The organism is Mycobacterium sp. NGS24 (assembly GCF_059813065.1).
On sequence record NZ_JCALDW010000004.1, the window covers coordinates 1 to 56,337 of the forward strand.

At 66.4% G+C, this 56,337-nt stretch carries 52 protein-coding genes, 1 tRNA gene and 4 pseudogenes (1 of these 57 only partly in view); 26 read left to right on the top strand and 31 right to left on the bottom strand.

Going from position 1 to position 56,337, the window contains the following annotated elements:
* On the bottom strand, positions 1-304 hold a 304-nt coding region (locus AC5Y6Y_RS07450; protein ID WP_499929584.1), incomplete at its 3' end, for an alpha/beta fold hydrolase.
* Positions 305-349: 45 nt separating this feature from the next.
* A complete protein-coding gene (locus tag AC5Y6Y_RS07455; protein WP_499918001.1) occupies positions 350-1,420 on the bottom strand; it encodes a YncE family protein in 1,071 nt (356 codons plus the stop codon).
* Positions 1,421-1,503: 83 nt separating this feature from the next.
* Between AC5Y6Y_RS07455 and AC5Y6Y_RS07460 the strand changes: the two genes are divergently transcribed.
* Both AC5Y6Y_RS07460 and AC5Y6Y_RS07465 read left to right on the top strand, forming a co-directional pair.
* A complete protein-coding gene (locus AC5Y6Y_RS07460; RefSeq protein ID WP_473138997.1) occupies positions 1,504-1,950 on the top strand; it encodes an SRPBCC family protein in 447 nt (148 codons plus the stop codon).
* Positions 1,934-2,473, top strand: a complete 540-nt coding sequence (locus tag AC5Y6Y_RS07465; protein WP_473138998.1) for a TetR/AcrR family transcriptional regulator — start codon at positions 1,934-1,936, stop codon at positions 2,471-2,473. Before AC5Y6Y_RS07460 ends, AC5Y6Y_RS07465 begins: the two co-directional genes overlap by 17 nt.
* Here AC5Y6Y_RS07465 and AC5Y6Y_RS07470 read toward each other — a convergent pair.
* From AC5Y6Y_RS07470 to AC5Y6Y_RS07505, 8 genes and pseudogenes are all read right to left on the bottom strand, one after another.
* Positions 2,457-4,040: a flavin-containing monooxygenase gene (locus AC5Y6Y_RS07470; RefSeq protein ID WP_473138999.1), complete on the bottom strand. Its 1,584-nt coding sequence runs from the start codon at positions 4,038-4,040 to the stop codon at positions 2,457-2,459. The genes AC5Y6Y_RS07465 and AC5Y6Y_RS07470 overlap by 17 nt on opposite strands.
* Before the next feature lie 147 nt (positions 4,041-4,187).
* Positions 4,188-4,931 (bottom strand): TetR/AcrR family transcriptional regulator, encoded by a 744-nt coding sequence (locus AC5Y6Y_RS07475; RefSeq protein ID WP_463827767.1) that lies wholly within the window; start codon positions 4,929-4,931, stop codon positions 4,188-4,190.
* 123 nt (positions 4,932-5,054) lie between these two features.
* Positions 5,055-6,671 (bottom strand): annotated as a pseudogene (nrdE, locus tag AC5Y6Y_RS07480) (class 1b ribonucleoside-diphosphate reductase subunit alpha); the annotation flags it as partial.
* A 24-nt stretch (positions 6,672-6,695) separates the two neighbouring features.
* Positions 6,696-7,901: pseudogene (locus AC5Y6Y_RS07485) on the bottom strand (LAGLIDADG family homing endonuclease); the annotation flags it as partial.
* Positions 7,890-8,450: pseudogene (locus tag AC5Y6Y_RS07490) on the bottom strand (ribonucleotide reductase N-terminal alpha domain-containing protein); the annotation flags it as partial. The pseudogenes AC5Y6Y_RS07485 and AC5Y6Y_RS07490, both read right to left, overlap by 12 nt.
* A complete protein-coding gene (gene nrdI, locus AC5Y6Y_RS07495; protein ID WP_463827766.1) occupies positions 8,420-8,872 on the bottom strand; it encodes a class Ib ribonucleoside-diphosphate reductase assembly flavoprotein NrdI in 453 nt (150 codons plus the stop codon). The gene nrdI and the pseudogene AC5Y6Y_RS07490, both read right to left, overlap by 31 nt.
* A gap of 35 nt (positions 8,873-8,907) precedes the next feature.
* Positions 8,908-9,147, bottom strand: a complete 240-nt coding sequence (locus AC5Y6Y_RS07500; RefSeq protein ID WP_463827765.1) for a redoxin NrdH — start codon at positions 9,145-9,147, stop codon at positions 8,908-8,910.
* 477 nt (positions 9,148-9,624) lie between these two features.
* Positions 9,625-10,221, bottom strand: coding sequence for an NAD(P)H-dependent oxidoreductase (locus AC5Y6Y_RS07505; RefSeq protein ID WP_473139000.1), 597 nt, complete (start codon positions 10,219-10,221; stop codon positions 9,625-9,627).
* Positions 10,222-10,273: 52 nt separating this feature from the next.
* Between AC5Y6Y_RS07505 and AC5Y6Y_RS07510 the strand changes: the two genes are divergently transcribed.
* Positions 10,274-10,888, top strand: a complete 615-nt coding sequence (locus AC5Y6Y_RS07510) for a TetR/AcrR family transcriptional regulator (protein WP_473139001.1) — start codon at positions 10,274-10,276, stop codon at positions 10,886-10,888.
* A 10-nt stretch (positions 10,889-10,898) separates the two neighbouring features.
* Positions 10,899-11,939 carry a DNA polymerase IV gene (locus AC5Y6Y_RS07515; RefSeq protein ID WP_463827762.1) on the top strand — a complete coding sequence of 347 codons (1,041 nt, stop codon included), beginning with the start codon at positions 10,899-10,901 and terminating at the stop codon, positions 11,937-11,939.
* On the opposite strand, the gene AC5Y6Y_RS07520 is transcribed toward AC5Y6Y_RS07515, so the two are convergent.
* A complete protein-coding gene (locus tag AC5Y6Y_RS07520) occupies positions 11,936-12,808 on the bottom strand; it encodes an SDR family oxidoreductase (protein WP_463827761.1) in 873 nt (290 codons plus the stop codon). The two genes, AC5Y6Y_RS07515 and AC5Y6Y_RS07520, sit on opposite strands and share 4 nt — an antisense overlap.
* Positions 12,809-12,837: 29 nt before the next feature.
* Positions 12,838-13,485, bottom strand: a complete 648-nt coding sequence (locus AC5Y6Y_RS07525) for a TetR/AcrR family transcriptional regulator (protein ID WP_473139002.1) — start codon at positions 13,483-13,485, stop codon at positions 12,838-12,840.
* Positions 13,486-13,605: 120 nt separating this feature from the next.
* On the opposite strand from AC5Y6Y_RS07525, the gene AC5Y6Y_RS07530 reads away from it, so the two are divergent.
* Positions 13,606-15,096 (top strand): cytochrome P450, encoded by a 1,491-nt coding sequence (locus AC5Y6Y_RS07530; RefSeq protein ID WP_473139003.1) that lies wholly within the window; start codon positions 13,606-13,608, stop codon positions 15,094-15,096.
* Between the two features lies 1 nt (position 15,097).
* Here the strand turns inward: AC5Y6Y_RS07530 and AC5Y6Y_RS07535 are convergent, their stop codons facing one another.
* Positions 15,098-15,595 (bottom strand): 2-isopropylmalate synthase, encoded by a 498-nt coding sequence (locus AC5Y6Y_RS07535; RefSeq protein WP_473139004.1) that lies wholly within the window; start codon positions 15,593-15,595, stop codon positions 15,098-15,100.
* 426 nt (positions 15,596-16,021) lie between these two features.
* On the opposite strand from AC5Y6Y_RS07535, the gene AC5Y6Y_RS07540 reads away from it, so the two are divergent.
* Positions 16,022-16,156: a hypothetical protein gene (locus AC5Y6Y_RS07540; protein ID WP_473139005.1), complete on the top strand. Its 135-nt coding sequence runs from the start codon at positions 16,022-16,024 to the stop codon at positions 16,154-16,156.
* A gap of 7 nt (positions 16,157-16,163) precedes the next feature.
* On the opposite strand, the gene AC5Y6Y_RS07545 is transcribed toward AC5Y6Y_RS07540, so the two are convergent.
* A complete protein-coding gene (locus tag AC5Y6Y_RS07545) occupies positions 16,164-17,354 on the bottom strand; it encodes a thiolase family protein (protein ID WP_473139006.1) in 1,191 nt (396 codons plus the stop codon).
* Positions 17,355-17,406: 52 nt separating this feature from the next.
* Between AC5Y6Y_RS07545 and AC5Y6Y_RS07550 the strand changes: the two genes are divergently transcribed.
* The gene (locus tag AC5Y6Y_RS07550; protein WP_463827755.1) at positions 17,407-17,760 is read left to right on the top strand and encodes a Zn-ribbon domain-containing OB-fold protein; all 354 of its coding nucleotides are present in this window, start codon (positions 17,407-17,409) and stop codon (positions 17,758-17,760) included.
* A gap of 21 nt (positions 17,761-17,781) precedes the next feature.
* Here AC5Y6Y_RS07550 and AC5Y6Y_RS07555 read toward each other — a convergent pair whose 3' ends face one another.
* Both AC5Y6Y_RS07555 and AC5Y6Y_RS07560 read right to left on the bottom strand, forming a co-directional pair.
* The gene (locus AC5Y6Y_RS07555; RefSeq protein ID WP_473139007.1) at positions 17,782-19,947 is read right to left on the bottom strand and encodes an acyl-CoA dehydrogenase family protein; all 2,166 of its coding nucleotides are present in this window, start codon (positions 19,945-19,947) and stop codon (positions 17,782-17,784) included.
* A 97-nt stretch (positions 19,948-20,044) separates the two neighbouring features.
* Positions 20,045-20,803, bottom strand: coding sequence for an SDR family NAD(P)-dependent oxidoreductase (locus AC5Y6Y_RS07560; protein ID WP_463827753.1), 759 nt, complete (start codon positions 20,801-20,803; stop codon positions 20,045-20,047).
* Between the two features lie 112 nt (positions 20,804-20,915).
* On the opposite strand from AC5Y6Y_RS07560, the gene AC5Y6Y_RS07565 reads away from it, so the two are divergent.
* Both AC5Y6Y_RS07565 and AC5Y6Y_RS07570 read left to right on the top strand, forming a co-directional pair.
* Entirely contained in the window at positions 20,916-22,439 is a 1,524-nt protein-coding gene (locus AC5Y6Y_RS07565) for an ATP-dependent DNA ligase (RefSeq protein ID WP_473139259.1), read from the top strand.
* A 74-nt stretch (positions 22,440-22,513) separates the two neighbouring features.
* A pseudogene (locus AC5Y6Y_RS07570) lies at positions 22,514-24,717 on the top strand (carbon starvation CstA family protein); the annotation flags it as partial.
* On the opposite strand, the gene AC5Y6Y_RS07575 reads toward AC5Y6Y_RS07570, so the two are convergent.
* Positions 24,703-25,188: a 2,4'-dihydroxyacetophenone dioxygenase family protein gene (locus AC5Y6Y_RS07575; protein ID WP_473139260.1), complete on the bottom strand. Its 486-nt coding sequence runs from the start codon at positions 25,186-25,188 to the stop codon at positions 24,703-24,705. The pseudogene AC5Y6Y_RS07570 and the gene AC5Y6Y_RS07575 overlap by 15 nt on opposite strands.
* Here AC5Y6Y_RS07575 and AC5Y6Y_RS07580 point away from each other — a divergent pair.
* From AC5Y6Y_RS07580 to lipL, 3 genes are read left to right on the top strand one after another with little or no spacing between them, the layout of a single operon-like run.
* Entirely contained in the window at positions 25,154-26,677 is a 1,524-nt protein-coding gene (locus tag AC5Y6Y_RS07580; RefSeq protein ID WP_473139008.1) for an Hsp70 family protein, read from the top strand. The genes AC5Y6Y_RS07575 and AC5Y6Y_RS07580 overlap by 35 nt on opposite strands.
* Positions 26,678-26,709: 32 nt before the next feature.
* Positions 26,710-27,588: a polyphosphate kinase 2 gene (gene ppk2, locus AC5Y6Y_RS07585; protein ID WP_463827751.1), complete on the top strand. Its 879-nt coding sequence runs from the start codon at positions 26,710-26,712 to the stop codon at positions 27,586-27,588.
* Positions 27,589-27,629: 41 nt separating this feature from the next.
* Positions 27,630-28,877: an esterase/beta-lactamase LipL gene (lipL, locus tag AC5Y6Y_RS07590; RefSeq protein WP_473139009.1), complete on the top strand. Its 1,248-nt coding sequence runs from the start codon at positions 27,630-27,632 to the stop codon at positions 28,875-28,877.
* Position 28,878: 1 nt separating this feature from the next.
* On the opposite strand, the gene AC5Y6Y_RS07595 is transcribed toward lipL, so the two are convergent.
* Entirely contained in the window at positions 28,879-29,568 is a 690-nt protein-coding gene (locus tag AC5Y6Y_RS07595; RefSeq protein ID WP_473139261.1) for an MspA family porin, read from the bottom strand.
* Positions 29,569-29,749: 181 nt separating this feature from the next.
* Between AC5Y6Y_RS07595 and AC5Y6Y_RS07600 the strand changes: the two genes are divergently transcribed.
* Together AC5Y6Y_RS07600 and AC5Y6Y_RS07605 are read left to right on the top strand one after the other, a co-directional pair.
* The gene (locus AC5Y6Y_RS07600; RefSeq protein ID WP_473139010.1) at positions 29,750-30,022 is read left to right on the top strand and encodes a hypothetical protein; all 273 of its coding nucleotides are present in this window, start codon (positions 29,750-29,752) and stop codon (positions 30,020-30,022) included.
* An 89-nt stretch (positions 30,023-30,111) separates the two neighbouring features.
* The gene (locus AC5Y6Y_RS07605) at positions 30,112-30,942 is read left to right on the top strand and encodes an oxidoreductase (RefSeq protein ID WP_463827749.1); all 831 of its coding nucleotides are present in this window, start codon (positions 30,112-30,114) and stop codon (positions 30,940-30,942) included.
* On the opposite strand, the gene AC5Y6Y_RS07610 is transcribed toward AC5Y6Y_RS07605, so the two are convergent.
* Positions 30,943-31,383, bottom strand: coding sequence for a DoxX family protein (locus AC5Y6Y_RS07610; protein WP_499918008.1), 441 nt, complete (start codon positions 31,381-31,383; stop codon positions 30,943-30,945).
* A 68-nt stretch (positions 31,384-31,451) separates the two neighbouring features.
* Here AC5Y6Y_RS07610 and AC5Y6Y_RS07615 point away from each other — a divergent pair, with 68 nt between their 5' ends.
* The 3 genes from AC5Y6Y_RS07615 to AC5Y6Y_RS07625 all read left to right on the top strand — a co-directional run bounded on the left by AC5Y6Y_RS07615 (position 31,452) and on the right by AC5Y6Y_RS07625 (position 36,628).
* Complete coding sequence (locus AC5Y6Y_RS07615; RefSeq protein WP_463827803.1) at positions 31,452-31,775, top strand: DMT family transporter; 324 nt, start codon at positions 31,452-31,454, stop codon at positions 31,773-31,775.
* Positions 31,772-33,973, top strand: coding sequence for an RNA polymerase recycling motor ATPase HelR (helR, locus tag AC5Y6Y_RS07620; protein WP_473139012.1), 2,202 nt, complete (start codon positions 31,772-31,774; stop codon positions 33,971-33,973). Before AC5Y6Y_RS07615 ends, helR begins: the two co-directional genes overlap by 4 nt.
* A 147-nt stretch (positions 33,974-34,120) precedes the next feature.
* Positions 34,121-36,628 carry a glycogen/starch/alpha-glucan phosphorylase gene (locus AC5Y6Y_RS07625; protein ID WP_463827802.1) on the top strand — a complete coding sequence of 836 codons (2,508 nt, stop codon included), beginning with the start codon at positions 34,121-34,123 and terminating at the stop codon, positions 36,626-36,628.
* A 25-nt stretch (positions 36,629-36,653) separates the two neighbouring features.
* Here the strand turns inward: AC5Y6Y_RS07625 and AC5Y6Y_RS07630 are convergent, their stop codons facing one another.
* Both AC5Y6Y_RS07630 and AC5Y6Y_RS07635 read right to left on the bottom strand, forming a co-directional pair.
* Positions 36,654-36,860, bottom strand: coding sequence for a long chain fatty acid-CoA synthetase Faa4p (locus AC5Y6Y_RS07630; RefSeq protein ID WP_463827746.1), 207 nt, complete (start codon positions 36,858-36,860; stop codon positions 36,654-36,656).
* Positions 36,861-37,004: 144 nt separating this feature from the next.
* A complete protein-coding gene (locus AC5Y6Y_RS07635) occupies positions 37,005-37,889 on the bottom strand; it encodes an HpcH/HpaI aldolase/citrate lyase family protein (protein ID WP_473139013.1) in 885 nt (294 codons plus the stop codon).
* Between the two features lie 95 nt (positions 37,890-37,984).
* Between AC5Y6Y_RS07635 and AC5Y6Y_RS07640 the strand changes: the two genes are divergently transcribed.
* On the top strand, positions 37,985-38,731 hold the full coding sequence (locus AC5Y6Y_RS07640) for an alpha/beta fold hydrolase (protein ID WP_473139014.1): 747 nt from the start codon (positions 37,985-37,987) through the stop codon (positions 38,729-38,731).
* A 17-nt stretch (positions 38,732-38,748) separates the two neighbouring features.
* Here the strand turns inward: AC5Y6Y_RS07640 and AC5Y6Y_RS07645 are convergent, their stop codons facing one another.
* Together AC5Y6Y_RS07645 and AC5Y6Y_RS07650 are read right to left on the bottom strand one after the other, a co-directional pair.
* The gene (locus tag AC5Y6Y_RS07645; protein WP_473139015.1) at positions 38,749-40,851 is read right to left on the bottom strand and encodes an Ig-like domain repeat protein; all 2,103 of its coding nucleotides are present in this window, start codon (positions 40,849-40,851) and stop codon (positions 38,749-38,751) included.
* Positions 40,852-40,874: 23 nt separating this feature from the next.
* On the bottom strand, positions 40,875-42,566 hold the full coding sequence (locus AC5Y6Y_RS07650; RefSeq protein ID WP_473139016.1) for an Hsp70 family protein: 1,692 nt from the start codon (positions 42,564-42,566) through the stop codon (positions 40,875-40,877).
* A 59-nt stretch (positions 42,567-42,625) separates the two neighbouring features.
* Here AC5Y6Y_RS07650 and AC5Y6Y_RS07655 point away from each other — a divergent pair, with 59 nt between their 5' ends.
* Entirely contained in the window at positions 42,626-43,093 is a 468-nt protein-coding gene (locus AC5Y6Y_RS07655; RefSeq protein WP_473139017.1) for a nucleotide exchange factor GrpE, read from the top strand.
* Between the two features lie 4 nt (positions 43,094-43,097).
* Here AC5Y6Y_RS07655 and AC5Y6Y_RS07660 read toward each other — a convergent pair whose 3' ends face one another.
* A complete protein-coding gene (locus AC5Y6Y_RS07660; protein ID WP_499929591.1) occupies positions 43,098-44,006 on the bottom strand; it encodes a TerD family protein in 909 nt (302 codons plus the stop codon).
* Between the two features lie 264 nt (positions 44,007-44,270).
* On the opposite strand from AC5Y6Y_RS07660, the gene AC5Y6Y_RS07665 reads away from it, so the two are divergent.
* The 3 genes from AC5Y6Y_RS07665 to AC5Y6Y_RS07675 all read left to right on the top strand — a co-directional run bounded on the left by AC5Y6Y_RS07665 (position 44,271) and on the right by AC5Y6Y_RS07675 (position 47,359).
* Positions 44,271-45,047 carry an SDR family NAD(P)-dependent oxidoreductase gene (locus tag AC5Y6Y_RS07665; RefSeq protein ID WP_473139019.1) on the top strand — a complete coding sequence of 259 codons (777 nt, stop codon included), beginning with the start codon at positions 44,271-44,273 and terminating at the stop codon, positions 45,045-45,047.
* A 706-nt stretch (positions 45,048-45,753) separates the two neighbouring features.
* Positions 45,754-46,404 carry a DUF732 domain-containing protein gene (locus tag AC5Y6Y_RS07670; protein ID WP_473139020.1) on the top strand — a complete coding sequence of 217 codons (651 nt, stop codon included), beginning with the start codon at positions 45,754-45,756 and terminating at the stop codon, positions 46,402-46,404.
* 145 nt (positions 46,405-46,549) lie between these two features.
* Complete coding sequence (locus tag AC5Y6Y_RS07675; protein WP_473139021.1) at positions 46,550-47,359, top strand: DUF1906 domain-containing protein; 810 nt, start codon at positions 46,550-46,552, stop codon at positions 47,357-47,359.
* A 17-nt stretch (positions 47,360-47,376) separates the two neighbouring features.
* Here the strand turns inward: AC5Y6Y_RS07675 and AC5Y6Y_RS07680 are convergent, their stop codons facing one another.
* From AC5Y6Y_RS07680 to pgm, 4 genes are all read right to left on the bottom strand, one after another.
* Positions 47,377-48,123, bottom strand: coding sequence for an adenosylcobinamide amidohydrolase (locus tag AC5Y6Y_RS07680; protein WP_473139022.1), 747 nt, complete (start codon positions 48,121-48,123; stop codon positions 47,377-47,379).
* A 179-nt stretch (positions 48,124-48,302) separates the two neighbouring features.
* Positions 48,303-48,375, bottom strand: a tRNA-Ala gene (locus AC5Y6Y_RS07685).
* Between the two features lie 55 nt (positions 48,376-48,430).
* Entirely contained in the window at positions 48,431-49,600 is a 1,170-nt protein-coding gene (locus tag AC5Y6Y_RS07690) for an MFS transporter (RefSeq protein WP_473139262.1), read from the bottom strand.
* Positions 49,601-49,686: 86 nt separating this feature from the next.
* Positions 49,687-51,318 (bottom strand): phosphoglucomutase (alpha-D-glucose-1,6-bisphosphate-dependent), encoded by a 1,632-nt coding sequence (pgm, locus tag AC5Y6Y_RS07695; RefSeq protein ID WP_473139023.1) that lies wholly within the window; start codon positions 51,316-51,318, stop codon positions 49,687-49,689.
* 79 nt (positions 51,319-51,397) lie between these two features.
* On the opposite strand from pgm, the gene crcB (AC5Y6Y_RS07700) reads away from it, so the two are divergent.
* Genes crcB (AC5Y6Y_RS07700) through AC5Y6Y_RS07710 form a run of 3 tightly spaced genes read left to right on the top strand, consistent with a single transcriptional unit; the run spans position 51,398 to position 53,252 of the window.
* Positions 51,398-51,793, top strand: coding sequence for a fluoride efflux transporter CrcB (crcB, locus tag AC5Y6Y_RS07700; RefSeq protein ID WP_463827730.1), 396 nt, complete (start codon positions 51,398-51,400; stop codon positions 51,791-51,793).
* Complete coding sequence (gene crcB, locus AC5Y6Y_RS07705; protein ID WP_463827729.1) at positions 51,790-52,158, top strand: fluoride efflux transporter CrcB; 369 nt, start codon at positions 51,790-51,792, stop codon at positions 52,156-52,158. Before crcB (AC5Y6Y_RS07700) ends, crcB (AC5Y6Y_RS07705) begins: the two co-directional genes overlap by 4 nt.
* The gene (locus AC5Y6Y_RS07710) at positions 52,155-53,252 is read left to right on the top strand and encodes a DUF190 domain-containing protein (protein WP_473139024.1); all 1,098 of its coding nucleotides are present in this window, start codon (positions 52,155-52,157) and stop codon (positions 53,250-53,252) included. The genes crcB (AC5Y6Y_RS07705) and AC5Y6Y_RS07710 overlap by 4 nt, the downstream gene beginning before the upstream one ends.
* Here the strand turns inward: AC5Y6Y_RS07710 and AC5Y6Y_RS07715 are convergent.
* Complete coding sequence (locus AC5Y6Y_RS07715) at positions 53,246-53,827, bottom strand: TetR/AcrR family transcriptional regulator (RefSeq protein ID WP_473139025.1); 582 nt, start codon at positions 53,825-53,827, stop codon at positions 53,246-53,248. The two genes, AC5Y6Y_RS07710 and AC5Y6Y_RS07715, sit on opposite strands and share 7 nt — an antisense overlap.
* Before the next feature lie 104 nt (positions 53,828-53,931).
* Between AC5Y6Y_RS07715 and AC5Y6Y_RS07720 the strand changes: the two genes are divergently transcribed.
* Positions 53,932-54,948 (top strand): phosphotransferase, encoded by a 1,017-nt coding sequence (locus AC5Y6Y_RS07720; protein WP_473139263.1) that lies wholly within the window; start codon positions 53,932-53,934, stop codon positions 54,946-54,948.
* Between the two features lie 40 nt (positions 54,949-54,988).
* Here AC5Y6Y_RS07720 and AC5Y6Y_RS07725 read toward each other — a convergent pair whose 3' ends face one another.
* Together AC5Y6Y_RS07725 and AC5Y6Y_RS07730 are read right to left on the bottom strand one after the other, a co-directional pair.
* Entirely contained in the window at positions 54,989-55,909 is a 921-nt protein-coding gene (locus AC5Y6Y_RS07725) for an HpcH/HpaI aldolase/citrate lyase family protein (protein WP_463827726.1), read from the bottom strand.
* 30 nt (positions 55,910-55,939) lie between these two features.
* Positions 55,940-56,337: the 3' portion of an aldehyde dehydrogenase family protein gene (locus tag AC5Y6Y_RS07730; RefSeq protein ID WP_463827725.1), read on the bottom strand. Its footprint extends 1,057 nt past the window's final position; the window shows 398 of its 1,455 coding nt (coding positions 1,058-1,455); the start codon falls outside the window, past its right edge; it ends in the stop codon at positions 55,940-55,942.

Genomic DNA, 56,337 nt, shown 5'->3' on the forward strand with positions numbered 1-56,337 from the left:
GACGGGCCATTTCCAGCACCATTCGCGCACCCATGGAACTGCCGACGACGTCGATGTCCCCCAGCTCGTGCGCGGCGATGAAGGCCTGCACCGCATCGGTCAGCGACGCGATGGTCGTCTCCCCCGCCAGCGGTGGGCTGTCGCCGAATCCGGGCAGGTCCAACGCGATGACCTCGCGTTGCACCGACAGCTGCGGCAGCACGGATTCCCAGTTGCGCCAACTGGATCCGAGGCCGTGGACCAGCAGCAGCGGTTGCCCTGACCCGCGGCGCACGAAGTTCATCGTCGATCCGTCGATCGTCATGGTCGCCTCCCCTCGACCCGTCTGGCGTACCCCGCCCCGGGCCGTTCAACCCGAGTCGATGATCTGCATGACGCCACCGGACGCCCCGGCGACGAACAATCGGCCGGTGGCCGCGTCGACGGCCAGGCTGTACGGATTCTGCACAGTCGGAAATCGTTGCACCACAACGGGGTTCGTTGTGCTCATGTCGTAGCCGACGACTTCGTTGGTGCCCGACGACGCCACCCAGAGTCGGTCCCGCGACCAGTCGTAGGCGATCCCGTAGGGGCCGCCGGGTTGGTCGATGCCGGCCACCTGGCGCGGCGTCGGCAGCGGGGTGAATACCCGGATTGCGTTGCCGCGGGTATCGGTCGCGATCATGCGTCCATGCCGGTCGGCGACCAGGTGAGTCGGTCCGGCACCGGCCGGGGTGGATCCGGCGATGGTCAGCCGGTCGGCGTCGTAGACGGTGAGGTCGTTCTTGCGCACGTCCAGCACCCCGACCGCGGTGCCGACCGCGGCAGCGCCCGCCGGTTGGACACTGTCGGTGAAGATTTTCACGATCTGCTCACCACGCAGGACCGCGATCGTCCCGCCCAGTTCGTTGGCGACGAAGACGGTCCCATTGGCCGCCGCGGTGGCATCGTGTGGTTCGGTCCCGGTGCGGATCGGCGCGTGCGCCGGCCCCAGCGGCAGGTCGACGCGGACCAACGCGTCGGCCGACTCGACCGGCACCAGCACCGGACCGCCCGCGGCCGCCAACTGGAGATGACGAACTCTGCCCGGCAACGGAATTCGGCCGGTGATCTCGCCGGAGTCCGCGTTGAGCAGCACCAGCTGGTTCGGATCGCTGGTGGCTACCGCGACGGTGCGCGTCGAGGCGTCCACCACAATGCCCTCGGCCGTGTGCCCCACCGGGATGGTGCGTCCGATGGGGGCATCCGGTGCGACCGGGGGTGCGCGCAGCGGTTCGGCTGCGGTCGGCAGCTTTGCAGCCGGCGGCCGGCTGCCTTCGGTGGGGACCCCGGCCGGCAGGAGGCCGGTGGTGGTCATGCCCGTGGACGGCGGGGCGACGCTGCTGTGCCCGCAAGCCGCCACCATGAGCAAAGCCAAACCGGCGCAAAGCTTTCGGATCACCTGCGGGTAGTACCCGCTGCCGGGCGGACCAACACGGCCTGCCGGCCTGGGCACTACCCAGCAGAGCGTGTACCATTTGGTACATGTTTACCGAACACAGTGTCGAGATCGATGCGTCCCCGGAAATCGTCTGGGACGTGTTCAGCGACGTCGAACGCTGGCCCGACTGGACCGATTCGGTGACCTCCCTGGTCGGGCTGGACGGACCTGGCCTCGCGGTCGGCAGCCGGTTTGCGATCAAACAACCGCGGATGGCCAAACTCGTCTGGCAGGTGACTGAAATCGATCCCGGCGTGTCCTGGACCTGGGAGCAACGTGCCCCCGGCGCGGTCGCCGCCGCTCGCCATGCCGTCGTCCCCCGACCCGGCGGCGGCACCCTGGTGCGCCAGCAGATCGATCAGCGAGGTGTGTTCGGCGCCTTGGTCGGCCGCTTGATGGCCAGGCTGACCAGGCGCTATCTCGATATGGAGGCCACCGGTCTCAAACGTCGGGCCGAGGAGCGCAGCCGCGCGCATGGCCCGCACGCCTGACCTGCACCGGCGCGGCGAGCTACTGGAGGCGCTGGTCGAGGAATTCGCGGCACACGGAGTTGGTGACCGGTCCCTGCGCGACGTCGCCGCAGCCGTCGGCACCAGTCATCGAATGTTGCTGCACCACTTCGGTTCTCGGGAAAATATGCTGGTCTGCGTGGTCGAGGAGGTGGAACGGCGGCAAAAGGGCGTGCTGCCGGGTCTGCCGACAAGCAGTCCCGCCGCGGGTTTCGCGGCGATGTGGGCCGACGTTCGCCGGCCCGAGCTACGACGGCTGGAACGCTTGTTCTTCGAGTGCTACTCGCGCGCCGCCCAGGGCGAAAAGCCTTTCGCGCCAATGATTCCCGACGCGGTACACGGCTGGCTGACCGAGGTGGACCCGGCTGCCGAGCAGCCCGCCATGGCCCGTCTCGGTCTGGCCGTCATCCGCGGCTTGTTGCTGGATCTCGTCGCCACCGACGACGAAGACGGCGTCGACGCGGCCGCGCAGGCCTTCGGGGACCTGCTCAGCCGGCTGCCCTGAGGGCGCGGCGGGCGTCTTTGCCCCTGCCCTTGCCCGCGCCGCCCTTGCCCACGCCGAGGAACTGGTACTCCTCCGGTTTCACCGACCGGGTGGCCCGCCAATACTGCCAGGTGTAACCGCCCCACAACACGGTGTTCTTGCCGTGCTCATCCAGATACCAGCTGGCGCAACCTCCGGTGTTCCACACCGAGTGGGTCAGCTTCTCCTGCAGCTCATCGTTGAACCGGTCCTGCGCTTCCCGAGTGGGGGCCAGCGCCTGGGCACCCTTCTTGTCGCAGGTGGCGATTGCATCGGCCACGTAGCGGATCTGCGACTCGATCATGAAGACCACCGAGTTGTGGCCCAGCCCGGTGTTGGGGCCCAGCAGGAAGAACAGGTTCGGCACGTCGGCGACGGTCACGCCGCGATGCGCGCCGATCCCCTCGCGGTTCCACCGGTCCACCAGATCCTCCCCATGCTGACCCTTGATGTCGACGTAGGTGTAGGAGTCGGTGACGTGAAAGCCGGTGGCGTACACAATCACGTCTACTTTTCGTTCCCGGCCGTCTTCGGTGACGATCCCGTCGGGAGTGATGCGCGCGATTCCCTCGGTGATCACTTCGGCGTTCGGGCTGGACAGCGCGGCGTAGTAGGTGGACGAATTCAGGATGCGCTTGCACCCGATGCGGTAGTTCGGGATCAGTTTGCGGCGCAGTTCGCGGTCGCGCACCGATCGGAAGACGTTCCATTTGCAGTACGCCTCAATGAATTTCAGCACATTGGGCCGCTTGGTCATCCCGATCGCCAGCGACTCCTGTCCCCAGTAGATGGCCAGGCGCACCAGCGCGCGCAGCCCCGGCACATTCTGCATCGCGGCGCGCAACGCCTTCGGAATTTCTGGGTTGGAGCGCGGCACCACCCACGGTGGGGTGCGCTGGTAGAGCTGAAGTTCGGCGACGTCCCCGACGATCTCGGGCACGATCTGGATCGCGCTGGCGCCGGTGCCGATGATCGCGACCCGCTTGCCGGTGATGTCGACGCTGTGATCCCACTCCGCGGAATGGAAAGAGGCGCCGATGAATTCGTCGCGGCCGTCGATGTTGGGGAAGGACGGGATGTGCAGCGCCCCGGCCCCCGACACCAGGAACTGCGCAACGTATTCCCGCCCGTCGGCGGTGAAGACATGCCAGCGGTACTCGTCGTCGTCCCAGTGGCCGCGGTCGACCAGCGCGTTGAACTCGATGTGGCGACGCAGTCCGTACTTCTCGGTGACGCCCTTGAGGTAGTCCAGGATCTCGGGCTGGAAGGAGAACGGGTTCTTCCAGTCCGGCTTGGGTTCGAAGGAGAACGAGTACAGGTGCGACGGGATGTCGCAGGCGCAGCCGGGGTAAGTGTTGTCCCGCCAGGTGCCACCGATGTCGTCGGCCTTCTCCAGGATCACGAAATCCACGCCTTGCTTTTGCAGCGCGATCGCCATGCCCAGCCCGGAGAAGCCGGTGCCGATGATGACGACACGGGTGTGCACGGGCGGCTTGTCGGACTTGGGTTTGCCGGATTCGTCTACTGCCGGGGTCACGACGTCGGTCATGGTTATTGATCTTTCCTGTTGTGGTCTGCCCGAAACCAGCCGGATCGACTCGGTCAACGGCGAACCGCAGATACCCAGTACCCGGGGTATCGGGTATTTCGAGTCTTGTCGATCGCTACCGCGATGTCAACGTCGGCGCGAGCCGGCTCACGGAAGGGCCGCGGGCAGTGCCGCGTGTATTGGCTGGTCGGGGTCCATCGCGATGCCCATGGTTTCGGCGGTGCCCACGATGATGCCCATCATGATGGTGGTCAATTGCGCGACGAACTGCTCGCGCGTCATCGACCGCGGGCTGTCCGGCTCGGGACCCAGCCACCATTCGGTGGCCGACGCCGCGCAACCGAACGCGGAGAACGCGGCGAGTTCCATCGCCGCCTTATTGAGTTCCATGTCCCGCAGTTCGTCGTTGAACATCTCGGCGATGGTCAGCGTGATCTCGCGGCCTTCGTTGAGGGTGCGCACCGTCGCCTTCGATTGCGCGCTGGAACCGCCTTGGATGAACACCCGCATTACGTTGGGGTGCTGGTCGAGCAGGCTGACGAACTCCTCGACGGCGCGGTGGATGACCTGTCGCGCCGAGTCGGTGGCCAGGTTGATGGACGGGAAGATCGCCGCCCAGAGCATGTCGCGCAGGCGCTCACCGATGGCCAGGAAGAGGTCGGACTTGTCGGCGAAATGCCGGTAGATCTTCGGCTTGGCAGTGCCGGCCTCCTCGGCGATCTCCCGCACGCTGAGCTCGGGGCCCAGGCGGTCGATGGCGCGGAAGGCCGCCTCGACGATTTCGCTGCGCACCTTCTTGCGGTGTTCGCGCCAACGCTCGCTGCGCGCGTCGACTTTCACCGCCGGCTTCGGGCCGGGGTGCGGCAACGATGGTCGAGGCACTCTCACCACGTCCAGCACTTTACCGCGTGGCCTCGGTTGACCTGGGCAGACTCGACGTTCCCGCCGGCGAGCGTGCACCGGGCGACGGGACACACCGGCATTACGTCGTGAACCGCACGCTCTGCGCCGGCGTCACAACATGCAACTGACGCAACCCTCCACCTCAGTGCCTTCCAGCGCCATCTGCCGCAGCCGGATGTAATACAGCGTCTTGATGCCTTTACGCCAGGCGTAGATCTGCGCCTTGTTCACATCACGCGTGGTGGCGGTGTCCTTGAAGAACAGCGTCAGCGACAATCCCTGGTCCACGTGCTGGGTGGCCGCGGCGTAGGTGTCGATGATCTTCTCGTAGCCGATCTCATACGCGTCCTGGTAATACTCCAGGTTGTCGTTGGTCATGTACGGCGCCGGGTAGTAGACGCGGCCGATCTTGCCTTCCTTGCGGATCTCCACCCGCGACACGATCGGGTGGATCGACGACGTCGAGTGGTTGATGTAGGAGATCGACCCGGTGGGCGGGACGGCCTGCAGGTTCTGGTTGTAGATGCCGTGCTGCTGCACCGACTCCTTGAGCCGTTTCCAGTCGTCCTGGTTGGGGATGCGGATGCCGGCGTCGGCGAAGAGCTGGCGCACCTTTTCGGTCTGCGGCTCCCACACCTGCTCGGTGTACTTGTCGAAGAACTCGCCCGAGGCGTACTTGGACTTCTCGAATCCCTTGAAGTGCGTTCCACGTTCGATCGCAATCCGGTTCGAGGCCCGTAGCGCGTGGTAGAGCACCGAATAGAAGTAGATGTTGGTGAAGTCGATGCCTTCTTCGGAGCCGTAGTAGATGCCCTCCCGCGCCAGGTACCCGTGCAGGTTCATCTGCCCCAGCCCGATCGCGTGCGAGTCGTTGTTGCCCTGCTCGATGGACGGCACCGAGGTGATATGGGTCTGGTCGCTCACCGCGGTCAACGCCCGGATCGACACCTCGATGGTTTGGGCGAAGTCCGGCGAGTCCATCGTCTTGGCGATGTTCAACGAACCTAGGTTGCACGAAATGTCTTTGCCCACATGGGCATACGACAGATCTTCGTTGAACAGCGACGGCGTGGAGACCTGCAGGATCTCCGAGCACAGGTTCGAGTGCGTGATCTTGCCCTCGATGGGGTTGGCGCGATTCACGGTGTCCTCGAACATGATGTACGGGTAGCCGGACTCGAACTGCAATTCGGCCAGCGTCTGGAAGAACTCGCGCGCCTTGATCTTGGTCTTGCGGATGCGGGCGTCGTCGACCATCTCGTAGTACTTCTCGGTCACCGAGATGTCGGCGAACGCCTGCCCGTAGACCCGTTCGACGTCATACGGCGAGAACAGGTACATGTCCTCGTTTTTCTTCGCCAGCTCGAAGGTGATGTCGGGGATCACCACGCCCAGGCTCAGCGTCTTGATCCGGATCTTCTCGTCGGCGTTCTCCCGCTTGGTGTCCAGGAAGCGGTAGATGTCGGGGTGATGCGCGTTGAGGTACACCGCGCCGGCACCCTGACGCGCACCCAACTGGTTCGCGTAGGAGAAGGAGTCCTCCAGCAGCTTCATGATCGGGATGACACCCGAGGACTGGTTCTCGATGTTCTTGATCGGAGCGCCGTGTTCGCGAATGTTGGTCAGCAGCAACGCAACTCCCCCGCCACGCTTGGACAACTGCAGCGCGGAGTTGATGGAGCGCCCAATGGACTCCATGTTGTCTTCGATGCGAAGAAGGAAGCAGTTGTGCACGACGGTGCCACGGATCGTGTAGGTGTGCGTGTCCTCGACATGCAGGTTGTAGACCTTCGCGGGAACGTCCTCGGTCTGCCGTACATGGCGGATTCCGTACACGTGCCGCCCGAGCACAACCTGATAAGTCGTGCGGGACGTCCCTTTCTGGCCGACATAGTTATACAGATTCTTGCCGACGTCGAAGATGAAGTCCTCGTTGGTGCCGGGCAGTCCGGGCACAAACACCTGACCGGTCACATTGCCCGACTGGTTGACGTACTGGCGGACCCTGGACATGATCCCGTTTCGGCGCAGCAGCAGCTGCACCTGATCGACCAGATTCGGATTGACCAGGTCGAGCACCATGCCGCCCTGGGTGCTGCACCCGTCACCGCGGAACAACCCAGCCAGCAATCCACGTTGAAACTCTTCGTCTGCCGTTAAAACGTCGTGGGACAACTGCTTCAGGTGATATTCCGTGCCAACCAGCGAAAGGAACAGCGCCGCAATCACTTTGCTATTGCAGATCATCCGCACCGACTGATCCGACAAGCTCTGATGGACGGCAAGATCCGTGGCGAACACCCGCTTGAAAGCCACCGCGAGCTGTTGCTGGTATTCGAGCTCGTGCGTGCCGATGGTGAAGTGGATGCCATTGGGAAGCCGTCCTGCGGGACCCGATCGCTTGGAGATGTGGCCTTCGGCGACATACCAACCGAGCAGCAGGCCAAGTTCGTAGGACTCTTCAACGTAGCGATTCACCGAGACGAATCGCATGTGATGACGTTGCTTGTTGCGATGCTTCTTATCGGTGTTGACCTTGCGGATCAGACCGTCGACTTCTTCGTATTCGCCCTCGCCGACGTACTCCATCAAGTCATAGGTCCGTCGCGGCCGTCCCTCCAGCGGAGCTGCCGTCACGATGAAATCGGTGGGATGAATGTCTTTGGCGGCCAACCAGACAAATCCGTTGAACGGGTCCGCACCGTCGCCGTCAATGAGTGTCTGCACATCGCGCGAAGTCCACACCAGAATCGGATGCTCCGGCGTGCACATGATTGGTTCTTTATGCCCGAAGTGTGAGATCGAGATCAACGCCTGGTCATTCGGATTCTCGATAAGAGACTCGACGACGGAGAAGGATCCGTCGTGGGACAGCACCCGATCGCCTGCCCGCAGCATCTCGATGGCGCGTGGACCGTCGGGCGTATCTACTGGTGTTCCGGCGGGAAAGCACGACACCGGCTCTCCGCGTTGCTTTTTCCCTGAATTCAGGAACGTCGGTGTGGCCGGTTGGAACCGTCCGTCGATGATCTCGTCGACCAGCTTCTCGGCCAGCGCGGTGTCACCCGCGGCCAGGGTCAGCGACACCATCACCACGCGGTCCTCGAAACGCTCCAGGTAGCGCTTCCCGTCGAAGGTCTTCAGCGTGTAGGACGTGTAGTACTTGAATGCACCCAGGAACGTCGGGAAGCGGAACTTCTTGGCGTAGGCGCGGTCCAGCAGTGTCTTGACGAAGTTGCGCGAATACTGGTCGAGAACCTCACGCTCGTAATAGTTCTCGCGAATCAGGTAGTCAAGTTTCTCGTCCTGGTTATGGAAGAAAACGGTGTTCTGGTTGACGTGCTCCAGAAAGTACTGGCGCGCCGCCAGGATGTCCTTATCGAACTGAATCTTGCCGTCGGCGTCGTACAGATTCAACATCGCGTTGAGCGCGTGGTAATCCGTTTCGTTGATCTGCGACGCGTGCGGGCCGGCGGTTACAGGCTCTGCAGTGACGGTTGGTGGCACGTCTGTTCCTTCCAGAATTGAGCCAGGCCCGCACGGACGGCGTCGACGTCGTCCTGGGTGCCCATGAGTTCGAAGCGGTACAGGTACGGAACGCCACACTTGCGGGACACCACATTGCCGGCGTAGGCGAATTCCATACCGAAGTTGTTGTTGCCCGCGGCGATGACGCCGCGGATCAGGGAGCGGTTGTGCTCGTTGTTCAGAAACGCAATGACCTGCTTGGGGACGTAGCCGCCGTCGTTGATGTCCGGCGTGGCCCGGCCCCCGCCGTAGGTCGGCAGCACCAGCACATACGGGTCGTCGACCTCTATGCGTCCATGCAGCGGGATTCGCGTGGCGGGAACACCCAGCTTCTGCACGAAGCGGTGGGTGTTCTCCGACACGGAGGAGAAATACACCAGGTTGCGCCCCGCGACATCCATGAGAACCGCAACCCTTCCTACTCGACGGTCTATCGCTACGCGCTCATGGCCGATTCGGCGAGCGCCTTGATGCGGTCGGGCCGGAAACCGGACCAGTGCGTGTTGTCCGCCACGACGACGGGCGCCTGCAGGTAGCCCAGCGCCATCACGTAGTCGCGGGCCTCGGTGTCCAGGCTGATGTCGACCTTCTCGTAGGCGATGCCTTGCTTGTCCAGCGCCTTATAGGTGGCGACGCACTGCACGCATGCCGGCTTGCTGTAAACGGTGATGCTCATGGGCGTACCGCTCCTTTGCGGAAGTGGGAAGTAATCGGGACTGGCAACGACGTTGGTGGCACTTCGGCACTATGTACAGCGCCCCGGTAGGCCCCCAGATTCCCGTGTTGCGAACTCCGGGTCGAATGACCCGCGGACGCCGATTCCGGGAAGTTCAACGTGCCCTCACTCGCTGGTCGGGACCCGCTGAACCTGGGATCTGCCGGTCCTCGGAACACTACACCTAGGGGGTCACTCGACGAAGAGATACAAGATGTTCGAAACAACATTCTTGAAATTCGCAGGTCGTAAGCCTGAGTCGGGCGTGTCGCCGGCGTGTCGCAAATCACAACTTCTGCGGCCGGTGTAGAGAGCTGGCACATGCACAGAGGTATATCAGTGGCCACCGACAACCAGGGGCCGCCAGCTCCGCAGCCACTGCGTCAGCAAAGCCGCCGACGCAGCCCGCCGACGGCTTTGACTAGAGCGTTTGTCGAATCAGCTGACTTCGGCAGCGAGCTTGCCCACCACGTCGGAGACGCCGGCCGACAGCTCCGCGTTCGCGGCCGGCGGGTTGCCGCCCAGGGTTTTGAAGGGCACCGAGAGTTTGATCGTCTCCACGACGCGCGCCCCGGCGATACCGAACGACTTGCGGGTCTCGTCGTGTGCCCACACCCCGCCGTACTGGCCCAGCGACCCGCCGATCACCGCCAGCGGCTTGCCCTTCAATGCACCGTTGCCGAACGGCCGGGACAACCAGTCGATCGCGTTCTTCAGGACCGCGGGAATGGAACCGTTGTATTCCGGGGTCACCACCAGCGCAGCATCGGCCTCGCCGGCGGCGGCGCGCAGCGCAGCGACCGCCGGGTGTTCCTCGCCCTCCGCGCCCATCGCGGGGTCGATGTCCTCGTTGTAGAACGGGACGTCGGCCAACCCCTCGAACACGGTGACGGTGACGCCCGCGGGGGCCACCTGCGCGGCCAAGCTTGCGATCTGGCGGTTGATTGATTCCGCGCGCAAGCTGCCGACCAGGGTCAAGATCTTGATCTCTGCCACTTCGTCGTCTCCTTCGCTGACTGGTCTACATCCTTGCACGAGATAAACGGACTTTAGTCCGATTCATTCCCGACGCGCTAGCATTGCAACGGTGACCGGTATCGAGGTGCTGGGCGATGTGCCGGTGACAGCCCTCCAACAGCCGCAGCAGGAGCGCAGCGACGCCGCACGCAACCGCGCGCTGCTGCTCGCGGCGGCGCGCCAACTGGTCCGGGAACGGGGTGCCGACGCGGTCACCATGGACGACGTTGCCGCTGCGGCCGGCGTCGGGAAGGGCACGGTGTTCCGGCGCTTCGGCAACCGGGCCGGCCTGATGATGGTGCTGCTCGACGAGGACGAGAAGGCCAGCCAGCAGGCTTTCCTGTTCGGACCTCCGCCGCTGGGACCCGATGCGCCGCCGTTGGAACGGCTGATCGCCTTCGGCCGGGAACGGATCTGCTTCGTCCACACCCATCACGAGTTGCTGTCGGCCGCCAACCGCGACCCCCACACCCGCCGGGTGGGTGCGGCGGCGGTGCAGCGCCGGCACGTCCAGGTATTGCTGGAGGCAGCACACACCAGCGGTGACCTCAACGCTCAGACCGACGCCCTACTGGCCCTGCTCGCCGTCGACTACGTCGAACATCAGCTCACCGCCGGCGGCCACACCGAGCAGACCTTGGGTGACGCATGGGCGAGTCTGGCCGCCAAGCTGTGCGGGCGGTGACCGGTCGAGGATGCCTGCGCGTTGGGTCCTGCATGTAGACCTCGACCAGTTCCTGGCCTCGGTCGAGTTGCGTCGTCACCCCGGGCTGGTGGGGCTGCCGGTGATCGTCGGCGGCAGTGGCGACCCGACCGAACCACGCAAGGTGGTCACCTGCGCCTCCTATGAGGCGCGCGAATTCGGCGTGCACGCGGGCATGCCGCTGCGCGCCGCGGCCCGGCGCTGCCCGGACGCCACCTTTCTCCCGTCGGATCCCGCCGCATACGACGAGGCGTCCGATCAGGTGATGGGTTTGCTGCGGGATCTGGGACATCCCGTGGAGGTATGGGGCTGGGACGAGGCCTACGTGGGTCTGAACCCGGCTTGCGACCCCGATGCGGTGGCCGCGCAGATTCGCAGCGTCATCCTGGCCGAGACCGGGTTGTCGTGCTCGGTCGGCATCAGCGACAACAAGCAACGCGCCAAAATCGCCACCGGCTTCGCCAAGCCGGCCGGGATTTTCACGGTGGTCGACGACAATTGGATGACGTTGATGGCCGACCGTCCCGTCGACGCGCTCTGGGGGGTTGGCCCAAAGACTGCGAAAAAGCTTGCCGCCCTCGGGATTACGTCGGTACGGCAGCTGGCTCACAGCGACGGTGAGTTGCTGGCGTCGACCTTCGGGCCGCGCACCGGTCTGTGGCTGCTGCTGCTGGCCAAGGGCGGCGGCGATACCGAGGTCAGCGCAGAACCCTGGGTGCCGCGCTCACGCAGTCATGTGGTCACTTTCCCGCAGGACCTCACCGAGCGGTCCGAAATGGACTCGGCGATAACGGAATTGGCCCGGCAAACGCTCCACGATGTGGTCGCCGAGTCGCGCGTCGTGACACGTGTCGCGGTCACGGTGCGTACCTCGACGTTCTACACCCGCACCAAGATCCGCAAGCTCGATCAGCCCGGCACGGACGCCGACGCGATCATCGCGGCCGCGCTGCGCGTCCTGGACCTGTTCGAACTGGACCGCCCGGTCCGACTGCTCGGGGTGCGTCTGGAACTCGATATGCCGCCGGACTAAAGACCCCGGGTCGGCGGGCCCGGCCGCAGCGCGCGGGTGAAGATGCCGTTGACCTGGCGCATCGCCACGCTGTAGGGCCACCACGCGAGCCGTTTGAACGCATACAGCGCCCGGATGTCCGGCGAGGTGTAGATCAGGTAGCGGTTCTTAGCCACGCCGGCCAGGATTTTCTCGGCGGCCCGCTCCGGGGACACGGCGTGCCCACTGAACCGGTCGACCCAGCGCGCGACCTGCGGGTCGTCGCGATCCACGCCGGCGATCTCAACCGTGTTGACCAGCGGCGTCTGTACAGCACCGGGCACCACGACGTTCACCCCGATGCGATGCTTGGCCAGGTCGAATCGCAGCACCTCGGACAATCCGCGCAGCCCGTACTTACTGGCGCTGTAGGCCGCGTGCCACGGCAGTGCGACGATCCCGGCCGCCGATGACACGTTCACCACGTGCCCGCCCCGACCGGCCGCGACCATCTGTGGAACGAACGACTCGATCACGTGGATCGGCCCCATCAGATTGATCGCGATCAGCTTGCTCCACTGGTCGTGCGTGAGCCGGTCCACGGTCCCCCACGCCGAGATTCCGGCGATGTTGAACACCGCGTCCATGCTGCCGTGCGTGGTGTGGATGTCGACGGAGAAGGCGGCCACCTGGTCATAGTCGGAAATGTCCAGCACCCGGTACGCCGGGACCTGTGCCCCGAGGGCCCGGGCATCGGCGACCGTGCGGGCCAGGCCGTCCGCGTCGCGATCGGTCAGGAACAGCTCTGCGCCGTGCGCGGCCAGCCGTAGTGCGCAGGCGCGTCCGATCCCGCTGGCCGCACCTGTGACAAAACACCGTTTTCCCGCGAAATAATCTCCGGAATCGCCCATGGACGTGACCCTACCGGCGGTCCTGGCGACTACCGCGCTGGTCCGCCCCACAGCGCGTTGAGCCACAACTGCTCGAGCACCCGGACACGTCGCTCAACGTCATTGTCGTGCCCGGCCAGGATCGGGTCTCCGGTCAGTACCAGCGCGGTGGTCCCTGCCAGGGTGCGGATCAGCGTCGGAAGGTCGTCGCTGATGGGCTGCGCAGTCCCGGCTTTCACCTCCGCGTCGACGACGGCGACGATCTGACGAAGCACCATCTCGAACTGCTTGTCGAGAATCTCGCGGATCTCGACGTCGTTCTGGCGCGCCGCATTACATGCAGTCATCACCGGGTCGTTGTTCGCGTAAACCACTGCGGCGCTGCCGACCATCCGGGTGGCGAACTGCTCCGGGGACTCGCCGGGCTGGCGCGGCGCGAAATACTGGGTGAGCTCCTCGAGTTCTTCGGCGGCCTCGGCCAGGATCTGCGCCAGCACCGAATATTTGGAATCGAAATAGAAGTAGAAACCCGAGCGGGCCACGCCCGCCCGCAGGCTGATGGTGCTGACCGAGAGTTCGGAGAACGGCCTCTCCTGGAGCAGGTCGCGGACCGCCTGCATGATCGCCACCCGGTGCTTGTCGCCGCGCCGGCGCAGGACGGGGCCGGCGTCGTCCTGACCGGCTGCGTTGCTATTCACTGTCGATCACCACTCGACCATTGCATCATGCCGCCCCGAAGAAAAACTTGACAGGCGTCAACTTCATCCCGAAATATAGACGACAGTGACGGCCGCCACAGCCGGTAAAGGAGCATGTCAATGGTGACAAGCAGAGCCACCATCAGCACCCCCGCGTACTTGCTTGATCAAGCTCAGCGACGGTTGACGCCGTCGTTCAATAATTTCCCCGGCATGGGCCTCATCGAACGCAAGCTGCGAGATGTCCAGTTTCCGGAGACACAGCTCGCCGATCCCCCACCGGGCAGCGGGCTGCAACCCGTGGTCGGTGACCGAGGACTGCCGATCCTGGGGCACATGATCGAGATGCTGCGTGGCGGTCCGGACTACCTGATGTTCCTCTACGAGAACAAGGGCCCGGTGGTGTTCGCCGACTCACCGGTGATGCCGTTCGTCGTGGCGCTGGGCCCCGACGCCGCGCAGGCCATCTACTCCAACCGCAACAAGGACTTCTCGCAGCAGGGTTGGACGCCGGTGATCGGTCCGTTCTTCCGTCGCGGTCTGATGCTCCTCGATTTCGAAGAGCACATGTTTCATCGCCGGATCATGCAGGAGGCGTTCATCCGCTCCCGGCTGGTCGGTTACGTCGAGCACATCGATCAGGTCGTGTCGCAGGTTGTCTCCCACGACTGGGTCACCGACGACTCGCGCTTCCTGCTCTACCCGGCGATGAAGGAGCTCACCCTTGACATCGCCTCCATGGTGTTCATGGGCCACGAACCCGGCACCGACCACGAACTCGTCACGAAGGTGAATAAGGCGTTCACCACGACCACCCGCGCCGGAAACGCCGTGATCCGAACCGCGGTGCCACCGTTCACCTGGTGGCGGGGCATCAAGGCCCGCGAGCTGCTGGAGAACTACTTCGCCGACCGGGTCAAAGAGCAGCGCGGCAAAGAAGGCAACGACCTGCTAAGCGTGCTGTGTCAGACCGAGGACGAAGAGGGCAACCGCTTCTCCGACGACGACATCATCAACCACATGATCTTCCTGATGATGGCCGCCCACGATACGTCCACCTCGACGGCCACCACGATGATCTACTACCTGGCCAAACATCCGGAATGGCAACAGCGCTGCCGCGACGAGTCCGACCGGCTCGGTGACGGACCGCTGGATATCGAGTCGCTGGAGAAACTGGAGTCGCTCGACCTGGTGCTCAACGAGTCGATCCGCTTGGTGACGCCCGTGCAATGGGCGATGCGCCAGACCGTACGCGACACCGACCTGTTGGGTTACTACCTGCCCAAGGGCACCAACGTCACCGCGTTCCCCGGAATGAATCACCGCCTGCCCGAATTCTGGACTGACCCAATGAAATTCGACCCCGAGCGGTTCACCGAGCCACGCAACGAGCACAAGAGACACCGGTATGCGTTCACTCCGTTCGGCGGTGGCGCCCACAAGTGCATCGGGATGGTGTTCGGCCAGCTCGAGGTCAAGACGATCCTGCACCGGCTGCTGCGCCGTTACCGCCTGGAACTTCCCCACCCCGGCTACCAGCCGCGCTGGGACTACGGCGGCATGCCCGTCCCGATGGACGGAATGCATATCGTTCTGCGCCCGCTGTGAATCAGCCCGCCAGCCGGTTGGCGCACGCGATCACCGCCCGCAGCGCCGACTGAATCGGGTCCGGCGCCCAGCCCATCGCCCACTCCGCGCGGGCACCATTGGTGCCGTAGACGAAGGTGACCGTGTCGCCGCCCGCGCTGATTTGGTGAAAGTTCAACGTTTCCACCATGATTCCGCGCGCGTGCAGCATCGCCGTGAGCGCTGCGACGGGTCCGCTCGCCGACGCTTCGGAGGTGCTGATGCGGTCGCCGACTGCGATCACCGCGCGGAAGTTGCGGGCCTGCGGACCCAACCGGGTGGTCCGGCGCTGCGGGTCGGTGCATGCCCACTGCCCGAGGCGCAGGGGCCCGGCCGTCGGACCGTAGGTGGCCGCGAAGTCCGCCCAGGACGTAGCGGTGGCCTGTTCGCGCAGGCCGCGCGGTAGGGAGACACCGAAGTGGTCCTCGAACCAGGTGTCAGCCCATTTGTCGGGCAGATCGATGGAAGTGGAAAGCGTCATGATGCCGGTCTTCTCTGGCTCGAAGGAGCGACCGACGGTAGTAGCGTCCGACCCACAGCGGGGGGTCGGTCTGGATCAGACCCCGCTGCGGGTGCTGGCTACTACGGCACGCTCGAGAAGATGCACGATCGGTGACATTAGACCGCCACGACCGTCAGACGCAAGTTTTGTCGCCCACCGTGCCGCCGTTATCGCGCTGTGCGAGACCTGCCCAAGGACGTGGGATCCGACTGGTGATATTGGATATTCGACTGCCAGATAACTAGCGAATGTAGTTGCCGGACGGAGAAACCCGGAAAAGAAATTCAGCTATTGGCACACCCCAGGGAGGCAATATTTCCAAATTGCCAATGCTTTTCGACACCGTCGCTAACATCAAACGCGTTCGTCGAAGAACCAATATGCGGACAAGGAAAGGTCAGGAAGATGAGGACCAGGAAAAAGGTCGCGACCGCGATTGCAGCCGTGCTTTTCGCAGCCTATGCACTGTTGGCAACCGGCTGCAACAAAGTGACGTCGAGTGTCCCGATCGACCCGGAGATCACCGCGGTTCCGCAATAGCCGAGCCTCAGCAGGTCAGCAACATGCATCCCGCGACGGGACCGCCGCCGACCGACACCACCCCGACTTCGGGACGCTGCGCTACCTGACGCTCCCCGGCCTCGCCGCGCAGCTGTAGACATGCTTCGTGCAACGCCCAATAGCCGTGCATGCGCCCGGCGGAGAGCTGGCCCCCGTAAGTGTTCAGCGGCAGTTGGCCGTCGCGGGCGATGCGGGCGCCGCCCTCGACGAATGGACCGGCCTCGCCGTCGCCGCACACTCCGATGGCTTCCAGCCAGGCCAGCGTCAGGTAGGTGAATCCGTCATACAGCTGTGCGACCTGGATGTCGTCGGGCGTCAGTTCGGTGCGCGACCACATCTGGGCGGTCGCATCCGACATCGCCATCTTGGGATAGTCGGCACGGTGGAACCAGCCGCCCGCCCCGTCGGAACCGCCGATCGCCGCCACGCGCACGGCGCGGTGCGGACAGTCGTCGGCGTACTCCGCGTGCGAAACCACCACCGCGATCGAACCGTCAATGGGCACATCGCAATCCAGTAGTCCGAACGGCGTAGACACCAGGCGCGCACCCAGGTAGTCGGCCATCGTCATCGGATCGCGATACACCGCCCGAGGATTCAGCGCCGCGTTGCGACGGCCGTTGAGAGCGACCCAGCCCAGCTGCTCCTTGGTGGTTCCGTACAGCTCCATGTGCCGGCGACAATTCAGCGCCAGCCAGTTTGCCGCCGAATAGGCATGCGCCGCAATGAGATCGTTGATGTCGTCCATCGCACCGACCGCGGGGGCGTCCGCACCTTCGGGTGTCTCGAACATGCGTGCCAGCGGCGGAGCCGGCGCATCCTTAACCTGCTGCAACACGGTGCCGCCCAGCATCTGGATGGTCCGGTAGATCACCACATGGCGGGCACGTCGTTCAGCGACCGCACGGCACGCCGACATCACCGGACTCAGCAGGCCGCCGGTACCGAACCCGCTACCGCAGTCCCCCGCCTCGATCTGCAATTCGGCGTTGACCTCGGCGGCAGGCGTGTCACCCAGCGTGGCGATGCCGTCGATGTCGGTGGGCCGCAATCCGGCGTCGCCGATGGCGGCGCGCACCGCCTCCATGGTCAATTCCCGTCCCGCAATGCCGGTGCGACGCCCGATTCGGGAAATACCGATGCCGGACAGGATCGCGTCTTTTTCGAAGTACTCCATCGGCACCGTCCGTCGCGCGCATCTGAGAAGGGATCCGGTAGAGCGTACTGTATTGCCCGTGACAACCGAGCCAACCACCTCCCCGCTGCTCGTCGAACACTGCGACGACTGCGCGCGCTGGGTGCATCCCGCGACCGGTAGCTGCCGGGATTGCGGAGCCGAGCTGACGGCGAAACCGGTCTCCGGACGAGGGACGGTGTTCACCTACACGGTCAACCATCACCCGTACAACCCGGAGATCCCGACGCCGTACGTCATCGCCCTGATCGAGCTCAGTGAGCAGCCCGGACTGCGTGTTGCCGCCAATATTGTCGACTGCGAACCAGATTCGGTGATCTGCGGAATGGCCGTGCAGGTCCAGCCGGCGAAGAGTTCCGGCGGCGCACCGCTGTTCGCCCCGGCCTGACCGGTATCCGCGCGGTGCGCCTCAGTTGATCAGCGGGTCACGGGGCATACCGAGGATTCGCTCGGCGATCTGGTTGCGGGTCACCTCTGAGGTGCCGCCGGCAATCGCCATGCCGCGGGCCCCCATCACCATCCGGCCCGCCAGCGCGCCGGCGCCGTCCAGCAGCACCGTCTCGGGTCCGGCCAGCGCCGTCGAGATGGCCGCGCCCTCGATCATGTGATCGGCCAGCTTGAGCTTGGTGACATTGCCTTCCGGCCCCGGGCCCGCGCCTTCCACGCTGCGCGCCGCGCGGCGCAGGTTCAGCAACCGCAGCGCATTCTCCTCGGCGAGGTAGCGGCCTACCCGAATAACGATGCCCGCCAACTCATTTGAGCGTTGTTGAGCCAGTTTGACCAGCTCGGGTGCCAGCGCCTCGTAGAACGAACCGCTGCCGCCGATGCTGACCCGTTCGTTGCCCAGCGTGGCCCGCGCGACCGTCCAACCCGAATTGGGTGCCCCCACCACGTCCTCGTCCGGCACGAACAGGTCATTGAAGAACACCTCGTTGAAGTCCGAACCCCCGGTGATCTGCCGCAGCGGGCGCACTTCCACCTCGGGGGCGTTCATGTCGACGATCACCGCGGTGATTCCGGCGTGCTTGGGCGCCTCCGGGTCGGTGCGCACGGTGGCCAGGCCGCGCGCGCAATAGTGCGCCCCACTCGTCCACACCTTCTGGCCGTTGATCTTCCAGCCACCGTCAACGCGGGTGGCCCGGGTCTTGACGGCCGCCGCGTCCGAACCGGCGTCGGGTTCGGAGAACAACTGGCACCAGATCTCGTCCTTACGCAGCGCCTTCTCCACGAATCTTTCGATCTGCCAGTCGGTTCCATGCTGAATCAACGTCAGGATGACCCAGCCGGTGATGCCGTAGTCGGGACGCTTGATCCCCGCCTCGCGGAATTCCTCTTCGATGACCAACTGCGCCACCGCATCCGCGGCCCGGCCCCATGGCTTGGGCCAGTGCGGCATCACGTAACCCGTCGCGATCAGTTTGTCGCGCTGCGCTTTCTTGTCCAGCGCGGCGAGTTCGGCTGCGTCGGCGCGGATCTGGGTGCGCAGCTCCTCAGCCTCCGGCGGCAGATCGAGGCTGTTGTCCCGGGCGACACCGGCGGCCGTCAGATCGAAGACATCCTGCGCCGGCGCGTCCCCACCCAGGACCGCCGAGGACACCAGTGCGCGGCGTAGGTGCAGATGCGCGTCGTGCTCCCAGGTGAAGCCGATCCCACCGTGCACCTGGATGTTGAGTTCGGAGTTACGGGCGTAGGCGGGGAAGGCCAGCGCAGCAGCGACCGCGGCGACGAGCCGGAACTGCTGTTCGTCCTCACCCGCCGCCCGCGCGGCGTCCCACACCGCGGCCAGCGCCGACTCGGCAGCCACCAGCATGTTCGCGCAGTGGTGCTTCACGGCTTGGAAAGTCGCGATGGTACGGCCGAACTGCTTGCGCACCTTGGCGTATTCGACCGCGGACTCCACGCAGTCGGTCGCTCCGCCGACGGCCTCCGCGGCCAGCAACGTCCGGGCGCGGGCCAGAGCCGCCGCGCTGGCGCCCGGCAGGATGTCGTCGGCACTCACCTTGACGTTGTCCAGCCGAACCCGCCCGGAGCGCCGGGTCGGATCCAGGTTCTCGGGTACCTGCACCGACACCCCGTCGCGGTCGCGTTCCAGCACCAGCACGTCGTCACCGGCCGTGATCAGCAGTAGTTCGGCCAGCCCGGCACCCAGCACCACACCCGCCGCGCCGTCGGCAACGCCGTCGGAGACCTGCACGGCGCCACCGAACCCGACACCGGCGGTGACGGTGCCGTCGAGCAGTCCGGGTAACAGTCTTGACTGCTGCTCGTCGCTGCCGTCGTGGGCGATCACCGCCGAGGCGATCACGGTCGGCACAAACGGTCCGGGCGCCACCGCACGGCCGAGTTCCTCGACCACGACCACCAACTCGGGCAGGCCGTAGCCGGAGCCGCCCTGCTCCTCGTCGATGTGCAGACCGAGCCAACCCAGTTCGACGATGCCCTGCCAAAACCCGGGCCGTGCCTCCTCCGGCGAGTCCAGCAGTGACCGCGCGGCGGCCCGCGCCTTCTGCGACGTCAGGAACGCGCGGGCTACCTCGGCGAGTTCGCGATGGTCGTCGGTCAGTGCGATACCCATGCGGGCCCTCCTCGCGGCACTGCAGGACCCGCACCGTCGCGGGCTCCTGGATCAGTTACAGAGACTACTCACCGCCGGTGACGCGACCGGTGGGTCACTACTTGGGCGCGAACCGCTGTCCGGCGTCCAGGCGCAGGCATTGCCCGTTGAGCATCGGGTTGTCCACGATGGCCGCAACCAGTTTCGCGTACTCCTCGGGCCGGCCCAGGCGCTTGGGGAAGGCCGCGTCCTTGGTCAGGGCAGTGGCGAACTCGTCCGGAATGCCCTTGGTGAGGCCGGTGGCGAACAGGCTCGGGGCGATGGCCAGCACCCGGATGCCGAGCGATCCCAGGTCACGCGCCATGGTCAGGCACATGCCCGCGATGCCCGCCTTGGCGGCGGTGTAGGCGACCTGCCCGATCTGACCCTCGAAGGCCGCGATGGACGCGGTGTTGATGATGACGCCGCGCTCGTCGTCCTCGGGCTCGTTCTTGCTCATGTGCGCGGCGGCCAACCGGCTGATGTTGAAGGTGCCGATCAGGTTGAGATCGATGACGGACTGGAAAGACTCGAGGTCGTGCGGGCCGGTCTTGGTCATGGTGCGCTTGGCGATACCGCCGCCGGCGGTGGTGACGGTGACGTGCAGCCCACCGAGGTCGTCGACGGCGGCCTGCAAGGTCTGCTCGGTGCCGGCGAAGTCGGTGACGTCGACGGGGTAGAACTTGCCGCCGATCGCTTCGGCGACCTCCTTGCCGTCCGAGTTCTCCCGGTCGAACACGGCCACCTGCGCGCCGCGTTCATGCAGCAGTTCGGCGCTGGCACGTCCCATCCCCGAAGCACCGCCGATGACGACGACCTTCTTCCCGCTGATCTCCATCCGGACCTCCGTTTGTTGGGTTGTCATATTCCCGTGAATTTGTAACGTTACCGAGGCACGCTAGCCGGTCTGTCCGGCGGGGTTGTCGGTGAGTCGTGTCAAGCTCAGCACTGTGCTCCTTCTCGAGTTGGCCAGCACGTCGATTGACGTCGGCGGCACTTCCTCGCGGCTGACCAAGGTCGCCCACATCGCCGACCTGTTGCGGCGCGCCGCTCCGGACGCCGAGCTGGTCGCAATCGTCGTGTCGTGGCTTTCCGGGGTGCTGCGGCAACGGCAGATCGGCGTGGGCTGGGCCGCGCTCCGGTCGCCGCCGCCGGCGGCGTCGGACCCGGTGCTGACGGTCGGTCAGGTCGACACCGTCTTCACCGAGATCGGTGGCATTTCCGGTAAGGGCTCCCAGGCGCGCCGCGCGGCACTGCTGAACGGCCTGTTCACCGCGGCGACCGACACCGAGCAGACTTTTCTGCTGCGGCTGCTCGGCGGCGAGCTTCGCCAGGGCGCACTGGCTGGCATCATGGCCGACGCGGTGGCCAAAGCGGCCGGCCTGCCCCCTGCCGCGGTCCAGCGTGCGGCGATGCTGGGCGGGGATCTGCCGGCGGTCGCCGCCGCGGCGCTCAGTGGCGGGTCGTTGGACGCGTTCACGCTGCGGGTGGGCCGCCCAGTCGGACCGATGCTGGCCCAAACCGCGGCGAGCATCCCCGAAGCACTCGAAAAGCACGGCGGCACAACGATATTCGAGGCCAAGCTGGACGGCGCCCGGGTTCAGATCCATCGCGCCGGCGAGCAGGTCACCGTCTATACCCGCAGCCTGGACGACGTCACCGCCCGGCTACCGGAGGTGGTGGAGGCCACCCTGGCGTTACCGGTGCACGAATTGATCGCCGACGGCGAGGCGATCGCGCTGCGGCCGGACAACCGTCCGCACCGGTTCCAGGTCACCGCATCGCGGTTCGGCCGCTCGGTGGACGTCGCCGCCGCCCGCGCCAAGCAGCCGCTGTCGGTGTTCTTCTTCGACATCCTGCACCGAGACGGCACTGACCTGCTGGACGCGCCGACCAGCGAAAGGCTGGCGTCGCTGGACGGGTTGGTGCCGGCGTCCCAGCGCGTCGACCGCCTGCACACCTCCGACCCTGCTGCGGCGGCGGCGTTCCTGGAGGCGACGCTGGCCGCCGGTCACGAGGGGGTGATGGCCAAGGCCCCGGACGCGCCGTATCAGGCGGGCCGACGGGGCGCGGGTTGGGTGAAGGTCAAACCGGTGCACACCCTCGACCTGGTGGTGCTGGCCGTGGAATGGGGTTCGGGGCGGCGCCGCGGCAAGCTGTCCAACATCCACCTCGGTGCCCGCGATCCCGACACCGGCGGATTCGTCATGGTCGGCAAGACGTTCAAGGGCATGACCGACGCCATGCTGGACTGGCAGACCGCGCGGTTCAGCGAACTCGCCACCGGCGGCACCGACGGGTACGTCGTGCACGTGCGGCCCGAGCAGGTCGTCGAGATCGCGCTGGACGGCGTACAGGGCTCGTCGCGGTATCCGGGCGGAGTCGCACTGCGGTTCGCGCGGGTGGTGCGCTACCGCGACGACAAGCGTCCAGCGGAAGCCGACACTATCGACGCCGTGCGCGCGATGTACTGACCCGCCAAGAGCGGGTTCGCCCTTGTAGGGTTCTGGCCGTGGCCGACCAGCAGATCAGCTACATCAACACCGAGCCCGACCTGCCGCCCGTCGCGATCCTCGACCAGTCTCCGATCACGCTGCGCCACAAGGTGTTCTTCGGCCTCATCGCCGTCGTCGGCGCCATCGCCTGGACCGTCATCGCGATCGTCCGGGCCGAGCGGGTGAACGCGGTGTGGGTGGTGGTCGCGGCGGTCTGCACCTACCTCATCGCCTACCGGTTCTATGCGCGGTTGATCGAAAGCAAGATCGTCCGTCCCCGCGACGATCACGCCACCCCGGCCGAGGTCTTCGACGACGGCAGCGACTATGTGCCGACCGACCGGCGCGTGGTGTTCGGTCACCACTTCGCGGCGATCGCCGGCGCCGGCCCGCTCGTCGGCCCGGTGCTGGCCGCCCAGATGGGCTATCTGCCCAGCACCATCTGGATCGTCGTCGGTGCGGTGCTGGCCGGGTGCGTCCAGGACTACCTGGTGCTGTGGATCTCCACCCGACGCCGCGGCCGCTCGCTGGGCCAGATGGTCCGCGATGAATTGGGGGCGACCGCAGGTGCCGCCGCGCTGATCGGCATCCCGATCATCATCACGATCCTGATCGCGGTGCTGGCCCTGGTGGTGGTGCGGGCGCTGGCCAAGAGCCCGTGGGGCGTCTTCTCCATCGCCATGACCATCCCCATCGCCCTGTTCATGGGCTGTTACCTGCGCTTCCTGCGGCCCGGGCGGGTCGCGGAGGTATCTGGGGTCGGCGCGGGGCTGCTGCTGTTCGCGGTGGTCTCCGGCAACTGGGTCGCCAACACCGCGTGGGGTGTCAGGTGGTGCACCCTGTCGCCGGTCACGTTGTGCTGGTTGCTCATCGGCTACGGCTTCGCAGCGTCGGTGCTGCCGGTGTGGTTGCTGCTGGCTCCGCGCGACTACTTGTCGACGTTCATGAAGATCGGCACCATCACGCTGCTCGCGGCCGGCATCTGCATCGCCCACCCGACGATCGCGGCACCAGCGGTCTCCCGCTTCGCCACCCAGACCAACGGTCCGGCGTTCGCCGGCTCCCTGTTCCCGTTCCTGTTCGTCACCGTCGCCTGTGGCGCGCTGTCCGGATTCCACGCTCTCATCTCCTCAGGCACCACGCCCAAGATGTTGGAGAAGGAAGGCCAGATGCGGTTGATCGGCTATGGCGGCATGATGACCGAGTCGTTTGTGGCGGTGATGGCGCTGCTCACCGCCGCGATCTTGGACCAGCACCTGTACTTCACCCTCAACGCGCCGTCGGCCCAGACCCATGACACCGCCGCCGGCGCCGCGCACTACGTCAACGGTCTCGGTCTGCCGGGCGGCCCGGCGACCGCCGCCCAGCTCGACCAGGCCGCCCGTAGCGTCGGGGAACAATCCATCGTGTCGCGCACCGGCGGTGCGCCGACACTGGCCTTCGGCATGTCCGAGATGCTGCAGCGGGTCTTCGGCGGCACCGGTCTCAAGGCGTTCTGGTACCACTTCGCGATCATGTTCGAGGCGCTGTTCATCTTGACCACCGTCGATGCCGGCACCCGCGTCGCCCGGTTCATGATCTCCGATGCGCTCGGCAACATCGGTGGCCCACTGCGCGCGCTGCGCAATCCGAGCTGGCGGCCCGGCGGGTGGCTGTGCAGTGCGGTGGTCGTCGCCGCGTGGGGCGGCATCCTGCTGCTCGGCGTGACCGATCCACTCGGCGGGATCAACACCCTTTTCCCACTCTTCGGCATCGCCAACCAGCTGCTCGCAGCGATTGCGCTCACGCTCATCACCGTCATCGTCATCAAGGCGGGCAGAGTCAAGTGGGCGTGGATACCGGGCATACCGTTGCTGTGGGACTTAGCCGTGACCTTGAGCGCGTCATGGCAGAAGATCTTCTCCGGGGACCCCGCCGTCGGGTACTGGACGCAGCACGCCCAGTACACAGCCGCCAAGAAGGCCGGGAAGACCGCGTTCGGGTCGGCGACCGACGTCCATCAACTCGACGCCGTCGTCCGCAACACCTTGATCCAATGCACCCTGTCGGCCATCTTCGCGATGGTCGTCGTGGTGGTATTCGCTGCCGGAATCATCATGGCAGTCAAGGTGATTCGCGGTTCCGGGCGGCCTTCGAGCGAGGACGATCCGGTGTCGTCGAAGCGATTCGCGCCGGCGGGTCTGATTCCCACCGCCGCCGAGCGGGATGTGCAAAGTCAGTGGGATGCCCTGCCCCGCAACGGCTAGGCGTGCCAGCTGGTCAGGTCTCGCATCGGAATTCCGTTACCGACACAGTAATTGGCATAACGCTCGAGGGAAGTCTGGTGGTTTTCCTGCCGGAGGATCTTGTCGCCATCGAGGAAGAGCAGTTCGCCGATCATGTAGAAGAACACCTCGGTGTCCTCGAAGCTTTCGGGCGTGTGCGACGAGCCCGCGACTTCATAGAGGGTGTCACCCGCGCGAGATACCCAGTCGCTTTCCCGATAGCGCCACGCTCCGCTAACGGTGTGCGCTACAACAATTCCGGTGTGGTAGTGGGTTCCCCATTCCACGCCGGGCGGGAACTTCATCGAGACGATGACCTCGGCACGCACCGCGGGCAGTCGGATCCTGCAGTGGCCGCCACTGGGGCTCCATGTCGGCAGAATGTAGCCCTGATGTGTTGCAGGCACATCGCCCCTAGAATCGGGTCTGATGAGAGTCGGTATCGACTTCGGCACCACCCACACCGTCGCTGCGATCGTCGACCGTGGCAATTACCCGGTCGTCGCCTTCGACGGCGTCGATGCATGGCCGTCTCTGATCGCCGCCAACGCGGCCGGGGACCTGCGGTTCGGCCCGGACGCCGCCGCGGTCCGCCACGAACCCGGGTGGCAAAAACTGCGCTCGGTGAAAAGGCTGCTCAACGACGCCGGACCGCGCACCCAGGTCACCTTGGCCGGCCGCAGCTATGCGCTGGCCGATCTGCTCACCGGCTTCCTCGCACAGCTCAGGCACGACCTCTATCACCGGTCCAACGCCGGCTTCGGCCCTGACGACCCCGTCGAGACCGCGATCAGCGTGCCGGCCAACGCCACCAGCGCACAGCGGTTCCTCACCCTGGATGCGTTCGCGGCGGCAGGATTTGACGTCGTCGCGTTGCTGAACGAACCGTCGGCCGCCGGCCTGGAGTACGCCCACCGATACCGCTCGACGATCACGGCCAAGCGTGAGTACGTCCTCATCTACGACCTCGGCGGCGGCACCTTCGACGCGTCGCTGCTGAAGATGGCGGGCCACGTCAACGAGGTCGTAGTCAGCGAAGGCATCCAACGGCTCGGCGGTGACGACTTCGACGAGGCGATCGCGCAACTGGTGTTGGCCGGCTGCGAGCTGCCGCCGCTGGACAGCGCCGGCTATGAGCTGCTGTTGGAGGAATGCGCCGCCCGCAAAGAGGCCGTCGGGCCGCAGACCCGGCGTTTCCTGGCGGATGTGACTTTCGACGGGATCGAGCGAGCCCCGTTCTCCTGCGGTATCGACGACGTCTATGCGGCGTGCGCGCCGCTGGTCGCCGAGACTGCCGGCCTGCTGTCCCGCGTGCTGCGCGACCCGGCCGGCGACGGCCGGGACGTGCCATGGTCGGAAGTGGCCGGCATCTACGTGGTGGGCGGGGCAGGCAGCTTCCCACTCGTCGCGCGCATGCTGCGCAGCAATTTCGGCGACAAGCGCGTCAAACGGTCGCCGCACCCGTTCGCGGCAACCGCCATCGGTCTTGCGGTCTTCCTGGACATCAACTCCGGTTTTGTTCTCTCCGAACGCTTCTCGCGACATTTCGGGGTCTTCCGGGAGGCCAGGGCAGGCGCCGACGTCGTCTTCGATCCGATCGTGCCCAAGGATGTACCGCTGCCCGTCGACGGTCATACACCGCTGGTGGTCAGCCGGACCTACCGTGCGGCCCACAACATCGGACATTTCCGGTTCGTGGAGTGCAGCCGGCTGGTCGACGGCCGGCCCGACGGCGACGTCACACCCTACGACCCGGTGTTCTTCCCGTTCGACCCCGCACTGCACGACCGGGACAATCTCGGTCACCAGCCGATCGACCGGTGGAGCGAGGGACCCGACGTGGAGGAACGCTACGTTGTCGCGCCAGGTGGTGCGGTGGAAGTCACCGTGACGACGCAGCCGGCCGGCTTCCAACGCACCTTCCGGCTCACGCGGGCCGCTGCACGGTTGTGATAGTCGCGATCGCTACCGGGTAATTCGGGATCATGCCCGACATCGATCTGGACGACCTGTCCACTCCCGAGCACGGCTACACCGTCGACGACAGCGATGACGACGACCCGGTGCTGCTCGACCGCGACGGCAACCCGGTCGCCACCTGGCGGGAGCGATACCCCTACGACGAGCGCATGCCCCGCGACGAGTACGACCGGCTCAAGCGGCGATTGCAGATCGAGTTGCTCAAGCTGCAGAACCACAGCCGCCAGACCGGTGCCCGGCATCTGATTTTGTTCGAGGGCCGCGACGCCGCCGGCAAGGGTGGGACCATCCAGCGTTTCACCGAGCATCTCAACCCGCGCACCGCCCGAGTGGTCGCACTGGAGAAGCCGAGCGATCGGGAGAAGACTCAGTGGTATTTCCAGCGCTATGTGTCCCATCTCCCGGCCGCCGGCGACATCGTCTTATTCGACCGCTCCTGGTACAACCGCGCCGGCGTGGAGAAGGTGATGGGTTTTTGCACCGCCGAACAACATGCCCAATTCCTGGAACAGACACCGTCTTTCGAGCGCCTGCTGGTCGACGACGGCATCAACCTGACCAAACTCTGGTTCTCGGTGTCGCCGGCTGAGCAACGCACCCGGTTCGCCATCCGGCTCGTGGACCCGGTCAAGCAGTGGAAGTTCTCCCCGATGGACGTGGAGGCCATTCACCGGTGGGAGGCCTACACCGCGGCCAAGGAGGAGATGTTCGCTGCCACTGACACCGACTTCGCCCCGTGGATCGTGGTCAAGAGCAACGACAAGAAGCGTGCCCGCATCAACGCGATGCGCCATCTGCTCGCCAAGTTCGACTACGCGGACAAAGACCACGAATTGGTCGGCGAGCCCGACCCGCTCATCGTCGGACGCGCGTTGGCGGACTAGCTCACAGAATATAGTTATCCATTTTGGGTAATATGATTCTCATGACGAAGCCAGCGATTGTCGACGTCGATTCCGACCTACCGGGGCATGTGCACGGCGCCGCGGACCCCCGTTTTTCCTGCGCGGTCCGCACCTTCGCCAAGCTGTTCAACGGCGATCCGCGATTCGGCGGCGGTTCCCTGTCGGTCTACGTCCACGGCGAACCGGTCGTCGACATCTGGACAGGCTGGTCAGACCGGGACGGCAAGATCCCGTGGACGGCCGATACCGGCGCCATGGTCTTCTCGGCCAGCAAGGGGGTCGCCGCGACGATCCTGCACCGCCTGGTCGACCGCGGCCAATTGGCCTACGACGAACCGGTCGCGCGGTACTGGCCCGAGTTCGGCGCCAACGGCAAGTCCGCGATCACCGTGCGCGACATGCTCGGGCACAAGACCGGGCTGTCCCACCTCAAGGGCGTGACCAAGGAGCAACTGCTCGACCACCGGTTGATGGAGGAACGACTCGCCGCCGCGCCCGTCGACCGCCACGCCGGCCGGGCGGCCTACCACGCGTTCACCTACGGTTGGCTCACCTCCGGACTGGCCCGCGCCATCACCGGCAAGGGCATGCGCCAGTTGTTCCGCACCGAGGTCGCCCAACCACTCGACACCGATGGCCTGCACTTGGGCCGTCCGCCGGCGGACGCGCCCACCACGGCCGCGCAAATCATGTTCCCGCAGACGACCCGGGCGAACCCGCTGTTCGACCGGCTCGCACCCTGGCTGTCGGAACTCCCGGTCGCCGGCGGTCTGGGCGCGATCTACGTCCCCGGCATCACCTCGTTGATCCAGGGCGACACTCCCCTGCTCGACGGTGAGATCCCGTCCGTCAACGCCGTGGTGACGGCGCGCGGTCTGGCGCGCATGTACGGAGCGCTGGCCAACGACGGCCACACCGGCCAAACACAATTACTGTCAACGGAATTGGCGCGCGATCTGCTCGGCAAAACCAGTCTGCGACCAGACCTCAATCTGGTGGTGCCGATGTCGTTCCACCTCGGCTACCACGGCTCGCCGGTGCCCGGCTTGCTCCGCGGATTCGGGCACGCCGGCCTGGGCGGGACGATCGGCTGGGCCGACCCGGTGACCAAGAGTTCGTTCGCCTTCGTGCACAACCGGCTCATCACGCCGATCATGCTGGACCAGATCCTGTTCGTGCCGCTGATCCTGCCGATCCGACGCGCGGCCGCCGCCGCCCACGCCGACGGCTTCCAGGCGGTGCCGAACTTCGGAGCGTCGTACTCCTGACTCAGACCGCCTTGGTGGACCCGACGTAGGACAACACCACATCAGACTCGTCGGTGATGCGGGTCAGGGTCGAGTACGAGCGGACAAAGGACTGCCCGACGCAGCCGTCGATCTTCATGTGGAACTCGTTGATCATGATCCACGGGTTCGGGCCTTTGAACTCTTTGCGGACCACCGGGACCACCACCACGAATCCGGGTTTGAGCCCGACACTGACCACGCTGTTGTACTGCGCGCCGACGATCGGTAGCAGCTGGAACGGCTCCCCGGGCCCGAACGGCACCACCGCGCCGAGCGAAGGCGAGACACCGGCGCCGTTGGCCATGGTGACGCCGTTGGCCGTGCTCATGTCGATGCCGCAACCGATCTCGTACCCCACTTCGAGCACACCGTGCGGAGGTTCGGGCCCGGTCAGCGAAGCCACGAACACTCCGCTGGACAGGTATTCGCGCGACGAGACCGCAGTCGTCAGCGGCGCCACCGGAACGTGCCGCTCGTCTTTGGCGCCGAGCGCCAGGATCCAGCCGTCGGGCGTCGTGATCCGGACAGGAACGCCCGGGGGTACGGCTCCGCCAGCGACCGCTCCTGCCGGTTCGGCGTCCGGCTGGGCAGCCGCCGAGGGTGTGGTCATGGACGTGACCAGGCACACAGCGACGGCCGCGGCACGACGAACCACGGCGGACATCGGCATCACGCGCTTCACGGTATGCACGGCCTGGTTTGCCAAACGCTTTGCTGGCCGCCGCAATCAGAGTTGTTGTGAGTTTGTGGCCGGTTTGCGACGAAGACTCGGCAGGCTCGGATCGCACATCAGTTCGCGGGTACGCTTGATGCCGGCCCGTGATTCGCGTCACAAGCAGAGAGGGCGACCGATGAGCCTTCCTAAGTTCGCTTCGGCACTTGCCGCCGGTCTGATGACCGTTGCGGCCCTGGTCGGCGGAACCGGCGTAGCCGCAGCGGACCCCGAAGACACATCCCCACCGTTGATCGAGGATTTCCTGACCGTCATTCAACCGGGCATGGCGCAGGATTTCCGCTCGACGGACACGCCCAACAACTTCGGTGTGCCCGGCGCCAAAGACTGGACCGGCAGCGGGATGTTTTGCCAGAATCGGACCGCCAAGTGCCGAAAGATGGGCTTCTAGCATTGGCGTCGGCGAAATCGTCTGCTTGTCAAGATAATTGGTAGTTCCGGTCGGCTCGCTGGCGATCGTGACCGAAAGGAACCACTGGGTTGTCCACCTGGCTCATCACCGGCTGTTCGACCGGCCTCGGCCGCGCCCTGGCCGAGGCTGTCATCGCAGCCGGTCATAACGCAGTCGTCACCGCCCGCGATGTGTCCAGCGTGGAAAAGCTGGCCGAGGCCACGGCCGAACGGGTGCTCGCAGTCGCCCTGGACGTCACCGACCCCGAGCAGATCGCGTCGGCCTTCGAGCAGGCACAGGACCGTTTCGGCGGCGTGGACGTGCTGGTCAACAATGCCGGCTACGGTTACCGCGCGGCGATCGAGGAGGGTGAGGACGCGGACGTGCGCGCGTTGTTCGAGACGCACTTCTTCGGCACCGTCGCCATGATCAAGGCCGTGCTGCCCAGCATGCGGGAGCGCGGCTCAGGCGCCATCGTCAACATCTCCTCGATCGGCGTGCAACTGACCCCGGTCGGCTCCGGCTACTATTCGGCGGCCAAGGCTGCGGTGGAGGCGATGAGCGGGGCATTGCACGGCGAGCTTGCGCCCCTGGGCATTTCGGTCACCGTCGTCGAACCCGGCGCGTTCCGCACCGACTTCGCCGGCCGGTCCCTGAAGCAGACGTCCACCGTCATCGACGACTACGCCGACACCGCCGGTCGGCGCCGCAAAGAGAACGACACCATGCACGGCGCCCAGGTCGGTGACCCCGCGAAAGCCGGTGCGGCGATCATGGCCGCCGTCGAGGCCGACGAACCTCCGGCGTTTCTGCTGCTCGGCCAAGACGCGCTGTTTTCGTACCGCTTCATCGCCGAGCGCCGCGCCAAGGAGATTTCGGCCTGGGAGAAGACCACCACGAGCACCGACCTCGACGCCTGATTATCCTTGCGGGCGTTGAGCTTTCGCAGTTCGAATCGTGTCGACGGCATACCTGCCCGGACCCAGGAACACCAGCAGGAAGAATCCGAAGCAGAACAGTATCGCCGGGGTTCCGCCGTTGCCACCCGGTGCCTCACCGATCGGCCAGAGCGCATTCGGTTGGTGCATCCAGAAGTACGCGACGGCCATCGTGCCAGAAGCCAGGAATGCGGCGGCACGGGTGAACAGCCCCGCCGCGACCAACACCCCTGTCACCAGCTCGATCAGTCCGGCATACCAACCCGGCCAGTCGCCGACCCCGACGTGGTGCCCGGTGGCGACGGGCCAGCCGAACAGAATCATCGAACCGTGACCGGCGAAAAGCAGGCCATAAACCAAGCGGAACAGGCTCAACACTGCCGGCGAATAGCCGACGAGGCGGTGCGTCAGATTCTCGGTCATGCCCCTACGTTACGGAGGTCGGACTTCGTGTAGGTCTGTAGATGTACAGCTGCCCGAGGAGACCAATGCTGGCCTATCTGTTCCTGTTCGTCGCGATCTTCGCCGAGGTCGGAGCGACGAGCCTGCTCAAGAGCACCGACGGGTTCACCCGGTTGTGGCCCACCGCGGTGTGCCTGCTCGGTTATGCCGCGTCGTTTGCGTTGCTGTCGTTGTCGATCGCGCGGGGCATGCAGACCGACGTCGCCTACGCGCTGTGGTCGGCGGTCGGCACCGCCGCGATAGTGCTGATCGCGGTCATGTTTCTCGGTTCTCCGGTGTCGGCAGGCAAGGTGGTCGGCGTCGGCCTGATCATTGCCGGGGTGATCACCTTGAATTTCGCCGGTGCCCATTGACCCGCGCGACCGACGAACTGCGCTCAGAACAGGCCTATGTCGACGGCCTGTACGCACGGCTGGACGATGAACGCGCCCGCGCCCAGGCCAGGTACCGCGCGGCGTTGCGCGCAGAGACTGAAACACCGATGGACCGCGACGTGGAGGTGCGTGCGCTGGCCAAGCGGATCAAGCGCCTCGACGTCGCCGACGACGGCCTGTGCTTCGGCCGGTTGGACAGCGTCGCAGGCCACCTGACCTACATCGGCCGCATCGGGCTGCTCGACGAGTCCGACGAGTACGAGCCGCTGCTGCTCGATTGGCGGGCGCCGGCGGCCAGGGCGTTCTACACAGCCACCGCGGCCCACCCCGAGGGCATGCGTCGGCGCCGCCAGTTTCACACCCGCGGCCGTCGGATCGTCGCCTTCACCGACGAAGTGCTCGGCCGCCCGGACCCGGCCGAATCCGGTGACGGACACCAAAGCTCAAGCGACACCGCGCTGCTGGCGGCGATCAATGCGCCGCGTGGCGACGGAATGCGCGACATCGTGGCGACCATCCAGGCCGAGCAGGACGAGATCATCCGCCTGGACCACGCCGGCGTCCTGGTCGTCGAAGGCGGTCCAGGCACCGGCAAGACGGTGGTCGCGCTGCACCGCGTCGCCTACCTGCTCTACACCCAGCGGGCGCGGATGGAACGCCACGGGGTGCTGGTGATCGGACCCAGCCCGGCCTTCCTCAACCACATCAGCCAGGTGCTGCCGTCGCTGGGCGAGTCGACGGTGGTGTTCATGACCACCGGCGATCTGGTGCCGGGGCTGTCCGTCACCGCTGAGGACGAACCGGAGGCGGCAGCCCTGAAGGGATCGCTGCAGATCCTGGACGTACTCACCGCGGCCATCGCCGACCGCCAACAGCTGCCGCAGGATCCGTTGTTGATCAAGTTGTCCGACGTGACGATGCGCATCGACGCCGAAACCGCGCAGTGGGCGCGAGAGGAGGCGCGCGCCACCAAGCTGCCACACAACGCTGCCCGCGCCGCATTCACCGACATCGTCACCTATGTGCTGACCGAGCGGGCGATCGCCAAGATCGGGCGGGGCTGGCTGACCCGTTCGGACCGGGACGCGTGGGAGAAGCTGCGGGACGAGCTGATCGAGGAGCTCGCCGACAACGAGGCCTTCGCCGCTGCGCTCGACGAGCTCTGGCCGATCCTGACGCCGCAGGCACTGCTGTCCGCGCTCTTGGAGTCCCCCGAGAGACTGCGCGCGGCGGGTGCCGATCCGGCGCTGCTGCGCGCCGTCGGCGACGCGTGGACGGTGTCGGACGTGCCGCTGCTGGACGAACTCGTCGACCTGCTGGGCACCAACAAGGAAGCCGAAGAACTGGCCAGGCAGCAGGCCGAACGCGAGCAACGTGAGGAGGCCGCGTACGCCGCGGGCGTGCTGGATCTGATGGTCAGCCGCGAGGACCTGATGGACGACGAGGATCAGCTGCTGGCCCAGGATCTGCTCTACGGCGAGGACCTGGCCGAGCGGTTCGTCGAAGGCGACGCTCGTGAGCTGGCCGAGCGCGCCGCCGCCGACCGTACCTGGACCTACCGGCATGTGGTGGTCGACGAGGCCCAGGAGCTTTCTGAGATGGACTGGCGGGTGTTGATGCGGCGCTGCTCGGCACGGTCTTTCACCGTGGTCGGTGATCTGGCCCAGCGCCGGTCGGCGGCCGGTGCGAGGTCCTGGGAATCGGTGCTGGCGCCCTACGTTCCCGGCCGGTGGGTTTACCGGTCGCTGTCGGTGAATTACCGGACCCCGGCAGAGATCATGGCGGTGGCCGCCGGGTTGCTGGCCGAGTTCGCGCCCGATACCGCGCCCCCGGAGTCGGTCCGGGCCAGCGGCGTACCGCCCTGGTCCAAGCAGCTCGATGCCCACGAAATACCCGCTGCGATAGCGGAATTCGTTCGTGACGAGGCCGGCCGCGAGGGTACCAGCGTGGTGATCGGGCCCGCCGATGTGCCGGGCACGGTGCCGCCGTCGCAGGCCAAGGGTTTGGAGTTCGACGCGGTCCTGGTCGTGGAGCCGCAACGGATCCTGGCCGAGAATCCCCGCGGGGCGGCCGAACTCTACGTCGCCCTGACCCGGGCGACGCAACGCCTGGGTGTGCTACATCAGGGGCCGTTGCCGCGCGCGCTGCGCAGCCTGGCCGTCGACGGCGCGTCGTAAGGACGTGGCGTGCCGTTCACGTTTTTGACGGCGATCGGGAAGGCAAAAGCATGCCGGGTGTGCGAGCATCGCTGCCAGACCCACTTTCTGCTGCCGCCGGGCAAGTCGGTGCGACTGTCGAAGAATCTCGAGAGAGTAGGACTCACCATGACCGACCTCGACCGCACCACCAACGACGCCGGCGCGCGCTCGGAGCTGAACGAGCACTCGCGCACCGGAATGGGTGCGGCCGCCCTGCAACGGGCGATCACCGACCATCTGCGGTATTCGATCGGACGTCCGGCCGCCGCCCTGCGGCCCGAGCACTATTACCGCGCGCTCGCCCTGGCTGTGCGTGACCGCATGCAGGACCGCCGGGTGGCCTCCACGCAGGTCTCCCTGGATCTCGGTCGCAAGGTGACCTGCTATCTGTCCGCCGAGTTCCTGATGGGCCCGCAACTGGGCAACAATCTGTTGAACCTCGGTCTGGAGCGGGCGGCCAAGACCGCGCTGGCCGCGATGGGCCAGCGCCTCGACGAGGTTCTGGCGTGCGAGGAGGAACCGGGCCTGGGCAACGGCGGCCTGGGCCGGCTCGCCGCGTGCTACCTGGACTCGCTGGCCACCCTGGAACGCCCCGCCATCGGATACGGCATCCGCTACGAGTTCGGCATCTTCGACCAGGAGATCCACGACGGCTGGCAGGTCGAGCAGACCGACAATTGGCTGGACAGCGGAAACCCTTGGGAGATAGCCAAACCCGACGTCAACTATCTGGTCAAGTGGGGCGGTCACGTCGAGCACTACACCGACGACAACGACCGCGACCGCGCCCGGTGGGTGCCGGGCCTGATGCTCAAGGGCACCGCCTACGACACCCCCATCCAGGGCTACGGCGTCAACACCTGCAACGTACTGACCCTGTGGAGCGCGCGTGCGGTCAAGTCCTTTGCGTTGGAAGCGTTCAACACCGGCGACTACTACAAGGCCGTCGAGGACGAGGTCACCTCCGAGACGGTCACCAAGGTGCTCTACCCCAACGACGAGCCGGAGGCCGGCAAGCGGCTGCGCCTGCTGCAACAGCACTTCTTCGTCTCCTGTTCGCTGCAGCACGTGCTGCACATCATGGACGACCTGGCCGATGCGGGAGTCCGGGAGCTCCCCCAGCGGTTTGCCTTACAGCTCAACGACACTCATCCGTCCATCGGTGTCGCCGAATTGATGCGCCTGCTGATCGACGAACGTCAGCTGGACTGGGACGAGGCGTGGGACATCACCGTGGCGACCTTCGCCTACACCAACCACACGCTGCTGCCCGAGGCGCTGGAGACCTGGCCGCTGGAGATGTTCGGCCAATCACTGCCGCGGCACCTCGAGATCATCTACGAGATCAACAGCCGGTTCCTCGACGAGGTGCGTATCAAGTTCCTCGGCGACGCCGAGCGGGTACGGCGGATGTCGCTGATCGGTGAGGATGGCGCCAAGTTCGTCCGGATGGCGCATCTGGCCACCGTCGGCAGCCACGCCATCAACGGTGTCGCCGCGCTGCACTCGGAACTGCTAAAAGACAGTGTGCTCAAAGACTTCTACGAAATGTGGCCGGAAAGGTTCAGCAACAAGACCAACGGGGTGACGCCCCGACGCTTCCTGGCGCTGGCCAACCCCGGGTTGCGGGAGCTGTTGGACCGCACCATCGGCGAGGGCTGGCTCAAGGATCTCGACCAGCTGCGCGGGTTGGAGGAGTTCGTCGACAAGAGCGCGTTCCGCGAGCAGTGGCGGGACATCAAGCGCACCAACAAAGCTCGCTTGGCCTCGTTCATCCGCTCGGCGACCGGTGTCGAACTGAACCCGGAATGGATATTCGACATTCAGGTCAAGCGCATCCATGAATACAAGCGCCAGCATCTCAACGTCCTGCACATCATCGCGCTGTACTACCGGCTCAAGCAGAACCCCGGTCTCTCGATTCCGCCGCGGGCCTTCATCTTCGGCGGCAAGGCGGCACCCGGTTATTTCATCGCCAAGCGGATCATCAAGTTGATCAACGCAGTGGCCGAGACCATCAACGCCGACCCGGAAGTCAACAAGTTCCTGAAGGTGGCGTTCATCCCGAACTTCAACGTGCAGAACGCGCACCTGATCTACCCGGCGGCCAATGTGTCCGAACAGATCTCGACTGCGGGCAAGGAGGCATCGGGCACCGGAAACATGAAGTTCATGATCAACGGCGCCCTGACCGTCGGCACCCTCGACGGCGCCAACGTCGAGATCCGCGAGGAGGCGGGCGCGGAGAACTTCTTCCTGTTCGGGATGACCGTGCAGGAGGTCGAGGCCCTCCAGGCCGCCGGGTATCGGCCGGCGGACTACATCGACAGCAACGAGGAGCTCGCGGCGGTCCTGAATTTGATTGACAGCGGGCTGTTTTCACACGGCGACCCGGAGGTGTTCCGGCCGTTGGTGGACAATCTGCGCTACCACGACCCGTTTCTGGTGTGTGCGGACTTCGCGTCCTATGTGGAATGCCAGCAACGGGTCAGCGAAGCGTGGGTGGACCGGGACGCGTGGACCAAGATGTCGATCCTGAACACCGCACGCAGCGGCAAGTTTTCGTCAGATCGCGCGATCGCCGAATACTGCGATGACATCTGGAAGGTCTGGCCGCTGACGGTGAAGATCTGACACCGGCCCGCAATTCGGGTGTCGGCTAACCGATCTCGCGTGTGACGAAGACGGACACATAACCGATCGGGATACCGGTCCGGCTCGCGATGCAGCGGCGGGCCGCCAATTCCACCGCCGCCCGATCCGCGGCACGGGCGACCCCGTCTACCTCGGGTATCCGGATCGACCAACCGTCCGCATCGCGGGCGATATCGATGTCGAAGCACTGGCCAACGGTTACGCATTTCACGCGAGGACTACGAACCCTGCGCACCGAATGTGCGCGCCGCAGAGTGGGCTGAAGAGGCATGGTGTGTTCCTGGGACGACGATGGGCCGCGCGCAAGAATAATGCCGATTGGCGGCAATACCTAATTGAACCGCATCGAGCCGGCCTATCGGGTCTGCGACTGCAGTTCGGCGATGCGGTCGGCCAGCGCCAGGATCCGCTCGGCGTTCCGCACGTGCAGGCTTTCGATCATGCGGCCGTCGACGGTGATGACGCTCTCGCCGGCGGCCTGCGCCTGTTCGTAGGCCTGCACGATCTTCGTGGCGTCGGCGAGCTCGTCCTGCGACGGTCCGAATACGGCGTTGGCCGGATCCACCTGCGAGGGATGGATCAGGGTCTTGCCGTCGAATCCCATCTCGCGGCCCTGGCGCGCTTCGGCGCGGAATCCGGCATCGTCCTTGATGGCGTTGAACACTCCGTCCAGCACGACCTTGCCGGCGGCGCGTGCCCCGAGCACGGCCAGCGCCAACGCGGGCACGACGGGGGCGCGTCCGGGCACGTGCAGTCCGTGCAGCTCGTTCACCAGGTCGTTGGTGCCGACCACCAGCGCGGCCAGCCGGTCGCTGGCCGAGGCGACCTCGTCCATCCGCAGGAACGCCCGCGGCGTCTCGACCATCACCCACAACTGCAGCGACTCCGCGGCACCCAGCTCCTCCAACCGCGCCGTCAGCGCTTGAACCTGTTGGCCTGTCTCGACTTTCGGCACCAGCACGCCGTCGGCGGCCGAACCGGCCACGGCGGCCAGATCGTCGTCGTGCCAGTCGGTATCCAGGCCGTTGATACGCACCACGATCTCGCGGGGCGCATACTCCCCGCTTGCGACAGCTGCACACACCCTGCTGCGTGAGTCGGCCTTCGCATCGGGACCGACCGCGTCCTCGAGGTCGAAGATCAACACATCAGCCGCGAGCGATTTGCCCTTCTCCAGGGCACGGGCGTTGTTGCCCGGGAGGTAGAGGGCCGATCGGCGGGGGCGCAGCGTGGGCGCCATGAGTGTGTTCGCTTTCTGTCCGACAACAGTTCCGGGGGCACCAGTAGCCTAAAGCAGGCTGTCAGAGCAGATCCCGCGCACACGAGGAGCAGAGCATGCCGGTCGTCTTGGTCCATGGCAATCCGGAGACAACGGCGATCTGGGGGCCGCTGGTCGACGTCCTCGGGCGCAACGATGTGGTGTTGCTGTCCCCGCCAGGATTCGGTGCACCGCTGCCCGGCGATTTCCCGGCGACGTACCTGGCTTACCGCGACTGGCTGGCGGGTGAGCTGGAGAACATCGACGGGCCGATCGATCTGGTCGGTCACGACTGGGGTGGCGGCCACGTCGTGAACCTGGTGATGCACCGACCCGAGCTGGTACGCAGCTGGGCCAGCGACATCCTCGGCGTGTTCGACGCCGACTACGTCTGGCACGACATGGCCCAGGTGTGGCAGACACCCGGGCAGGGCGAGGAACTGGTCGACACCATGATGAGCGGAACCGTCGAGGAACGTGCCGCCCTGCTGGCCGGTCTCGGCATCACCCCTGACATCGCGACCGCGCTGGCCCAGGCGCAGGGGCCGGAGATGGGTCGGGCCATCCTGTTGCTCTACCGTTCGGCGGCGCAGCCGGCGACGGCCGAGGCGGGGCGGGCGCTGGAGCACGCGGCGGCGCGCCCGGGACTGTCGATACTGGCGACCGAAGACACCTACGTCGGCTCCCCCGACATCCGCCGGCGTGCCGCCGACCGGGCCGGTGCCCGCACGGAAGTTCTTGACGGCCTTGGTCATTGGTGGATGCTGCAGGATCCGGCGCGCGGGGCCGCCGTCCTCGAGAAGTTCTGGGACTCGCTGCAGTGAGCGGTGCGGCGCCGCAGTCACGCCGTGCCGGGCGACACCGCCCGCGCTGAGGCGACACCACCGGCGCGCGCCATCACGCCGTATTGCGGTAGCGGTCCGTCGGGCGCCCCGCCGTCGTCCATCGACGTGCCCCGGGTGCGGCCGAGGACTCGCCAGGTGCCGTCGTCGGCACGGCGGGCGACCTGGTATTCCACGTCGGCCGCGCTGTCCGCGGGCACCCACGAAACCCGCACGCTGCCGTCAGCGCCACGCTGTGCGTGTACCTGCCGCGGTGCGGGCAACGGGCCTGCCGTAGGCATCGGCGGCGGGACGGGCGAACGCGGCGGCACCAGGGAACGTCCAGTCCGGTCCCGACCGGCGGGCGGCGGATTGGTTCCGGCATCGGAGCGGACCGCCGCCGAGGCCCGCCCGGTGTGCAGCGCGACGACGGCGTAGACCGGGGTCCCCGGCCCCGCGGGAGCCCCGCCGTCGGTTATCGAGACGGCGCCCGTCCGGCCCACCGTGCGCCACGCGCCGTCGGGATCGAGCCGGGTGACTTTGTAGGTGACACCGGCATCGGGCGACCGGTCCCAGCTGATCGTCACGTCGCCGCCGGCCGCCCGGGTCGCCGCGACCCGGGCCGGTCCGGCCAACGGCAACGCGGCCAGGGCCGCTAACGCGCGCGGGTGCCCGGGACAGGCATCAAGCGCAGCCATCAACTGCGCCGCGCGGGAGGTCTGCGGGCCGGCGGCTGCGGCCTGGACGATCCGGTCCGCTTCGGCGACCGCGGCGCGTGCGGCGGCTAACGCCGGCTGGGCGTCGACCGCGCCGTTCGGGTCGGCCAGGTCGGCGGCGACGCGGGTCAGGTGCTCCAACTGGTCGGCCGCGTCGGCGTACCTGCGCGCCTGCAGCGCCGCCGAGGCCGCCCGCCAACGCTGCCGCGCATCGGCGAGCACCGATTCGATCTCGTCGGCCACCGCGGCGATCGACGGTTGTCGTTCCGGCAGCGCGTGCCGGCGGGCATCCTCGGCGAGCCGCTGCGCCGCCACCGGCCGGCCTTCCCGAAGCGCCTTGCGCGCCGCCCGCAACGGTGCCGACCAGTCCGGCTTGGCGGGCGGCGGCGGTACCGGCTCGTGGCGTGGGGGCGGCTGCGACGCAGGTACCGCGGTGTCGACGGGCGCACCGAATTCAGCTGCGAGAGCGACCAATACGCGTGACGCCCGGGCGGCATCCAGCCCCAGATCGACGGCTTCGGCCACCAGATGGGCGTGGTCGTCGACGGTCAGCCGATCCTCCACCAGCACGGCCGCCCGGACCCGGGGCCGCAGCTTGTCCGTCAAGTCGGTCGCCAGGCCGTCCAGGTATGCCTCGCGTAGCGCGGGGCCGGCCTCCAGCAGGTCGCCGACGTGTACGAGCAGCTCGTCGATGACGGTGCGCAGCCGGTCGGACGGCAGCTCACGGGCCCGGGCACGCCACGCAGCGGCCCGCGCCGCGACCTCGGCCTCGTCCGCGTCCGGATCGCAGCCCAGCAACGAAAACAGCGTCGCCGGCGGCGGGGACTCCCAGATCCGGCCGAGTTCTTCTAACAGTGCGCGGATCTGGCGACGGCGATGCTCCGGCACGAGCTCGCCGGCCGGCATCGCGGGCGCGCCGATCACCCGGTGCATCTGCAACCGGGCCGCGACCTCCGCCTCGGTCAGGCCGGAGTCGCGACCGACCTGCTCGAGCTGGGCCAGCTTCTCGTGCGGTATGCCACCGTGTCTGGCCGCGAGCGCGGCCAGCGCAGCGTCGAACAGTTCGTAGCGGGCGGCGTCATGTCCGGCACGTTGCCGGTGGGCCCGTGCGACCAGTTCGGCGCGGGCGCGCGAATCGAGCAGCGCGGCGCTGTTGGCGTCGTGCGCGGCCAGCAGGGCGGCAACCAGCACCCGGTACTTGGGGTGGTCCCGCTGCCGCTGCCAGAACGCCCAGACTTCTGCGATGCGTTCGGAAACTACTTTGTCACTGAGGCTTTCGATGTCCTCGAGCGGAATGTCGTACAACTCGAAGGGATCGGATGTCTGCGGGCCACCCCGGGCCTCGACTGCGGCGAGTACCCGCTTGCGGTACGCGTTCGGTTCGAACGGGTGCAGCCCGGCCGACATTCAGGACCCCGCCGTCATAGCGATCACCGGCCGGCGTCGCGCCGTCGGGAACGCTGGACCTGTTGCCGTTCGCGCTCCACCTCCGCGGCCGACATGGTCGCCCCGGTTTCTGCGGTCAGCACCAGCGGCATGTTGGCCTCGACGTGCCGGGCCGTCACCTGCAGAACTCCGTCGAAGCCCATCGCAAAGGTGATGCGGACCTCGCTGCCTTCGCCGAATCCCGGTGGGATGCCCTCGATCATGCCTGCGATCAACACTTTCGCGTCCTCCGGTCGGGACGACGCCACCTGGCCCTGCTGCTCGACGACGACGAGCCTGATGGCGTCCTGATCGTCGCGGACCGTGCCGAAGCTGCGGTGCACGCAGATGGGCAGTGGGTCGTTGCGGCGTACCAGCCAGGTCGCCTGCAACGACAGCGTGTGCTCCCCGAGCGAGAGGATGCCGAATCCGCGGGAGACCACGGTGTCGACCCGGATCAGCACCGCGCGGCGCACCTGGGCCAGCGGCAGGTCATACGCGTCGGCGACCCTGCTGCAGGCGTCGTTGAGATCGCTGGGGCGTGCGTCCTCCGGTAGTGCGCCCGGCGCCAGCCGGCCACGGGTGATCAGATCGTTGGCGACCATGCGTTCCATTTCGAGCTTCTCGCCGTAGAGCGAGGCTCCGCGGACGACGGAGAGTTCCGGATCGTTGAGCTCGGGGCGCATCCCGAAGTCGGTGTGCAGTGCGGTCGCGACGGCAGGCATGCGCGAGGAACCACCGACCAACAGGATGCGGTCAACGCTGTCTGCGCCGCGGCGACGGGCGGCGGCCAGACAGTCGCGGGTCAGGTCTAAGGTCCGGCGCAGCAGCGTCGAGGTCATCTCCTCCAGCTCGGTGCGGGTGATGTCGATGACCGCGCGGGCACCGTCGTGGGTGACGATCACCTGGGCGACGTCACGGTCGGAGAGTTCATGCTTGGCCCGCTCGGCCGCGATCACCAATTCCTGGGCGCCGGCGGAGTCGTCCAGCGGATCTTCGGCCTGCGGGTTGGCCGCGCAGAACCGCCGGGACAGATGGAGGGCCAGCCGCTCGTCCCAGTCGGCGCCGCCGAGCTGGTGATCGCCCTCCACCGCCAGGACGGTGATCCGGCGGTCGGCGAGCTCAATGACCGTCGCGTCGAAGGTGCCCCCGCCCAGGTCGTACACCAGGACCGTTTCCCGGTGACCCTCCTTGGCCATGCTGTGCTGGCCGTCCAAGCGCCCGAAGCCGTAGGACAGCGCCGCGGCAATGGGCTCGGAGAGCACGCCGGCCACGTCGAGTCCGGCGTGGGTGCCGGCGAGCACGGTCGCGCGGCGTTCCTCGTCGCCGAAGTAGGCGGGCACGGTGATGACAGCCTTACGCACGGGCTCGCCGGTGGCGTATTCGGCGTCGGCGGTGAGGCTGCGCAGGATCAAGGCCGACACGGCCGGGGCCGACCACGCGTTGCCGTTCGCGACGAACCGCCACTCGGCATCGCCCATGCGGCGCTTGACCAGCGTGCACACCCGTTCCGGGTCGAGCCGCGCCTGCCGTCGCGCACCCTCGCCGACCAGGTATTCGTCGCGATTGGTGAACAGGACCACGGAGGGTGTCGTCAGATCGCCGGTGAAACCGCTGAGGACTTCCGGGGATCCGTCGCGACCCGTCCTGGCGATCGCCGAGTTCGTTGTCCCGAGGTCAATCCCATGGATGGTCACTCTGGTGAGCGTAGCGACGACCGTCGGGCGACTGAACGCCTTCCGTACTATCGATGCCCGTGGCCGAGGATGACCTACAGACCGCGATCGTCGAGCGCCTCGACGATCTGGCGCGCGCGCTGCGACGGCAATCCGCCGGCATCGACCGCCTCGCCGAGGATGCGCGCGCTCGCCAGGCCAAAGACGTTGCGGGGGCGGACATCTCGTTGTTGGTGGACTTGTACGCGGTGCACTCCGATGCCACCGCCTGCGCCGCGACGTCGCGCAGCAACCGGGAGCGAGCCGGATTCGAGGCTCTGGCGGCGGCGTTGGAGCGCCTCATCGCGGGCCGCGGCGGCGAAATCGTGGTGCCGGCGCCGGGGACCGATTTCGACCCCGCGACCATGGACGCGGCGGAGGTCCGGCCCGCCCCTTCGGCAGCTGAGGACCGGCTGGTCGCCGCGCTCCTCACGCCGGGGCTGCGGGTGACGACGACCGGGCGCACCGTCCGGGCCGCCCGGGTCGCGGTGTACCGGCACCGGGCCTAGGTCGTTACTTCCGGCCCGGTGTCCAGTCCATGCCCCAACCGTAGGTGCGGTCCAGCAACGACTGGCCGCCGCGGATGTAGCGCACTTCGCGGTTGATCGTGATCTCGCCGTTGGTGTTCGTCAGCATCGCGATGGCGCACATCCGGGAGCCTGGATCGTGCTCGTCGAGCCGGACCTCGATCTGCGGGCCGGTCTGCGGGAAGACGGTCACCACCGCATTGGCGGCGGCCCAGTTCGGGGTGCCTTCGTAGATGTAGGCGAAGATGAGGACCCGGCGGATGTGGTTCGCCCGCGAGAGGTCGATGAACAGGTCTTCCCCGCCCTGACTCGCCCCCGACCGATCGTCGCCGGAGAGCCAGATGATCTTTGATCCACCGGACAGTGGGCTGACCTGAAACTGGTTGCCGAGCGCCTGCACGACGCCCTTGTCGCCATCGACGAACTCGAACAGGCAGCCCAGGTCGAGGTCGATGTCTCCGCCGGATGCGGCGAGCCGCTTGAAGAATCCGCCGCCGGTTTGCCGTTGGGTCCAGTTCAGGTTTGCCCGGATGACGCCCGAACCGCCACTCCCCTTGCTCAACGAGACTGTCGGCGCCTGTTTGGTGAGCGTCACCTTCGACAGACTGACCGGCGGGCCCTGCGGCGGCGCCGGCGGCTGCTGCTGGTACGGCTGCTGCTGGTAGGGCTGCGGCGGATACGGCGGCGCCGGCGGGTACGGCTGCTGCTGGTAGGGCGGCGGGGGCGGCTGATAGGGCGGTTGCTGCTGATATGGCGGAGGCGGCGGTGGTGGCGGGTACGCCGGAGGCGGGGGTGGTGGCTGATAGGGCGGCGCGGGAGGTGGCGGGGGCGGCTGAGCTGGCGGCGGTTGCGACTGCGCCAGTTGCTTGGGCGGCTTGTTGTAATTGATGGGCATGCCGATGACCCTCCTCTTCGACCTCACAGGACGCCGTGGGGGTGCCGGTGGCCGTCCCCCTCAACCGAGGCTACTTCGTAGCCGCCAGGTATTCGCCGGTCGGTTCCGTCCCAGCGCCCGGCATCACCGACGACGGGTGTCGGGCTGGCCCCGCTGTAGCCAATCGCATTGAACACCAGGCACTTTGAATGGCCCCAGAGATCACCGCACGAATTTTGGCCGGGGTCCGCTCGGCGGCCACCCGGTCCCCGATACCGTGACGACGTGGAAATCAATGGAGCGAGCGCGATCGTCACCGGTGGCGCGTCAGGAATCGGAGCGGCGACTGCGCGTCAGTTGGCCGCCAAGGGTGCCCGGGTCGTGGTTGCCGACCTGCAGGCGGACAAGGGCGAGGCTCTCGCCCACGAAATCGGTGGTGTCTTCGTCACCGTCGACGTCACAAACACTGACCAGATCATCGACGCGGTCAAGACCGCCGCGGACCTCGGTCCGCTGCGCGCCCTGGTCAACTCGGCGGGTATCGGATGGGCCCAGCGCACCATCGGCAAGGACGGCGAATTCTCCTCGGCGCACAACCTGGATGCGTACCGGAAGGTGATCGCCATCAACCTGGTCGGCACCTTCGACTGCATCCGGATCGCCGCGACCCAAATGAGCAAGAACGAACCGACCGAGACCGGGGAACGCGGTGCCATCGTCAACATGACCAGTGTCGCGGCGTTCGACGGTCAGATCGGTCAGGCCGCTTACAGCTCGTCCAAGGGCGGCGTGGTGGGTCTGACCCTGCCGGTCGCGCGCGACTTGTCGGCGGTCGGCGTCCGCGTCAATACCGTCGCCCCCGGCCTGATCGACACCCCGATCTACGGCGAGGGTGAAGCCTCGGAGGCATTCAAAGCCAAACTCGGCGAGTCGGTGCTGTTTCCGCACCGTCTCGGCAAACCCGACGAGTTGGCCTCGATGGTCGTCGAGTTGCTCACCAATTCGTACATGAACGCCGAAGTCGTGCGGGTGGACGGCGGCATCCGGATGCCACCGAAGTAGCCGTTTGGCCGGTGCCCGCACAGTCTTGGCCTGCGGGCACCGGTACACGGTCGACGACGGCAGTCAGAGCGACGAATTCTTCTGCGTCAGAACGACATTCGGCGAAGCACCGAGCGCGAACGTCGCCACGGGGCGATCGACTGGGCTGGATTCATATCTGACCCGGCGATTCCGTTCCCCGGGAGAGCCATAGCTGCGAGAAGCCGAACCGTCAACATGCGGCGCGGCCGTAGCCCGAACATCCATCCGCGTTCGCGACCAAGAGCTGCGTGTGTTCCGGCCGGTCCGGGCGCACCTGCGGGTCAACGTCAGTAGCCGTTCGCGTACGGGAAGTTGGAAGTGAACGGGCACCCGTTCCACGCTTCCGGTGACTTTCGGCGCGCTCCAATGACGGCAAGACATGGTGCGCGCGAAGCAGTTTCGGCTCAATTCCGATCCGACGCGCAAGCGACGTTTCGCACGGAAGCCCACAGCTGTTTCTGCAACCCCACCGCTGCCCGGCCGTGAGAGAGTGCCGACGCGAGTCGAGCCCGGCCATCGCCGGGGACATCTACCCGGCGACTCGCCAAATTTTCACGCATGGTGATTTTAACGGTTAACGTCGGGTAAACTGCCCGTGAACTCCTGGCGCACCGCAGCGGCCGACGGGCAACCACAGGTCCCACCCCACAATCTGCCGGGGGCGTAGCAGAAACGGAGCCTCGTCATGTTCACCCGCCTCGCCGTCTCTGCCGGAACCGTGTTGACTTCGATGCTGGCGCTGAGCGGAGCGGCAATTCTGGGTGGCGGTGCAGCATCTGCCGACTCGAGCCAAGACGACCAGTTCCTGGCCCTGCTGAATCAAAAAGGTGTTTCCGCCCTGTCGGGCGTGCCGAGTCTGATCGCCACGGCGCACGAGATCTGCGGCAATCTTGACGCTGGGGTGTCGGCAAATGCCCTGGTGGACGCCCTGGTAGACAACGCGAACAACGTCACTCCGGGTGCCGAGCGAGGCCGACTCGTGCGTACCGAAGGCCGGTTCCTTGCTGCGGCAGTAGAGGCCTACTGTCCCAACAATCTCGGCAGGATAGGTTCTGTCCCTGCCGGCTGGAACAACGCGACGCACCGGGTGGTACTTGCTTCGCGGATCAAAGAGACCAACCCGGACAACCCGTCACCGCCGGTACCAGGTGGACCCGACATCCAGATCCTGACGCCGCCACAGGCGGCGGCTCCCCCTCCAGCACGCAAGGTGGCGCCCCCCGTCGTCGGTCCTCCGCCAGGGGGCGGCGGCGGAGGCGGCGGCACTGGTGGCGGTACCGGCGGAGCGGCCCCGCTACCGCCCGTCGAACCCGGCATCATCGCGCTCGCGCCGTAACAAAACTGCTCGCTCACCCGCAGCCGCGCCTGTGAGCTGCTATTTTGCCGGCGTGGATTAGCGACGCACACGACACGGCGTCGATTCGGTATCAGCTGGCAAACGCTACTTCTTTTCGCAGCAGTCAGATTGTTAACGTCGCGCGATGCAGGACACGTCGGTGAATTCATGCCTCCGACAATCACGTTCATTTTCCCGACGTGAAGTGATGCGCTATGCCGTTGCCATGTCTGTGTTGCCGGGGATCTGCACGGTCTCGGCGTATGGCGGCGTCCCTGAGGCCGCGGCGGCCGCCCCCAAATTAATCGACTTCGCCATGCACCAGATTCCGGCGGAGCACATTCGAGCAGCGGGCTATTCGGGCGTCATCAATTACGTCTCGCTGTCGCGCCCCGGTTCGTCCTTCGACGCCAAGCCGATCACCCGGCCCTACGCCGAACAGCTGAAAGCTGCGGGGCTGATGATCGTCAGCAATTACCAGTACGGCAAGCCCGGCGGGACAGCGCCGTCGGATTTCAAGCGTGGGTTCGACGGTGGTGTCGCCGACGCTCGCACCGCCTGGAAGCTGCACACCGAGGCCGGCGGCGGCCAGAGTGCGCCCATCTTCTTCACTATCGACGAGGACATCAACCGCGACACCTGGAACACCGTGGCGCTGAAGTGGTTTCGCGGTATCAATTCGGTGCTGGGCGTGCAGCGCACCGGCGTCTACGGCGGCATTGACGTGTGCCAGTGGGCCGCTGCCGACGGGGTCATCGGCAACTCGCGCACGCCGGGCCACCGGTGGGCCTGGCAGACCAAGGCGTGGTCGGGCAGTCGAGTCGATCCTGCCGCGGTCCTCTACCAACGAGTGGTCAGCACGGCGTCGAATCCCGGCCCGACCGTCGGGGGGCAGGAAGTCGACGTCAACGACGTCCTCGCCCAGGATTGCGGGCAGTGGAGTCTGCATCCGTGAGCGCGGGGCAACGTCGTTCATCCCCACGGGGTGGAGTTGCGTCCGGCAGGATCTGAAATCCAGCAGCGGGTGCCGGCGAGCACTGCCGCGTGCACCGCTCGCGCGATCCGGGCGCCGACCACAGAGCGGGGCCCACCGTATGCCTTCGCAGTTCCGTCCGTCGGGCAGTGCACGACGATCGCGTCCGAGGCGGTTCCGCTGGCCTGTACTTCAGCCTCGTACAACGCCTGCACTTTCGCCTCCGTCGCAGTAGTTACCGCGTTGACCAGAGCTGCCTCGGACAGCCGCTGCGGCACCTCGACCACAACGTTGATGGTGCCCACCCGGTACTCGTCGCCGGCTAGCAACGGTCGGTAATCGACGGTCTCGAACACGCCACCTTCGCCTGTTCTTACGCCGCAAGGCAATTCGCGGCGAAGGTGCCGGTCAGGTGCTGCTGCCCAGGTCGGGTGCGAGAGCCCGACTGTCGCGGTCGCAACCACGCCGGTGTCTTCGGCCAGCCGGTACCGGGAGACGTCAACGGCGGTGAGCAGCCCGCAACCGGTGCCGGCGAGCTGGAGCGCGGCACCGATCTCCGCCAGGTGACGATCCGGGTCGGTCCGGTCGTAATCGAACGGGACCGTCGCGTTGAGCACCCAGTTCCGGGCGGCGATGCCGCCGCCGAGCGGACCCGACGACACGCACAGCCGAGGCTCGGCGAATTGCCACAGAAGTACCGGCAGCGAACGCGCCTGTTCCACGCGTGCGGTCAACCTGGGATGCATAGCTTCATCCTGGCCTAATATCCAGGTGTCGAAACCAGGGTGCCAGCGAACCTCGTGCTACGCGCATGAGTACGAATCGATTAGGGATCTAGTCGCGCCGGTCGGCTTCATTTTGACGAGAGTCTTGACGCGGATCTTGTCTGGCCCATCGGTAGGTCTGTGACCTGCTTGTATCTGAGTGGAGCTAAGGGGACTCGAACCCCTGACCCCCACACTGCCAGTGTGGTGCGCTACCAGCTGCGCCATAGCCCCAAATGTCGTGCCAGTCGAAGCTACACCACCGGCAACCGTGGTTCAAAGTTGCTGGTCAGGCTGACCCACCACCCGACACCGCCTGCGCCAGCCCGGTCGAGGTATCCGCGGCCGGCCGCGTCTCCGGCCCCAGCAACCACCCGACAGCGGCGATCAGCAGCACGATTCCGCTGATCGCGAAGCTCCATGCGTAGCTCACGTGCCCGGCGACCCATCCCACGGTGGTGGCGCCGACGATGGCACCCAGATCCGACACCATCTGCACCATCGCCACCGGCGCGCCGGCACGTGCCTCACTTCCGAGGATGTCCGCGACCGCGGCCTGCATCGGTGACATGTAGATGCCCGTCGTCACTCCGCCTACGAACGCCGCGACCAGAAACCACAGCAACGACGTCGCAAAGCCCAGCCAGGCGGTCGCCACGCCGGTCGCCGCCAGCCCGACGATCAGCAACGTACGACGCCCTATCCGATCAGAGAGGTCGCCGACGGGCACGACGGGTAACGCATTGCCGACGGCAAATGTCGCCAGCGCCAGACCGATGACCCCGACGCTGCGGCCCATCACGTCGGTGACGAACAACGGGACGAGCGCGACCCGAAGCCCGAACGCCGACCAACCTGTCGCGAAGTTGGCGAGTAGCGACGTCCAGTACGCGCGGACGCGCAGCGCTTGGCGCATCGTCACGGTTGATCGCGTCGGGAGCCCGGGAGCCGTCAACTCCGAGTTCCGCAAGCTGTAGAACAACACCACGACGACAACCAGGAGTGCGGCTCCGTAGGCGAGGAACGGCGCGGCTAGTCCCCCACCGGCGGCCAGACCGCCCACCGCCGGGCCGCCGACCGCACCCACCATGAAGGATGTGGTGAACAACCCGGCGACGCGCCCGCGCGCATCGGGAGGACTGATGTGAATCAGCAAGCCGAGCGCCGAGACGAAGAACATCGTCGAGCCGACACCACTGAGGGCACGCAAAACCGTTAACTGCCAATAAGTTTGAGAAAACGGGCATGCCGCGGTGGTCACCGCCACGATCAGCACACCGGTGATATAGATGCGCCGCTCCCCCAACCGCTGGACCAGCGCACCGCTCATCGGGGCAAACAACATGCGGCTCAACGCGAAAACGGTGACCAGAAAGGTCACCGCATCGATGCTGACGCCGAATGTGCGCGCAAAGGAAGGCATCACCGGCGAGATGACCCCGTAGCCCAGCGCGACCACCACGTTCGCCCCGCTGAGAAGCCAGACTTCGCGCGGCAGCGGGGTAGTCCCGCGACCCCTCGGGCGCGCAAGTCGCAGGGTATTGGTCACCCAATGACTTTATTGACCACCTCGCGAGCCGTTTCCTGCACCTCCGCCAAATGCCTGGGCCCCAGGAACGACTCGGCATAGATTTTGTAGACGTCCTCGGTGCCCGAGGGCCGCGCAGCAAACCAGGCGTTCGCGGTGACCACCTTCAGCCCACCCAGCGGTGCACCGTTGCCCGGCGCGGCGGTCAGCTTGGCTTCGATCGGCTCCCCCGCCAGTTCGGTCGCCGACACCTCCTCGGAAGACAATCGCGACAGCCGGGCCTTCTGCTCCCGGTCGGCCGGCGCATCAACTCGCGCATAAAACGGCTCGCCATACGAACCCACCAGCTCTCGGTACCGCTGCGACGGGGTCCGACCGGTTACCGCCAAGATCTCCGAGGCCAGCAACGCCAGAATGATGCCGTCCTTGTCGGTGGTCCACACCGATCCGTCGCGCCGCAGGAACGACGCCCCCGCCGACTCCTCTCCACCGAAGCCGATGGTGCCGCCGATCAGCCCGTCGACGAACCACTTGAATCCCACCGGCACCTCCACCAGCGAACGCCCGATGCCCGCCACCACCCGGTCGATGATCGACGAACTCACCGCGGTCTTGCCGACCCCCACCTCGCCGGGCCACCCGGGCCGGTGCGTGAACAGGTAGTCGATCGCGACCGCCAGGTAATGGTTCGGATTCAGCAGCCCCCCGTCCGGGGTGACGATGCCGTGCCGGTCGGAGTCGGCATCGTTACCGGTGGCGATCTGATAGTGGTCCCGATTGGCGATCAGCCCGGCCATCGCATCCGGTGAGCTGCAGTCCATCCGGATCTTCCCGTCGTGATCCAGCGTCATGAACCGCCAGGTTGCGTCGACCAGCGGGTTGACCACGGTCAGGTCCAAATCGAAGCGCGATGCGATCTCGCCCCAGTAGTCCACGCTGGCCCCGCCGAGCGGGTCGGCGCCGATGCGCACCCCCGCTGCGCGCACCGCCTCGATGTCCACCACGTTCGGCAGATCTTCGACGTAGGCAGCCAGATAGTCGTGTCGCTGTGCCGAACCCAATGCACGCGCCAACGGCACCCGCCGCACCGCCGACAGCCCGTCACGCAGAATCTCGTTGGCGCGCTTGGCAATCACGCCAGTCGCGTCGCTGTCGGCCGGGCCGCCATTGGGCGGGTTGTACTTGAAGCCACCGTCCGAGGGCGGGTTGTGCGACGGCGTCACCACGATCCCGTCAGCCAACCCGTCCTTGCGTCCGCGGTTGTAGGTCAAGATGGCGTGACTAATCGCCGGAGTCGGGGTGTAGCGGTCGCGGCTGTCTACGGCAGCCAGGACGTCGTTGCCGGCCAGCACCTCCAGCGCCGTGACCCAGGCGGGCTCCGAAAGGCCATGTGTGTCACGGCCGATGAACAACGGACCGGTCGTGCCCTGCCCGGCCCGATACTCCACGATGGCCTGGGTAGTCGCCAGGATGTGCGCCTCGTTGAACGCACTGTTCAATGCCGAGCCCCGATGGCCCGAGGTACCGAACACCACCTGTTGCGCCACATCGTCGGGATCGGGCTGCACCGAGTAATACGCCGTCACCAGATGCGGCAGATCGACGAGGTCATCGGGTTGCGCCGGTCGACCGGCTCGCGGGTGGGCCATGGTCACAATTCTGCCCATAGGCCACGGCACCGCCCTAAGCTGCTAGGCGCACAGTTGGCACACGAGAGGGAAACAACCGGTGGCACGCCACGACTATCGGGAGTTGGCAGCGATTTTCGCCGGCGGCGCGCTGGGCTCGCTGGCCCGCGCCGCCCTCGCCACCCTTGCCGTCCCCGACCCGGCGCGCTGGCCATGGCCGACGTTCGCGGTCAACATCGTCGGCGCTTTCCTGGTCGGTTACTTCACCACCCGACTGCTGGAACGGTTGCCGCTGTCCAGTTATCGCCGCCCGCTGCTCGGCACCGGTCTGTGCGGCGGACTGACCACGTTCTCCACGATGCAGGTCGAGACGGTCCGGATGATCGAGCACGGACACTGGGCGCTGGCCGGCGCGTACACCGTCGTCAGCATCACGCTGGGACTGCTGGCGGTCTACCTGGCTACCGCCCTGGTGCGCCGGGTCCGGCTCCGATGACTACGGTCCTGCTCTGGCTCGCCGTCATGCTCATCGGCGGTGTCGGATCGGTCGCCCGCTTCCTGGTGGACCGTTCGGTCGCGCGCCGAACGCCCGGCCCGTTCCCCTACGGCACTTTGACGGTGAACCTGACCGGCGCGGCGTTGCTCGGCTTCCTGGGCGGTCTGGCGCTGTCCAAGGACGCCGCGCTGCTGGCCGGAACCGCCTTCGTCGGCGCCTACACCACGTTTTCCACCTGGATGCTCGAGACTCAGCGGCTCAGCGAGGAACGGCAGTTGCTCGCGTCGTTCGCCAACATCGCCGTCAGCGTGCTCCTCGGACTGGCCGCAGTCGTGCTCGGCCAGCAGATCGCGGGCCTGATATGAGCGAGCAGAGCCTGAAACTCACCGCGTATTTCGGCGAACGGCAGCGCGCTGTCGGCGCACCGCGCCGGTTCCTGGCCGACGCCATGTTGGATGTGTTCGGCTCTCGCGGCGTCGCCACCAGCGTGATGATGCGCGGCATCTCCGGCTTCGGCTCGAAAGGTGAACTGCGCAGCGATCGTTCGCTCAGCTTGTCCGAAGACCCGCCGGTAACGATCGCCGCCGTTGACGTTTCGTCCAAGATCGGTCCCCTGGTCGACGAGGTCGCTGCGATCACCGGCCGCGGGCTGGTGACGCTGGAACGTGCCCGCCTGGTCACCAAGGACAGCGGACCCGACGCAGCCACCGACTTCGACAGCCGAACCGGGGATGCCGCGAAGCTGACTGTATACGTCGGCCGCCAGGTGCGGGTGGCCGGCCGACCGGCGCACCTCGCCGTTTGCGAACTACTGCATCGGCAAGGATTCGCCGGTGCCACAGTGTTTCTCGGCGTCGACGGCACCGTGCACGGTGAGCGCGAGCGAGCCCGGTTCTTCGGGCGCAACGTCAACGTGCCGCAGATGATCATCGCGGTGGGGTTGCCGGCCCAGGTGTCCGCGGCGATGGCCGAACTGGCGCAACTGTTACCCAACCCGCTGCTGACCGTGGAACGGGTCCGGCTGTGCAAACGCGACGGCGAGATGTTCGCCCGCCCCCAGGAGTTGCCGCCGACCGACAACCAGGGGCGCACCCTGTGGCAGAAACTCATGGTCCACACCGGCGAGGCAACTCTGCACGACGGCCAACCGCTCCACCGCGCCATCGTGCACCGATTGTTGCAGTCCAAGTCCGCGCGTGGCGCCACGGTCCTGCGTGGCACCTGGGGCTTTCAGGGAAACCATAAGCCTCACGGAGACAAGCTTTTTCAGCTTGTCCGCAGCGTGCCAGTGACCACTGTCATCGTGGACACACCCGAGGCGATCGCGCGCAGCTTCGACGTCGTCGACACGGTGACCACCCGGCACGGATTGGTCACCAGCGAGATGGTTCCCGCGGCAATGGCTCTGGACGGAACGCAGAACTGGACCGGAACACCATTGGCGGAGTACGACTACTGACCGATGCCGTTCAGCAGCGCATCCAGCAGTGCGTCCAACCGGGTCGGACTGGCTCCGTGGTTCAGTGCGTGCAGTAGCAACGTGCCGATCAGTGCGTCGGCGACGGCATCCAGATCCGCGTCGTCACGAATTTGCTTGTCGCGCATGCCTTGACGAAGCCGCGTCATCAGTCCTTCGTGTTGCGGCGCGCTCAACTGCTGATACAGCGCGACCCCGTCGGACGAGTTCGCGGCCGCGGCCGCGACCAGAGCTCGGATTAGCGCACCGTTGGGCGCCTCGGCCAGAAAGTTCGCGTGGTCGTTGAGCCAGGAACGCAGATCGGCTCGGATGTCACCGGTGTCGGCGACCGGAAACGAGCCTGACCCGCCATACGCCTCCAGGACCGCTTCGGCCACCAGCGGCGCTTTGGAAGGCCAGCGCCGGTAGACGGTCTTCTTCCCCACCCCGGCATGGGCGGCAACGCTTTCCATGGACAGTTCGGCGTAGCTGCCCGCCGCCAGCAGGTCACGTGCGGCGGTCAGGATCGCGCGGTCGAGTTGCCTGTCGCGTGGGCGGCCTGGTTGCGTTACCGTCATAAGGAAACGATACGTGTCGTATCTTCGCCAAGGCAACGGAAGGATCCGCTGTGACCGCATCGCTCTCGGTGCCCAAGACGTGGGACGACATCACTTCAGGGTGGATGTCGGCGGCGCTGGTCAGCCGGTTCCCCGGCGTCGTCGTGGAGTCGGTCACCGTTGCGGACCGCGACGACGGGACCAACCGGCGCGCGCGTCTGGCGCTGACCTACGCCGCCGGCGCCGGCCCGGCCACGGTGTTCGCCAAAGCCGCCGACCCCGCGCACAAAGAGATGATCCGCATGACCAGCGGCATGTTCCACGAGCCGCGGCTTTTCATCTGCGGCGTCGAATTACCACTCGAGCACCCCGAGGTCTATACCGCCTTGATCGACAAGGACGACTACGACTTCGTGATGATCATGGAGGATCTGAGTGCGCGCGGCGCCGATCCGCGGGACGCGACCCGGCCCATGTCGGTCGAGCAGGTCGCCTCCGGCGTACAAGGGTTGGCCCGGATGCACGGCAGATATTGGGGCCACCGGCTGGCCGCGTACCCCGCACTGGACTGGCTCGAGCCCTTTTTGCCCTGGGACGGAATGCAATACGCGCCGCTGCACGAAGCTCAGGCGCGCCTGGGCGACGACGCGCCCGCCGAGGTGCTGTCGCTCAACGCCGACCAGCTGATCGAATCCATCTGGAAGCCGTACATCCGCACCCTCACCACCACGCCGCAGACCTTGCTGCACGGCGACCCGCACATCGGCAACACTTATCTGCTGGCCGACGGGGAGGTGGGCTTCCTGGATTGGCAGGTCGCCCGCCACGGCAACTGGTCGCTGGACCTGGGCTATTTCCTGCAGGGTGCCCTGACCGTCGCGGATCGCCGCAACAGCGAACGTGAATTGCTGGAGATCTATCGCGGCGCACTCGGACTGCCCGCCGCCGAGTTGCCCAGCAGCGGCGAGGTCTGGCTGCGCTACCGCGCTTCAGTGGCCCACGGGCTGGCCATCTGGTTGTGCACCGCCTCCGCCGGTGACCTGTGGCAACGACCGGACATCGCTATCGCACTGGCACAACGGTATTCAGCGGCCTATGCGGATCTGGACACCGCCGCCGCACTGCGTGAGATCAGTGGGTGATCAAGCCGTCACGGCGCGCCGAGGCCCAACTCGGCAACGGTCAGTAGTGGTAGGTGTCCGACGGTGCCGGTGAATGCCCCTGCTCGTCCTCGAACGTCGACGCCTCGATGCCATACGACCGGGCCAGGTCGAGAATCTTGGTCGCCCGCGCGATGCGGGGCAGATCCGACCCGTTGCGGATCTCTCCCCCGTCGCGTTCGAACTCAGCGAAAAACTCTTTCGCCCAACCGATTTCGTCCTGAGATGGCGACAATCCCTCGTTCACCACAGCACACTGATCCGGCGAGAGACAGATCTTGCCGGTCATGCCGAACTCGACCGACACGGCGCTGGCCTCGATCAGCTTGAGCGGGTTGGACCCGATGGTCGGGCCGTCGATGGCGCTGGGCAGGCCGGCCGCCTTGGCCGCAATGGTGAACCGGGACCGCGCATAAGCCAGCGTGGACGCGTCTTCGCCGAACCCGGTGTCGCGACGAAAGTCGCCGATGCCGAAGGCGAGCCGGAAAGTGCCCTTGGCCGCGGCGATCTCGGTGATGCGCTCCAGCCCTCGGGCTGTTTCTACCAGCGCCACGATCGGCACGTTGGGCAGCCGTTTCGCGGTCTCGGTGACGTGGTCCACCGATTCGACCATCGCCAGCATCACCCCGCCCACCGGGGTACCGGCCAACTGGGCCAAATCATCTGCCCACCAAGGGGTCCCGAAGCCGTTGATCCGAACCCAGTCATTGTTGTCGGCGGACAACCACCGCACCACGTTGTCGCGGGCGCTGACCTTGTCCTTGGGCGCGACCGCGTCCTCGATGTCGAAGACCACGATGTCGGCACGGGAGCGCGCCGCGGCTTCGAACCGATCAGCGTGTGTGCCGTTGACCAGCAACCAACTGCGTGCCAGCACCGGATCGATGCGTGAGCCGATGTCGGTGGGGTCCGTCGTGGTGTCGGTGTTGCCCTGTTCGTACACGTCCCCAACCGTAGCGACACCGCAATCCGGTCAGAGCTGGGCCCACACCGACTTCGTCTTCATGTACATGTCGATGCCCTCGCGGCCGAACTCGTGACCCCAGCCGGACTGCTTGTGACCACCGAAGGGCACATCGTGATCGAACACCAGCTGGCAGTTCACCTGCACGCTGCCCGCCTGCAGCCGCTTGACGATCCGGTGTGCGCGCCCCAGGTTCTCCGTCCAGGCGGTGGCGGCCAGGCCGTAGGTGGTGTCGTTGGCCATGGCCACGGCCTCGTCTTCGTCGTCGAACGGCAGGATGCTGACCACCGGTCCGAAGATCTCCTGCTGGTACAGCCGCATCCCGGGGTCGACGTTGGTCAGCACCGTGGGATGCACGAAGTAGCCTTTGCGGTCCAGACGGTAACCCCCGGCCACCACGTCGACCC

Coding starts and splice junctions, on each gene's coding strand:
- AC5Y6Y_RS07635 (WP_473139013.1), bottom strand. CDS start 37,889: ATGGCGCCCACGCTGCGCCCCCGCCGATCGGCCCTCTACCTCCCGGGC.
- AC5Y6Y_RS07610 (WP_499918008.1), bottom strand. CDS start 31,383: ATGACCGAGAATCTGACGCACCGCCTCGTCGGCTATTCGCCGGCAGTG.
- AC5Y6Y_RS07595 (WP_473139261.1), bottom strand. CDS start 29,568: ATGCCGATGTCCGCCGTGGTTCGTCGTGCCGCGGCCGTCGCTGTGTGC.
- pgm (WP_473139023.1), bottom strand. CDS start 51,318: ATGGCCCACCCGCGAGCCGGTCGACCGGCGCAACCCGATGACCTCGTC.
- AC5Y6Y_RS07710 (WP_473139024.1), top strand. CDS start 52,155: ATGAGCGAGCAGAGCCTGAAACTCACCGCGTATTTCGGCGAACGGCAG.
- AC5Y6Y_RS07545 (WP_473139006.1), bottom strand. CDS start 17,354: ATGGAGTACTTCGAAAAAGACGCGATCCTGTCCGGCATCGGTATTTCC.
- nrdI (WP_463827766.1), bottom strand. CDS start 8,872: ATGGATGTCGCGGGGCGCAACCTGGTGTATTTCTCCTCCGTGTCGGAG.
- AC5Y6Y_RS07460 (WP_473138997.1), top strand. CDS start 1,504: ATGTTTACCGAACACAGTGTCGAGATCGATGCGTCCCCGGAAATCGTC.
- AC5Y6Y_RS07535 (WP_473139004.1), bottom strand. CDS start 15,595: ATGACGCTTTCCACTTCCATCGATCTGCCCGACAAATGGGCTGACACC.
- lipL (WP_473139009.1), top strand. CDS start 27,630: ATGACGAAGCCAGCGATTGTCGACGTCGATTCCGACCTACCGGGGCAT.
- AC5Y6Y_RS07580 (WP_473139008.1), top strand. CDS start 25,154: ATGAGAGTCGGTATCGACTTCGGCACCACCCACACCGTCGCTGCGATC.
- crcB (WP_463827729.1), top strand. CDS start 51,790: ATGACTACGGTCCTGCTCTGGCTCGCCGTCATGCTCATCGGCGGTGTC.
- AC5Y6Y_RS07465 (WP_473138998.1), top strand. CDS start 1,934: ATGGCCCGCACGCCTGACCTGCACCGGCGCGGCGAGCTACTGGAGGCG.
- AC5Y6Y_RS07625 (WP_463827802.1), top strand. CDS start 34,121: ATGACCGACCTCGACCGCACCACCAACGACGCCGGCGCGCGCTCGGAG.
- AC5Y6Y_RS07715 (WP_473139025.1), bottom strand. CDS start 53,827: ATGACGGTAACGCAACCAGGCCGCCCACGCGACAGGCAACTCGACCGC.
- AC5Y6Y_RS07600 (WP_473139010.1), top strand. CDS start 29,750: ATGAGCCTTCCTAAGTTCGCTTCGGCACTTGCCGCCGGTCTGATGACC.
- AC5Y6Y_RS07670 (WP_473139020.1), top strand. CDS start 45,754: ATGTTCACCCGCCTCGCCGTCTCTGCCGGAACCGTGTTGACTTCGATG.
- AC5Y6Y_RS07645 (WP_473139015.1), bottom strand. CDS start 40,851: ATGTCGGCCGGGCTGCACCCGTTCGAACCGAACGCGTACCGCAAGCGG.
- AC5Y6Y_RS07560 (WP_463827753.1), bottom strand. CDS start 20,803: ATGGAGATCAGCGGGAAGAAGGTCGTCGTCATCGGCGGTGCTTCGGGG.
- AC5Y6Y_RS07470 (WP_473138999.1), bottom strand. CDS start 4,040: ATGACCGACGTCGTGACCCCGGCAGTAGACGAATCCGGCAAACCCAAG.
- AC5Y6Y_RS07500 (WP_463827765.1), bottom strand. CDS start 9,147: ATGAGCATCACCGTTTACAGCAAGCCGGCATGCGTGCAGTGCGTCGCC.
- AC5Y6Y_RS07675 (WP_473139021.1), top strand. CDS start 46,550: ATGCAGGACACGTCGGTGAATTCATGCCTCCGACAATCACGTTCATTT.
- ppk2 (WP_463827751.1), top strand. CDS start 26,710: ATGCCCGACATCGATCTGGACGACCTGTCCACTCCCGAGCACGGCTAC.
- AC5Y6Y_RS07660 (WP_499929591.1), bottom strand. CDS start 44,006: ATGCCCATCAATTACAACAAGCCGCCCAAGCAACTGGCGCAGTCGCAA.
- AC5Y6Y_RS07530 (WP_473139003.1), top strand. CDS start 13,606: ATGGTGACAAGCAGAGCCACCATCAGCACCCCCGCGTACTTGCTTGAT.
- AC5Y6Y_RS07515 (WP_463827762.1), top strand. CDS start 10,899: ATGCCTGCGCGTTGGGTCCTGCATGTAGACCTCGACCAGTTCCTGGCC.
- AC5Y6Y_RS07540 (WP_473139005.1), top strand. CDS start 16,022: ATGAGGACCAGGAAAAAGGTCGCGACCGCGATTGCAGCCGTGCTTTTC.
- AC5Y6Y_RS07520 (WP_463827761.1), bottom strand. CDS start 12,808: ATGGGCGATTCCGGAGATTATTTCGCGGGAAAACGGTGTTTTGTCACA.
- AC5Y6Y_RS07640 (WP_473139014.1), top strand. CDS start 37,985: ATGCCGGTCGTCTTGGTCCATGGCAATCCGGAGACAACGGCGATCTGG.
- AC5Y6Y_RS07720 (WP_473139263.1), top strand. CDS start 53,932: ATGTCGGCGGCGCTGGTCAGCCGGTTCCCCGGCGTCGTCGTGGAGTCG.
- AC5Y6Y_RS07555 (WP_473139007.1), bottom strand. CDS start 19,947: ATGGGTATCGCACTGACCGACGACCATCGCGAACTCGCCGAGGTAGCC.
- AC5Y6Y_RS07680 (WP_473139022.1), bottom strand. CDS start 48,123: ATGCATCCCAGGTTGACCGCACGCGTGGAACAGGCGCGTTCGCTGCCG.